This is a genomic window from Streptomyces sp. NPDC029159, assembly GCF_055564055.1.
In genome coordinates this window covers 447,798-505,468 of the sequence record NZ_JBVHWT010000003.1, presented here as the reverse complement: position 1 = coordinate 505,468, position 57,671 = coordinate 447,798, and the positions used below count along the sequence as shown (strand labels likewise).

At 73.0% G+C, this 57,671-nt stretch carries 40 protein-coding genes, 1 pseudogene and 1 riboswitch (1 of these 42 only partly in view); of the genes and pseudogenes, 26 read left to right on the top strand and 15 right to left on the bottom strand.

The genetic code is table 11. The annotated features are described in order from the left end of the window. The 5 genes from ACZ4U4_RS09245 to ACZ4U4_RS09225 all read right to left on the bottom strand — a co-directional run. A protein-coding gene (locus tag ACZ4U4_RS09245; protein ID WP_467870708.1) for an ABC transporter substrate-binding protein crosses the window boundary here: on the bottom strand, positions 1-1,459 show its 5' portion. 287 nt of this gene lie to the left of the window's left edge; 1,459 of the gene's 1,746 nt are visible here — the first part of the coding sequence; its start codon is at positions 1,457-1,459; the stop codon falls past the left edge of the window. A 96-nt stretch (positions 1,460-1,555) separates the two neighbouring features. Next, a complete protein-coding gene (locus tag ACZ4U4_RS09240) occupies positions 1,556-2,557 on the bottom strand; it encodes an ABC transporter permease (RefSeq protein ID WP_467870705.1) in 1,002 nt (333 codons plus the stop codon). Positions 2,558-2,968: 411 nt separating this feature from the next. After that, a complete protein-coding gene (locus tag ACZ4U4_RS09235; protein WP_467870703.1) occupies positions 2,969-3,754 on the bottom strand; it encodes an enhanced serine sensitivity protein SseB C-terminal domain-containing protein in 786 nt (261 codons plus the stop codon). Between the two features lie 58 nt (positions 3,755-3,812). Next, positions 3,813-4,619 (bottom strand): enhanced serine sensitivity protein SseB, encoded by an 807-nt coding sequence (locus ACZ4U4_RS09230; protein WP_467870948.1) that lies wholly within the window; start codon positions 4,617-4,619, stop codon positions 3,813-3,815. Positions 4,620-4,728: 109 nt separating this feature from the next. Beyond that, positions 4,729-5,529 (bottom strand): AAA family ATPase, encoded by an 801-nt coding sequence (locus ACZ4U4_RS09225; protein ID WP_467870700.1) that lies wholly within the window; start codon positions 5,527-5,529, stop codon positions 4,729-4,731. Positions 5,530-5,792: 263 nt separating this feature from the next. Further along, positions 5,793-5,887: riboswitch (glycine riboswitch) on the top strand. 147 nt (positions 5,888-6,034) lie between these two features. Between ACZ4U4_RS09225 and gcvT the strand changes: the two genes are divergently transcribed. The 8 genes from gcvT to ACZ4U4_RS09185 all read left to right on the top strand — a co-directional run bounded on the left by gcvT (position 6,035) and on the right by ACZ4U4_RS09185 (position 13,705). Continuing rightward, on the top strand, positions 6,035-7,162 hold the full coding sequence (gene gcvT / locus ACZ4U4_RS09220; RefSeq protein WP_467870698.1) for a glycine cleavage system aminomethyltransferase GcvT: 1,128 nt from the start codon (positions 6,035-6,037) through the stop codon (positions 7,160-7,162). 154 nt (positions 7,163-7,316) lie between these two features. Then, positions 7,317-7,694 (top strand): glycine cleavage system protein GcvH, encoded by a 378-nt coding sequence (gene gcvH / locus ACZ4U4_RS09215; protein ID WP_467870695.1) that lies wholly within the window; start codon positions 7,317-7,319, stop codon positions 7,692-7,694. A gap of 67 nt (positions 7,695-7,761) precedes the next feature. Next, positions 7,762-9,021 (top strand): serine hydroxymethyltransferase, encoded by a 1,260-nt coding sequence (gene glyA, locus ACZ4U4_RS09210; protein ID WP_467870692.1) that lies wholly within the window; start codon positions 7,762-7,764, stop codon positions 9,019-9,021. Between the two features lie 421 nt (positions 9,022-9,442). After that, entirely contained in the window at positions 9,443-10,825 is a 1,383-nt protein-coding gene (locus tag ACZ4U4_RS09205; protein ID WP_467870690.1) for an L-serine ammonia-lyase, read from the top strand. Positions 10,826-11,047: 222 nt separating this feature from the next. Continuing rightward, complete coding sequence (locus ACZ4U4_RS09200) at positions 11,048-11,503, top strand: MarR family winged helix-turn-helix transcriptional regulator (protein ID WP_467870687.1); 456 nt, start codon at positions 11,048-11,050, stop codon at positions 11,501-11,503. Positions 11,504-11,696: 193 nt separating this feature from the next. Next, positions 11,697-12,251, top strand: coding sequence for a GH25 family lysozyme (locus ACZ4U4_RS09195; protein WP_391640165.1), 555 nt, complete (start codon positions 11,697-11,699; stop codon positions 12,249-12,251). 57 nt (positions 12,252-12,308) lie between these two features. Further along, a complete protein-coding gene (nadE, locus tag ACZ4U4_RS09190; RefSeq protein WP_467870684.1) occupies positions 12,309-13,136 on the top strand; it encodes an ammonia-dependent NAD(+) synthetase in 828 nt (275 codons plus the stop codon). A 227-nt stretch (positions 13,137-13,363) separates the two neighbouring features. After that, entirely contained in the window at positions 13,364-13,705 is a 342-nt protein-coding gene (locus ACZ4U4_RS09185) for a hypothetical protein (protein ID WP_467870683.1), read from the top strand. Positions 13,706-13,812: 107 nt separating this feature from the next. On the opposite strand, the gene ACZ4U4_RS09180 is transcribed toward ACZ4U4_RS09185, so the two are convergent. From ACZ4U4_RS09180 to ACZ4U4_RS09150, 7 genes are all read right to left on the bottom strand, one after another. Continuing rightward, on the bottom strand, positions 13,813-14,688 hold the full coding sequence (locus ACZ4U4_RS09180) for a cytochrome c biogenesis CcdA family protein (protein WP_467870681.1): 876 nt from the start codon (positions 14,686-14,688) through the stop codon (positions 13,813-13,815). Then, positions 14,685-15,458 carry a DsbA family protein gene (locus ACZ4U4_RS09175; protein WP_467870680.1) on the bottom strand — a complete coding sequence of 258 codons (774 nt, stop codon included), beginning with the start codon at positions 15,456-15,458 and terminating at the stop codon, positions 14,685-14,687. The genes ACZ4U4_RS09180 and ACZ4U4_RS09175 overlap by 4 nt, the downstream gene beginning before the upstream one ends. A 100-nt stretch (positions 15,459-15,558) precedes the next feature. Further along, positions 15,559-16,059 (bottom strand): hypothetical protein, encoded by a 501-nt coding sequence (locus tag ACZ4U4_RS09170; RefSeq protein ID WP_467870679.1) that lies wholly within the window; start codon positions 16,057-16,059, stop codon positions 15,559-15,561. Between the two features lie 554 nt (positions 16,060-16,613). After that, complete coding sequence (locus tag ACZ4U4_RS09165; RefSeq protein WP_467870677.1) at positions 16,614-17,141, bottom strand: ATP-binding protein; 528 nt, start codon at positions 17,139-17,141, stop codon at positions 16,614-16,616. Between the two features lie 267 nt (positions 17,142-17,408). After that, positions 17,409-18,179, bottom strand: coding sequence for an enoyl-CoA hydratase/isomerase family protein (locus ACZ4U4_RS09160; RefSeq protein ID WP_467870674.1), 771 nt, complete (start codon positions 18,177-18,179; stop codon positions 17,409-17,411). An 83-nt stretch (positions 18,180-18,262) separates the two neighbouring features. Continuing rightward, positions 18,263-19,516, bottom strand: a complete 1,254-nt coding sequence (locus ACZ4U4_RS09155; protein WP_467870672.1) for a L,D-transpeptidase — start codon at positions 19,514-19,516, stop codon at positions 18,263-18,265. A gap of 337 nt (positions 19,517-19,853) precedes the next feature. After that, positions 19,854-21,089, bottom strand: coding sequence for a L,D-transpeptidase (locus ACZ4U4_RS09150; protein WP_467870670.1), 1,236 nt, complete (start codon positions 21,087-21,089; stop codon positions 19,854-19,856). Between the two features lie 352 nt (positions 21,090-21,441). Here ACZ4U4_RS09150 and ACZ4U4_RS09145 point away from each other — a divergent pair, with 352 nt between their 5' ends. The 11 genes and pseudogenes from ACZ4U4_RS09145 (at position 21,442) to glgB (ending at position 42,987) form a co-directional block, all read left to right on the top strand. Beyond that, the gene (locus ACZ4U4_RS09145; protein WP_467870668.1) at positions 21,442-23,424 is read left to right on the top strand and encodes an ABC transporter ATP-binding protein; all 1,983 of its coding nucleotides are present in this window, start codon (positions 21,442-21,444) and stop codon (positions 23,422-23,424) included. Continuing rightward, positions 23,421-25,280, top strand: coding sequence for an ABC transporter ATP-binding protein (locus ACZ4U4_RS09140; RefSeq protein ID WP_467870665.1), 1,860 nt, complete (start codon positions 23,421-23,423; stop codon positions 25,278-25,280). The genes ACZ4U4_RS09145 and ACZ4U4_RS09140 overlap by 4 nt, the downstream gene beginning before the upstream one ends. A gap of 118 nt (positions 25,281-25,398) precedes the next feature. Next, the gene (locus ACZ4U4_RS09135; RefSeq protein WP_467870662.1) at positions 25,399-26,661 is read left to right on the top strand and encodes a methyltransferase; all 1,263 of its coding nucleotides are present in this window, start codon (positions 25,399-25,401) and stop codon (positions 26,659-26,661) included. A 31-nt stretch (positions 26,662-26,692) separates the two neighbouring features. Continuing rightward, positions 26,693-28,591: an ABC transporter transmembrane domain-containing protein gene (locus ACZ4U4_RS09130; protein WP_467870660.1), complete on the top strand. Its 1,899-nt coding sequence runs from the start codon at positions 26,693-26,695 to the stop codon at positions 28,589-28,591. After that, positions 28,588-30,459, top strand: a complete 1,872-nt coding sequence (locus ACZ4U4_RS09125; RefSeq protein ID WP_467870657.1) for an ABC transporter ATP-binding protein — start codon at positions 28,588-28,590, stop codon at positions 30,457-30,459. Before ACZ4U4_RS09130 ends, ACZ4U4_RS09125 begins: the two co-directional genes overlap by 4 nt. 491 nt (positions 30,460-30,950) lie before the next feature. Next, positions 30,951-32,615, top strand: a pseudogene (locus tag ACZ4U4_RS09120) (M4 family metallopeptidase); the annotation flags it as partial. Between the two features lie 298 nt (positions 32,616-32,913). Next, entirely contained in the window at positions 32,914-34,539 is a 1,626-nt protein-coding gene (locus tag ACZ4U4_RS09115; protein ID WP_467870654.1) for a M4 family metallopeptidase, read from the top strand. Positions 34,540-34,887: 348 nt separating this feature from the next. Continuing rightward, positions 34,888-36,888 (top strand): alpha-1,4-glucan--maltose-1-phosphate maltosyltransferase, encoded by a 2,001-nt coding sequence (locus ACZ4U4_RS09110; protein WP_467870652.1) that lies wholly within the window; start codon positions 34,888-34,890, stop codon positions 36,886-36,888. Beyond that, positions 36,885-38,603: a maltose alpha-D-glucosyltransferase gene (gene treS, locus ACZ4U4_RS09105; RefSeq protein WP_467870650.1), complete on the top strand. Its 1,719-nt coding sequence runs from the start codon at positions 36,885-36,887 to the stop codon at positions 38,601-38,603. Before ACZ4U4_RS09110 ends, treS begins: the two co-directional genes overlap by 4 nt. 270 nt (positions 38,604-38,873) lie before the next feature. Next, positions 38,874-40,316, top strand: coding sequence for a maltokinase N-terminal cap-like domain-containing protein (locus ACZ4U4_RS09100; RefSeq protein ID WP_467870647.1), 1,443 nt, complete (start codon positions 38,874-38,876; stop codon positions 40,314-40,316). 322 nt (positions 40,317-40,638) lie between these two features. Then, positions 40,639-42,987: a 1,4-alpha-glucan branching enzyme gene (gene glgB, locus ACZ4U4_RS09095; RefSeq protein WP_467870644.1), complete on the top strand. Its 2,349-nt coding sequence runs from the start codon at positions 40,639-40,641 to the stop codon at positions 42,985-42,987. Between the two features lie 71 nt (positions 42,988-43,058). Here the strand turns inward: glgB and ACZ4U4_RS09090 are convergent, their stop codons facing one another. Both ACZ4U4_RS09090 and ACZ4U4_RS09085 read right to left on the bottom strand, forming a co-directional pair. Then, positions 43,059-43,493 (bottom strand): DUF4259 domain-containing protein, encoded by a 435-nt coding sequence (locus tag ACZ4U4_RS09090; protein ID WP_467870642.1) that lies wholly within the window; start codon positions 43,491-43,493, stop codon positions 43,059-43,061. A 287-nt stretch (positions 43,494-43,780) separates the two neighbouring features. Continuing rightward, positions 43,781-45,178 carry a cation:dicarboxylate symporter family transporter gene (locus ACZ4U4_RS09085; RefSeq protein ID WP_467870639.1) on the bottom strand — a complete coding sequence of 466 codons (1,398 nt, stop codon included), beginning with the start codon at positions 45,176-45,178 and terminating at the stop codon, positions 43,781-43,783. Positions 45,179-45,316: 138 nt separating this feature from the next. Between ACZ4U4_RS09085 and ACZ4U4_RS09080 the strand changes: the two genes are divergently transcribed. The 4 genes from ACZ4U4_RS09080 to ACZ4U4_RS09065 all read left to right on the top strand — a co-directional run bounded on the left by ACZ4U4_RS09080 (position 45,317) and on the right by ACZ4U4_RS09065 (position 51,363). After that, positions 45,317-47,011 (top strand): sensor histidine kinase, encoded by a 1,695-nt coding sequence (locus ACZ4U4_RS09080; RefSeq protein ID WP_467870637.1) that lies wholly within the window; start codon positions 45,317-45,319, stop codon positions 47,009-47,011. Next, entirely contained in the window at positions 47,008-47,691 is a 684-nt protein-coding gene (locus ACZ4U4_RS09075) for a response regulator (protein ID WP_467870635.1), read from the top strand. The genes ACZ4U4_RS09080 and ACZ4U4_RS09075 overlap by 4 nt, the downstream gene beginning before the upstream one ends. A 277-nt stretch (positions 47,692-47,968) precedes the next feature. Next, a complete protein-coding gene (locus ACZ4U4_RS09070) occupies positions 47,969-48,751 on the top strand; it encodes an ABC transporter ATP-binding protein (protein ID WP_467870634.1) in 783 nt (260 codons plus the stop codon). A 65-nt stretch (positions 48,752-48,816) separates the two neighbouring features. After that, positions 48,817-51,363, top strand: a complete 2,547-nt coding sequence (locus ACZ4U4_RS09065; RefSeq protein WP_467870631.1) for an ABC transporter permease — start codon at positions 48,817-48,819, stop codon at positions 51,361-51,363. Positions 51,364-51,439: 76 nt separating this feature from the next. Here the strand turns inward: ACZ4U4_RS09065 and ACZ4U4_RS09060 are convergent, their stop codons facing one another. Then, complete coding sequence (locus ACZ4U4_RS09060) at positions 51,440-52,465, bottom strand: ATP-dependent 6-phosphofructokinase (RefSeq protein ID WP_467870629.1); 1,026 nt, start codon at positions 52,463-52,465, stop codon at positions 51,440-51,442. Positions 52,466-52,717: 252 nt separating this feature from the next. Between ACZ4U4_RS09060 and pta the strand changes: the two genes are divergently transcribed. The 3 genes from pta to pyk all read left to right on the top strand — a co-directional run bounded on the left by pta (position 52,718) and on the right by pyk (position 57,555). Next, positions 52,718-54,808, top strand: a complete 2,091-nt coding sequence (gene pta, locus ACZ4U4_RS09055; protein WP_467870626.1) for a phosphate acetyltransferase — start codon at positions 52,718-52,720, stop codon at positions 54,806-54,808. Positions 54,809-54,846: 38 nt separating this feature from the next. Then, on the top strand, positions 54,847-56,058 hold the full coding sequence (locus ACZ4U4_RS09050; RefSeq protein ID WP_467870624.1) for an acetate kinase: 1,212 nt from the start codon (positions 54,847-54,849) through the stop codon (positions 56,056-56,058). Between the two features lie 72 nt (positions 56,059-56,130). Continuing rightward, positions 56,131-57,555 carry a pyruvate kinase gene (gene pyk, locus ACZ4U4_RS09045; protein ID WP_030280642.1) on the top strand — a complete coding sequence of 475 codons (1,425 nt, stop codon included), beginning with the start codon at positions 56,131-56,133 and terminating at the stop codon, positions 57,553-57,555. Positions 57,556-57,671: the final 116 nt, after the last annotated feature.

Sequence of the window (57,671 nt, the reverse complement as noted above, 5' to 3'; positions counted from 1 at the left end):
GCTGGAGGTAGCCGTAGCCGGTCGGGAAGTCAGCGCCCCACTGCATCATGATCAGGCCGACGTTGTTCTTCTTGTTGAACGACGGCACGCCCGCGTAGTCCGAGAAGTACTTGCTGCTCGGGTACTGCTGGATCTTGGCGTTGATGCCGATCTTCTTCAGCGAGGAGATGACGGAGGTCGCCGCGTCCACCTCCTCCTGCCGGTCACTGCGGGCGAGGATGGTGGTGGAGACGTTTCCGGCACCGCATTCGGCCCACTTCTTCTTGGCCTCGGTGAGGTCGAGGTTGTCGCCCGAGTACTTCTGCGGGTACTGGTCGAACTTCTCGTAACCGGGGATGTCCGTCGGCAGGACCGTGGAGGCGATGTCGCCGCGGATCGGGCCGCCCAGGGAGGTCTGTACGGCCTTCTTGTCGACGGCGTACTCGACCGCCTGGCGGCAGGCGAGCTTGTCGAACGGCTTCACCTTGGTGTCGATCGACAGGTAGTTGAGCCGCTGGCCGAGGGCGTTGTCGGTGTTGCCCTTCTTCTGGGCGTCGGTCAGCAGCTGCGCCTGGGTCTGCGCGTCGACGCCCTTGCCGGCCAGGTCGACGGTGGTGTTCCCGGCCAGCAGGTCCTTGTCGATGGTGGACTGTGCCACCTTCAGCTTCAGGACGATCTTGTCCGGCAGCTGCTTGCGCAGCGGGTCCGTCTTGGCCGACCAGTGCGGGTTGCGGACGAGGGTGAGCTGCTTGCCCTCCTGGTAGCTCTGGTACTTGTACGAACCGCTGGAGACCACGGACCTGGTGTAGTCGGCGCCCTTGTCCTTGGCCTGCGGGACCGGCGCGGTCTGCGGGGCGCTGACCAGCTGGTCGAACTCCGCGAACGCCTTCTTCAGATGGAAGACGATGGTGTGGTCGTCCGGCGTCTCGATGGACTTGAGCCCTTCCTTGCTCTTGTCCTTGTACGGGCCCTTGTAGCCGCCGTCGTTGTCCTTGAGGAACTGCTGGAAGTAGTTGGGCCCCAGGGACAGCGTGTCGCGGGCGAAGTTGGAGCGCTCGACGGCGTACTTGACGTCCTGCGAGGTGACGTCGGTGCCGTCCTCGTACTTCACGCCCTTGCGGAGCTTGTACGTCCAGGTCTTGCCGCCGTCGGAGGACTTGCCCATCGACTCGGCGAGGTCCGGGACGATCTCGTTGCCCTTGGGGCCGGGGCCCGGCTTGAAGGTCGTCAGGGAACGCGCGTAGAGGCGGCTGAAGTTGTACACGAACGCGTAGTAGGTGTTGCCCGGGTCGAAGGACTCGGGGGCGTCGCTCATCGCGTAGGTGACCGTGCCGCCCTTCGCGTCCGAGGCGTTGACGATGCCCTCGGTGGCGGCGTTCGCCTTGCCGGAGGCGGTGGATCCGGCGCCCCCCGTGCAGCCGGCCAGCAGGCCCGCACTGGTGATGGCCGCTATCGCCGCGACCGGAACTGACCTTCGCATGTTGGTGGCGCTCCCCTTCAATCGTCGAGCACTTCGAGAGATGACTTCGGAAAACTTCGGAACGACCGGACGTGGTGCGGCGGTAGGGGGGCCGGCTCAGCGGCCGCCGCGGGGGTCCAGTGCGTCCCGCAGACCGTCACCGAGCAGGTTGAACGCGAGCACGGTGACGAAGATGGCGAGACCGGGGACGAGCATGTACTGCGGGTCGACCTCGTAGTACTTGACCGCCTGGTTGAGCATGCCGCCCCAGGACGCCTGGGGCGGCTGGATGCCGACGCCCAGGAAGCTCAGCGCCGCCTCGAAGAGGATGTTGGAGGGGATCAGCAGCGTCGAGTAGACGACGATCGGGCCGACGAGGTTGGGCAGCAGCTCGCGGAAGAGGATGAACGGACCGCGTGCACCCATGCCGCGCGCCGCGTCGACGAACTCCCGCTCCCGCAGCGACAGGGTCTGTGCCCGCACGATCCGGCCCATGTACGGCCAGTTGAAGAAGCCGATGACGAAGATCAGGACGGAGAGGTGGAGCGGCAGTCCGGTGAGGCCGAAAGCGCCTCCCTGGAGCGAGGCGGAAATCGCGATGGCGAACAGCAACAGCGGGAACGCCAGGAAGACGTCCATCAGCCGGCTGATCACCGCGTCGACCCGGCCGCGGTAGAAACCGGCGACCACCCCCATGACCGTGCCGATCGCCACGGACAGCAGGGTGGCGCCGAAGGCGACGATCAGCGAGACCCAGGAGCCCTCCAGCACCCGGGCGAGCAGATCGCGGCCGAACTTCGGGTCCACGCCCAGCGGATGGGCGCCGCTCATCCCGCCCAGGTCGCCCTTGGGGAGCGTGGTGTTGGGGTCGATCAGCGACTGGTCGGGGCTGTCCGGGTCGAGACCGAGCAGCGTCTGGAGCGGGCGGGAGAGTGCGGCGACGGCGATCAGCAGGATGACAACGATGGCACCGGCCACCGCGACCTTGTCGCGCCGGAAGCGCAGCAGCGCGATGCGGCCGAGCGAGCGGCCTTCGATCCGCTTGCTCTCCACGCCCTCCAGCACCGCTTCCGGCTGCGCCTGGGCAGCCGCGCCGGTGGTCTCGATCGGTGCGGTCACAGTGCCTTTGACCCCTCTCGGCCGACGGTGGCCGGCCTCACGCCCCGCCGCGCTCGCGGCCTGGTCCCCATCGCCGCCGCACGCTCTCGTACGGGTTGCCACGGAACGTTCGCAACGCGAAATGCTCCGCGTTCACCTGGCAGATGTCCGGATGGTGTTCGTACACAGGGCCGAAACCCTGCTGCCGGAGTCTTCATCCGATTCGCGATCACTCACCAGCCCCCGAGGTGAATGGATGCGCAACTGTGATCTGGTCCACAAGTCTCCGCTATACGGACGCATCGGGCGCCTGAGCGGAGAATTCGGTGGCGGGAAAGCGCCCGTCAACTCGCGGGCGGAGAGGGTGATTTGCGGCGCCGCGTCCATGACGGCGGCGCGCCCGGGGGCGGCCCGGAGGCCGCGCCGCCCGGGTCAGTAGGGGCGCGGGTAGCCGTACCCGGGGGCGGGCGGCTGCGCCGGGATGCCGTACCCCTCGCGGTCGAAGAAGGGGCGGGTGCAGGCGCGCATCCACATGGCGACCGGGTCGTACTCGTCGTTCATCGCGACGGTCGAGACGGGCAGCCCGTCGGGGACCGCGCCCATGGCCTGCTGGGCCATCAACCGGGCGGCCTCCACGCTCTGTTGGCCCGCGTCGTAGAGGTCCAGGCCGAGGGCGAGGTACGGCGCGCCGAGGGCGGGCTGCACCCAGGCGCGGCGCAACGACCGTACGGCGGGTGTGCGGTGGGCGTTCTGGGCGAGCAGGGCGTAGAACTGCGGGAGGTCGATGACCGGTTCGGTGATCCGCAGCGGTCCGGCGGGCAGCCGGTCGAGGCCGCCGGCGATCCGGCGCAGATCCAGCCAGGGGATGCCGACGCCACCGCCGGGGGCGTGCGGATTCAGCCACAGGCCCCAGCGGTCGGGGAAGAGGGCGGAGGCGATCTCGACACCGGTGACCAACTCGTGGTCGCGGTTCCAGCCGGAGGCGGCCAACTCGGGTGCAGAGGTGACGCAGGGCGCGTAGCCCAGGCCGTCGACCTCCATGTTCCCGTACTGCGCGTCGGGCATCCCGGCGCGGCCGTGCCAGAGCAGCATCCAGACCTGACCGGCGGCGAGCGCGTGCAGCAGCGCTTCGTAGGCGTCGTAGCGACCGGGCGTGACCTGCCCCAGCATCTGCTCGACCCGGCCTGCCGCCGCTCCTTGATGCGCACCCGCGCTCACGTGGTCCGTCCCTTCTCCGGCGGCCGCGTGGGGTACGCCCGCCCGTCGTCCGTCCAGCTTACGAGTGGTCGCGGGAGTAGAAGGGCCGTACGCGCGCGCCCATCCAGTCGGCGACCGGGTCGCCCTGGGCGACGTCCAGCAGCACCAACTGGACGGGCCAGGCCACCGGTACCGCGCCGAGCGCGCGTCCCAGGGCCGTGACGGCCACCTCGCGGGTGGCGTCGTCATAGGGGTCGGCGAGGGTGGTGTCGATCTCGACTCCGACGAAAAGTGCGGGCGTGTCGCCCTCCACACTCGCCAGGGCACGTCGGGCAGTTCGGACAATTCCGACGGCGGAGAACTCCAGCCCCGCGGCCGCGAGGAAGTCCACCGGCTCCTCCTGCCAGTCCGGCTCGAAGAGCCGCACCCGGCCGCCGACGGGCGCGGGCCCCCCGGCCCCGGTCTCCCGGCACAGCTCGGCCACCGCGGGCGCGGGCAGCGTGCTGCCGACCGTGCCGCCGGGGTTGACGGCGATACCGAGCAGCGGCGGCAGCCCGCGGGCGAACTCCTGCGCCGGGGCGACGGTGAAGGACATGTGCGCGCCGACGGTCCGCAGGAACTCCTGCTCGGAGCTGAACACCGGGACGTACGCCACGTCGTCGATCAGCATGGTGGGCAGGTCGAGGCCCCGGCCGCCGGGGTCCGCGGCGTCCGGGCCGCCGCCGTTGGGCAGCGGCACCCACACCCGGCTGCGGCCCAGCACCTCCACGATCCGGCCGCCCGCGCCGGGGTGGCCGACCGAGGCCGCGAGGACCTCTTCGAGTTCGTTGGCGGGCCACGCCAGCTGCGGTATTCCCTGCTCGATCCCCTGCTCGGGAAAGTTCATGTCCATCCATCCGCTTCCGTACCGCGCGCTCTGGCCGACACACCCTAGGGGGTGTCACCACACTCGCGTCATCGCCCGGAGGGCGTGAACGGGAGTGTGACGACCGACCCTAGACGAGTGACGGCGGCACCGCGTCCGCCGCCCGGGCCGCGGGGCCGCCGCCGTCGAAACGGAGCGCGCGGAGCCGGTCCGCGGCGGCCCGGTCCAGCAGTACGGCGGCGGCGAAACCCCGCGGCGGGCGGCCCGCCGCCGCGTCCCCGATCAGCCGCCGGGCGGCCGCACGGTGCCGGGCGAAGGCGTAGCCGGACACCCTGCGCCCGCGCGAGCGCTGGCCGCACCGGGCCACCTCCGGCGGGACGTCGAGCAGCAGCAGGTGCGGACGGCGCCCGCCGCGGCGCGCGGCGCGGGCGATCCAGCGGCGCACCCAGCGCTGCGTCCCGCAGTCGTGCACCACCGCGCCCCGCCCCGAGCGCAGCACCCGGCGCAGCCCGAGGTAGTGCGCCACCCGGACGAGTGGCCGGTAGAGGACGTACGGCACCCGGCGCAGCCGGCCGCGCTCCCAGCGCTCGCGCACGTCCTGGGAGTCGACGCGGTGGACGGGGGCGCCGCCGTCGTCGGCCGCCGGGACGGCGCGGTGCATCAGGGTGCTCTTGCCGCTGCCCGGCAGCCCGGAGACGACGACGACCGCGCCCGCGGGGAACCGGAGTTCGGCCGGGAGCGCGGCGGCGGGGCGGGAGCGCAGGTCGGTGACGGCGGAGGCGGCGGGCGCCGGCGCCTCGCCGCGGGCCGGGGCCGTCGCCCGCGGGCCGTCCGGGCGCGGCTCCCGGGGTGTGCGGGGCGCGGGGACGAGACCGGGTGGCGCGGTGCCCCCGGCCCCCGGCATGGCCGTGCGCATGGCGTCGCTCTGCACCGTGATCGCCCCTCCCCCTCGGCGGGTCCGGGCGGCGCCCCGTCCCCTCCCCGCACAGTGTCAAGGAAAGGTAATGCGCTTCAAGGCGTGGGGTGTTCCGGTGCCCGGTCCCGGTGCGGTACGGGTCGCGCGGAGGCGCTCCGTCCGGTCGGCCCGGCGGGTTCCGGGTCGGGGCTCCTACGTGCGGCGTTCCCGTGCAATGATGTCGGCGCCACGTGCACTCCGGTGTTCCGCCGTGCACGGTCAACTGCATACCGGCCGCTTGAATCCGCGCGGGAGAGTCCCCGGCCGCGCGCCGGGGCGCCGAAGGAGCAAGTCCTCCCTTGAATCTCTCAGGCCCCTATACCGCGCGGGCGAGGCAGATCTGAAAAGCGAGCCGCGGCCCGGTCCGGGAGGCGGTTCCACCCAAGGTGCAAACCGGCCCGTTCGCGGGATTCCGGTGAACCTCTCAGGTTCCGATGACAGATGGGGAGACATGCCCTCTCATCCTGTCCGGGAGCCCACCATGACCGATGCCCCCCGCCGCACCGCGCTCGACGCCGTCCACCGCGCGCTGGGCGCGACCATGACCGACTTCGCGGGCTGGGACATGCCGCTGCGCTACGCCAGCGAGCGCGACGAGCACGTCGCCGTCCGCACCCGCGCCGGTCTCTTCGACCTCTCCCACATGGGCGAGATCACCGTCACCGGCCCGCAGGCGGCCGACCTCCTCGACCATGCGCTGGTCGGCAACATCGGCTCGGTGAAGCCGGGCCGCGCCCGCTACACCATGATCTGCCGGGAGGACGGCGGCATCCTCGACGACCTGATCGTCTACCGCCTGGGCGAGACGGAGTACATGGTCGTCGCCAACGCCTCCAACGCGCAGACCGTCCTGGACGCGCTGACCGCCCGGGCCGGCGGCTTCGACGCCGCGATCCGCGACGACCGCGACGCCTACGCGCTGCTGGCCGTGCAGGGCCCGGAGTCCCCCCGCATCCTCAAGGCCGTCACCGACGCCGACCTGGACGGGCTGAAGTACTACGCCGGACTGCCCGGCACGGTCGCCGGGGTGCCGGCGCTCATCGCCCGTACGGGATACACCGGCGAGGACGGCTTCGAGCTGTTCGTCCGGCCGGACGACGCGGCCGCGCTCTGGGAGGCGCTGCTGGCGGCGGGGAAGGACGCGGGCCTGGTGCCGTGCGGGCTGTCCTGCCGCGACACGCTGCGGCTGGAGGCGGGCATGCCGCTCTACGGCCACGAGCTGACGACGGCGACCACGCCGTTCGACGCGGGTCTGGGCCGGGTCGTGAAGTTCGAGAAGACCTCCAACGGCGGCGCCTTCGTCGGCCGCGCCGCGCTGGAGGCGGCCGCCGCGCGCGCCGAGGAGCAGCCGCCGCGCAAGCTCGTCGGCCTGATCGCCGAGGGCCGCCGGGTGCCGCGCGCGGGCTACGCGGTGGTCGACGCCGAGGGCACCGTGATCGGCGAGGTGACCTCCGGCGCGCCGTCGCCCACCCTCGGCAAGCCGGTGGCGATGGCGTACGTCGACGCCGCGCACGCCGCGCCGGGCACCGAGGGCGTCAAGGTCGACATCCGTGGCAGCCACGAGCCGTACGAGGTCGTGGCGCTGCCCTTCTACAAGCGGGAGAAGTAGCCCGCCTCCCCTGCGGGCGAAGTGGCCCGTAGCGGGACACCTCACCACCGATGGGGCCGCCGCGCCGGGCCGGTGCGGCCCGGCCGCCACCGGTGTGTCTCACTGTGCAAGACCCCTTTCACCACCACACCCTCGCGTACAGGAGAATCGACCCATGAGCAACCCCCAGCACCTGCGCTACAGCAAGGAGCACGAGTGGCTGTCGGACGCCGAGGACGGCGTCTCGACGGTCGGCATCACCGAGCACGCGGCGAACGCGCTCGGCGACGTCGTCTACGTGGACCTGCCGAAGGTGGGCGACACCATCACCGCGGGCGAGACCTGCGGCGAGCTGGAGTCGACCAAGTCGGTCAGCGATCTCTACGCGCCGGTGGACGGCGAGATCACCGAGGTCAACGAGGGTGTCACCGAAGACCCCTCGCTGGTGAACACCGCCCCGTTCGAGGGCGGCTGGCTGTTCAAGGTGAAGGTCACCGCGGAGCCGGGCGACCTGCTCTCCGCGGACGAGTACACCGCCTTCACCGCCGGCTGAGTCCGCCACTCGGCCGCCGCCCGTACCGAAGCGCTCCGCGCCCCCCTGACCCTCCAGGAGAAGACCCATGTCGCTTCTCGACAGCTCCCTCCACGAGCTCGACCCCGACGTCGCCGCCGCCGTCGACGCCGAGCTGCACCGTCAGCAGTCCACCCTCGAAATGATCGCCTCGGAGAACTTCGCCCCGGTCGCGGTCATGGAGGCGCAGGGCTCGGTTCTCACCAACAAGTACGCCGAGGGCTACCCCGGCCGTCGTTACTACGGCGGCTGCGAGCACGTCGACGTGGTCGAGCGGATCGCCATCGACCGCATCAAGGAGCTCTTCGGCGCGGAGGCGGCCAACGTCCAGCCGCACTCCGGTGCGCAGGCCAACGCCGCCGCGATGTTCGCGCTGATCAAGCCGGGCGACACCATCCTGGGCCTGAACCTCGCCCACGGTGGTCACCTCACCCACGGCATGAAGATCAACTTCTCCGGCAAGCTCTACAACGTGGTGCCCTACCACGTCGACGAGAAGACCAACCTGGTCGACATGGCGGAGGTCGAGCGCCTCGCCCGTGAGCACCGCCCGAAGCTGATCGTCGCGGGCTGGTCCGCCTACCCGCGCCAGCTCGACTTCGCCGCCTTCCGCAAGATCGCGGACGAGGTCGGCGCGTACCTGATGGTCGACATGGCGCACTTCGCCGGTCTGGTCGCCGCGGGTCTGCACCCCAACCCGGTGCCGCACGCCCACGTCGTCACCACCACCACCCACAAGACCCTGGGCGGTCCGCGCGGCGGCGTGATCCTCTCCACCCAGGAGCTGGCCAAGAAGATCAACTCCGCGGTCTTCCCCGGTCAGCAGGGTGGTCCGCTGGAGCACGTCATCGCGGCCAAGGCGGTCTCCTTCAAGGTCGCGGCGTCCGAGGAGTTCAAGGAGCGCCAGCAGCGCACCCTGGAGGGCGCCCGCATCCTGGCCGAGCGCCTGGTCCAGCCGGACGTCACCGAGGCGGGCGTCTCGGTCCTGTCCGGCGGCACCGACGTCCACCTCGTCCTGGTCGACCTGCGCCACAGCGAGCTGGACGGCCAGCAGGCCGAGGACCGTCTCCACGAAGTCGGCATCACGGTCAACCGCAACGCCATCCCGAACGACCCGCGGCCCCCGATGGTCACCTCGGGCCTGCGGATCGGCACCCCGGCGCTGGCCACCCGCGGTTTCGACGCCGACGACTTCCGCGAGGTCGCCGACGTCATCGCCGAGGCGCTGAAGCCGTCGTACGACGCCGAGTCGCTGAAGGCGCGGGTCGCCGCCCTCGCCGCGAAGCACCCGCTCTACCCCGCGCTCTGAGACGGGGCGCGCGGCACACCACCGCGCGCCGTGGCCTCCGGGCGCCGCACCACGCGGCGCCCGGAGGCGGTACGGGCCACGAGCCCGGGACCCCGGTCCCGGGCTCGCCGTCTGCCTGCCCCGTAACGGGGAACGATCCGGTACGAAGGCCGCGCAACGGTCGCGGAACCCGGCCCCGTACGCCGCGGCGGCAGGGCCGCACGCCGACCGCTCCGTACGGCCCCGGGGAAACGGCACCGCCCCCGGCACCCGCCGTTCCCCGGGCCGACGGCCGCCCGTAGGGCCGTGTGCGACGGCCCGCACCGCGTCCGGGTTACGCTCGTCCGTCGGCACCGATACACCCCGAAACCCGCACCAACCTCCCGATCACCCCCCTCTCCGTCCGCACCGCCCCTCACGAGCAGACAAGGGAGTCGCCACCGTGGCCATCTCCGTCTTCGACCTCTTCTCCATCGGCATCGGCCCCTCCAGCTCCCACACGGTGGGCCCCATGCGTGCGGCCCGGATGTTCGCCCGCCGCCTCAAGAAGGACGGGCTGCTCGCCCAGACCGTCTCGGTGCGCGCGGAACTCTTCGGCTCGCTCGGCGCCACCGGCCACGGCCACGGCACCCCCAAGGCCGTCCTGCTCGGCCTGGAGGGCCACTCCCCGCGCAGCGTCGACGTGGAGAACGCCGACACCCGCGTCGCCGAGATCCGCGCGAGCGGCCGGCTGCGCCTGCTGGCCGCCGAGATAGGGGACGCGCACGAGATCGACTTCGACGAGCCGACCCAGCTGATCCTGCACCGCCGCCGTTCCCTGCCGTACCACGCGAACGGCATGACCCTCTTCGCCTACGACGAGCACGGCGCGCCGCTGCTGGAGAAGACGTACTACTCGGTGGGCGGCGGCTTCGTCGTCGACGAGGACGCGGCGGCCGAGGACCGCATCAAGCTCGACGACACCGTCCTGACGCACCCCTTCCGCACCGGCGACGAACTGCTGCGGCTGACGCAGGAGACCGGGCTCTCCATCTCCGCACTGATGCTGGAGAACGAGAAGGCGTGGCGCACCGAGGAGGAGATCCGCGCCGGGCTGCTGGAGATCTGGCGGGTGATGCAGGCGTGCGTGGAGCGCGGGATGACCCGGGAGGGCATCCTGCCGGGCGGTCTGAAGGTCCGCCGCCGGGCCGCCAACGCCGCCCGCGCGCTGCGCGCCGAGGGCGACGCACAGGCGCACGCCATGGAGTGGATCACCCTCTACGCGATGGCCGTCAACGAGGAGAACGCGGCCGGCGGCCGGGTGGTGACCGCCCCCACCAACGGCGCGGCCGGGATCATCCCCGCGGTGCTGCACTACTACGTGAACTTCGTGCCCGGCGCCGACGAGGACGGTGTGGTCCGCTTCCTGCTGGCCGCCGGTGCGATCGGCATGCTCTTCAAGGAGAACGCCTCCATCTCCGGCGCGGAGGTCGGCTGCCAGGGCGAGGTCGGCTCGGCCTGCTCGATGGCGGCGGGCGGCCTCGCCGAGGTCCTCGGCGCCACCCCGGAGAAGGTGGAGAACGCCGCCGAGATCGGCATGGAGCACAACCTCGGCCTGACCTGCGACCCGATCGGTGGTCTGGTGCAGATCCCGTGCATCGAGCGGAACGGCATGGCGTCCGTCAAGGCCGTCACCGCCGCCCGGATGTCGCTGCGCGGCGACGGCCGCCACCACGTCTCCCTGGACAAGGTCATCAAGACGATGAAGGACACCGGCGCGGACATGTCGGTGAAGTACAAGGAGACCGCACGCGGCGGGCTCGCGGTGAACATCATCGAGTGCTGAGCGACGGCCCCGGGGCGCCGCACACGGCGGCCCGGGGCCACTGCCGCCCCGGTCCGCCGCACCCCCTCCCGGGCCTGCGGAAACCTACCGGCGAACCGGGTTTCCGTATCACATCCGCCCTGGTCGAAGCGCTCATCCACGGCCCGACGCGCCGCTACAATGAGTGCCGCTCCGGACGCGCAGTGCGTACGGGCCCGACTTCGACGGGGAAGGAGGGGCGGCGTGACCACGCTCGACCTCAGCAGCCATCCGGGGCCCCTGGCCAGGCGGCTCCAGCAGGCCCACACCCTGCTGTGGACGACCATGGTCTCCGAGGAGGTCACCTCCCCGCAGTTCGCGGTCCTCAACTCCCTGGTCGGTGAGGACGGGCTGGATCAGCGCACGGTCGGCGAGCGGGTCGGGCTGGACCGCTCCACCATCGCCGAGGTGATCCGCCGGCTGGTGGTGCGCGGGATGGTCGACAAGATCCGCGATCCCCGGGACGGCCGCCGCGCGGCGCTGCGCGCCACCGACGAGGGCGTCCGCGTCCACAAGAAGCTCGCGGTGCGCGCCGCACGGATGAACCAGCTCTTCCTCTCCCCGCTGGCGCCGTCCGAGCAGACCCTCTTCGTGGAGCTGCTGCACCGCGTCTCGGACGCCGCCGAACAACTGCGCCACCCCACGCAGCCCACCGTCTGATCCTCGGTCACCTTTTCGACTCCCCCGCCCCAACCGCCGCACGCGGCAAGGGTTTCCTCCCTCCGCGTCAACCAGCCGTCACCCTGCGGAACTTCTCGGCAGCGATCTGGCGTCCTCCTCGGTGAACGTGCTGAACTGCTGGAACGCAGTGGACGGTTCGAAGAAGCAGGTCATAACGGCGGGGAGGCCGCTCATGCTGCACGGTGTCGATGTCAGCTCGTACAACACGTCGTTCTCCACCGACGGGCTGGACTTCGTGATCATCAAGGCCACCGAGGGCCGCTCGTACATCAACCCCCACCAGTCGGCGCAGGCGGCGAAGGCCCGCAAGGCCGGGTGTGTGGTCGGTTTCTACCACTTCCTGTGGCCGGGGAACATCGCGGCGCAGGCGCGGTACTTCGTCGAGAAGTGCGCCTCGATCGGCGGTGACATCCTCGCCGTCGACTGGGAGACCACCGGCAGCGGCACCTACGCGAGCAATGCGCAGAAGGACCAGTTCATCCGAGAGGTGAAGAAGCTCCGCCCCACGCACCGGGTGATGCTCTACTGCAACCGCAGCTTCTGGCTGAACCACGACACCACCTCGTACGCCGGTGACGGTCTGTGGATCGCCGACTACGTCCAGGCCGGGCACCCGCGGATCAAGGCGAAGTGGCGGATCCACCAGTACACCGACCGACCGCTCGACAAGGACGTCGCGGACTTCGCGAGCAAGGCCGCCCTCAAGAAGTGGGCGCACCCGGCATAAGGTTTCCGGGGGCCGGGCGTTTCCCGGCCGACGGATTCGACAGTACGAGGAGCAGCCGTGAGTGACCCGGCGTCCATGGCCCAGCAGGAGATCGCCCGGGATCTCCAGGTGAGCGCGTCCTTCGACGCCGGGCACGAGATCGAGCGCCGGGTCGCGTTCCTCACGGAGCGGCTGACCTCCACGGGCCTGCGCTCCCTGGTGCTCGGCATCAGCGGCGGCGTGGACTCCACGGCCGCGGGCCGGCTGTGCCAGCTGGCCGTGGAGCGCGCCCGGGAGGCGGGCCACGAAGCGACGTTCTTCGCGATGCGGCTGCCGTACGGGGTCCAGGCCGACGAGAAGCACGCGCAGCAGGCACTGGAGTTCATCCGGCCGGACCGGGTGCTGACGGTGGACATCCGGCCGGCGAGCGATGCCGCGCTGGCGTCGGCGATCGACGGCGGGCTGGAGTTCCGCGACGCCGCCCACCAGGACTTCGTCCAGGGCAACATCAAGGCCCGGCAGCGGATGATCGCGCAGTACGCGGTGGCGGGTGCCCAGGACGGTCTGGTCGTGGGCACCGACCACGCCGCCGAGGCGGTCTCCGGTTTCTTCACCAAGTTCGGCGACGGCGCCGCCGACGTCGTCCCGCTGACCGGCCTGACCAAGCGGCGGGTGCGCGCGGTCGCCGCGGCCCTGGGCGCCCCGGACGAGCTGGTCGTGAAGGTGCCGACGGCGGACCTGGAGACGCTGGACCCGGGCAAGCCGGACGAGGTCGCCCTGGGCGTGACGTACGACCAGATCGACGACTTCCTGGAGGGCCGGCCGATGGACGAGATCGTGCGCGAGGCCATCGTCCGCCGCTACCGCTTCACCGCCCACAAGCGGGAGCTGCCGCTCGCGCCGTGACGGACGGCACATGAGGCGAAGGGCCCGCCGGATCCCCTCCGGCGGGCCCTTCGTGCTGTCGGTCCGCGCGGCCCGGGCGCGGTGACGGAGCTGTCATGCTCCGGTAAGGCGACAGCAAGGTTCCGGGGGCTAAGACGTCGGCCGCGGCGGGCAGGGATGCGGCCATGGGAGACCACGAAGCACGCGCGGAAGATCCACTGTCAGTGGGGGCGCCTACGCTCCGAGGTATGGGTTACGCACAGCTGCGCGAACTCCGCACCGCGCTGACCACCGCCTCCGACATCGCCTCGTCCCTGCGGGCCACGCCGACCCGGCGGGACGCCGACCAGCTCGTCGACGCACTCCGCCGGGCGCTCACCGCCGCCGGTTCGCTCGGCGAGGCCACCGGCCCGACCGGCTGTGCGCTCCATCCGCACGGCGCGGTCGATCCCCTCCACGGCGACCCGGAGGACCCGCTGCCGCCCGGGTACGGCAAATGCCTGCTCTGCAATGACCGCCGCAGACGGGCCGACGCCCCGATCCGCCTGCACCACCGCCGCCCGCAGCCGGGGCGACGGCGCAGCGCGTAGGGCGGGGCTCCGACCGGGACGCGGCGGCCCCGGAACGCGCCGAGGCCCCGGCCGGCGCCGCGTCGCGCCGGTCCGGGGCCTCCGGGTGCCGTCTCACGGCAGCCGCGTCACTCCGCGACGCCCTCCCGCTCCTTCGCCGAGTCCTTCTCCGGCTTCCGGCGCGACTCCTTCTCCGGGCGCAGCGCGATCCGGCCGAGGACCCCGGCGACGACGAGAGCGCCCAGCGCGATCAGGACGTAGTCCGGCACGGCGTTGCCGATCGACGCCGCCCACTCCTCGACCCGGAACTCCGACTCCGCGTCGAGGACGCCGGGCAGTGCGCTGGTCCCGTTGTAGCGGAGGAAGAGCACGCCGATGGCGATGAAGAAGAGGCCGGACAGGAGCGAGGTGGTGTGCAGCCGCAGCCTGCCCAGGCGCAGCTCCCGGCCGCGCAGCCAGCCGCGGCTGCCCAGCCGGAAGCGGTCCCAGAGCAGGGCGAGGACGAACAGCGGCAGCGCCATGCCCAGCGCGTAGACGGCGAGCATCGACCCGCCGTAGACCGGGGAGCCGCTGACCGCGGTGACGGTGAGGACGGCGCCGAGGATCGGCCCGGCGCAGAACCCGGCCAGCCCGTAGACGCAGCCCAGCAGGAAGGTGGAGACGGCCGAGCGGGGGGTGATCCGGGCGGCCGCGGCCTGGGCCCGGCGGGAGGCGAAGCCGAGGCCGAGGATCTGCGCGAGCCCCATGGCGATGACCACCCAGCCGCCGATGGTGATCAGCAGGTCGCGGTGGCCGTTGAAGAGCCGGCTGGCGGCGGTGGAGGCGACGCCGAGCGGCACCAGTGTGGTGGCGAGCCCCAGGTAGAAGACGCCGGTGCGGGCGAGCAGCCGTCCCGGGTGGGAGAGCGAGTACGCGAAGAACGCCGGGAGCAGCAGCGCGCTGCACGGGCTGACGAGTGCGAGGGCGCCGCCGAGGAACGCCGCGAGATACCCGATGTCGGTCACTTGCCGCCACCCTTGCCCGCCGGCTTCCCCTCGGCCGCCTTCGCGGCGGTCTCGATCGCGTCGGCGAAGACGGCGGTGGGCTGGGCGCCGGACACCGGCCGGCCGTTGACCAGGAAGGACGGCGTGGACTGCACGCCCAGTTCGTACCCCTCCTCCTGGTCCTTCTTCAGGGCGCTGCGGGCGGCGTCGCTGTCGAGGTCGGTGCGGAACTTCTCGATGTCGGGGACCCCGGCGGTGCGGGCCATCGCGACGAGCTTGTCCTCGGCGAGCGCGTCGCCCTTGCGGGTCTTGGCGTACAGCTCGTCGTGCAGCTGCCAGAAGCGGCCCTGGCGTCCGGCGGCCCAGGAGGCGCGGGCGGCGCGCTCGGAGTCGGCGCCGTAGAGGGTGAAGTTGCGGAACTCGATGCGCAGCGTGCCCGCGTCGACGTACTTCTTGATCAGCTCGGGCTGGGTCTCGCGGGTGAAGCGGCCGCAGAACGAGCACTGGTAGTCGGCGTATTCGACGAGGACCACCGGGGCGTCCTTCTTGCCGACGGCCAGCGCGTCACCGGCCTCGCGGCGGTTGGTGCGCTCGGCGAGCCTGTCGTAGACGCGCTGCTGCTCCGGGTCCTCTCCGGCCGCCTGGGCGGCGCCCTGCGGTTCGTTGGGGGCGCGGCCGTCCTCGACGGCCCGTCCGGCGGCGATGCCGATGGCGACGACGGCGATGAGCAGCGCGATGATCGCGCCGACGGCGGCGAGCTTACGGCGGGTTGAGCTGAGGGTGGTGGACACAGTTTCTCCAGTCGTACCGGGATGGCGGAAGGGCCGGACGGCGGTGGGCCGGTCCGGACACGGGCACACGGGGGCACGGCGGCGCCTCCGTGGGGCGCCGCTAAATCCGCAGTACGGGCAGGAGCGTGGCAGGGTCGGCGGGCCCCGCAGGTCCGGTGTCGGGGCGTGCCGGGACGGGCCGGCCGAGGGGCGCGGCGGCGGTCGTGGCCGGTACCGCGACGCTGGGGGCGAGCGGTTCCCCGCGGGGCGGGGCGGGCAGCGGCGCGGACTCGTCGAGCCCGGGCGCATGCCGCCCCGAACAGCGCCGGGGGACGTCGACGAGGTCGGTCCGCGCGGTGAGGCGGTGGGCGGGTCCGGGGGCGAGCTCGGGGTCGGCGTCGGCGCGGAGGTCCGTGGTGTCCGCGTCCGCCGGGGTCGCGGCGGCGCGCGGGGCAGTCGTGGCGGCGGCCGGCGCGTCGGCGGTGGCCCGCGGGGCGGTGGTGGCGGCGGCCGATGCGGCCCGCCACGACTGGTCGCCGCCGGTGCGGCAGAGCAGCGGGCCGAAGGTCACGGCGAGGAGGAGCAGCCAGATCACGGCCGCCGGTCGGCGGGTGGTGGTCATGGCCCTCCTTCCTCGTCCCGGCGTGCGCGGGGCCCGGCGCACACCGCCGTCGCGGTCGGCCCGCGCGGCGGCGGTCACCGTCCGCGGTCGGCCCCATCCTACGGACCGCGGCGCCGCCTCCCGAGCACGGACCGCCATCCGGAGGAGACACGGCGCCGGGCGCGCGGCGCGGCGGGACCGGGTCCGTCGGGCCCGGTACGGCGCCCGGCGGAGGACGGCGCGAGGAGCCCCGGCACGGGCGAGGAGACCGCCGCAACGCCGCATATTTATCGAAGCAACCGGTAAACAAACCGTCGTTTACAAGGTCGGTGGCGCACCTCACCTGGGATCCCCCAGGACTAAATCCCTCACTGCCCCATATTGTCCGCAATGCACTTTTGGCATCGGAGGCCGGACCTGTCATAGTCGTTCGCAACGACCCCCATTGACCCGGGCCAGGTCGTTCCACCCCCGCGGACACACCCCTTTCGTCCGCCGAGGGGCGACACTGGGGCCTCACCCGCACCACCCTGCGGGAGGCCCCAGTCGCGCATCCGGGGACGGGTGGGAGCGGGTCAGCGGTCGCCGGTGCGCATCTCGAACCAGGTGGTCTTGCCGCGCGGCAGCAGATCGACGCCCCAGCGGTCGGAGAGCGTGTCGACGAGGAAGAGGCCCCGGCCGCTGACGTCCAGCTCACGGACCGGCATCAGACAGGGCAGCCCGCGCGAGGGGTCGCGCACCTCGATCCGGATCCAGCCGCGGCGCCGCAGCATCCGCAGCCCGAACCGCCGCGCACCGGTGTGCCGTACCGCGTTGCCGACCAGCTCCGACACCAGCAGGACGGCGTTCTCGGTGAGTTGCGGGGACAGGCCCCACTGTTCGTACAGGACCCGGTGTGTCAGGCGGCGGGCGGCACCGGCGGATTCCGGCCGCGAGGGGAACGGGACCTCGTCCACGGAAGGGTCGCCGAGCAGATCGAGCACCAGGGGGCCCGGGGCGCCCGGCACCGGTCCGCCGCTCTCCGCTGCGCCGGGGACTCCCCGGCAGGTGGCAGCCGTGCCGCACAGCGGCTGCGACTGCTCCGACTCCTCCAGGCCCGCCATGCCCCCATCATGGCCGTTGCGCCACCACGCCGGGACCGGAACCGGCGGAATCTCATCCCGGAAGACGCCGGGTTCCGGTCACCGCGGAGGCCGTTCCGGCGGCGTTCATGACACCACTGTCACCTGCCTGAGCTGCGGCGCGACCGTGCCGGGCGGCGTCCGCCGGAGCGGCGGTGCGGGGCGGGCGCGTACGGGGCCGGATCGGCGCGATTCCCCCGCACGGGGCAGGGCGCACCGGCCGTTCGCCCCACCCCGCCAACCCCCGGCTCAGCGGCGGAACTTGGCCTTCCCGGGGCCGTCCTCGACGAAGCTGCGCATACCGATCTCGCGGTCCTCGGTCGCGAACAGGCCCGCGAACACGGAGCGTTCGATGGCCAGACCGGTTTCGAGGTCCGTCTCCAGACCGGCGTCGACGGCCTCCTTGGCGGCGCGCAGCGCGAGCGCCGGGCCCTTCGCCAGCTGCGCCGCCCAGGCGTGCGCCGCCTCGAAGACCTCGTCGGCCGGGACCACCCGGTCGACCAGGCCGATGGTCAGCGCCTCATCGGCCCGCACATGGCGCCCGGTGAAGATCAGGTCCTTGGCCTTGGACGGGCCGACCAGCCGCGCCAGCCGCTGGGTACCGCCGGCGCCCGGGATGACGCCGAGCAGGATCTCCGGCTGGCCGAGCTTGGCGTTCTCCGCCGCGATCCGGAAGTCCGCGCAGAGCGCCAGCTCGCAGCCGCCACCGAGGGCGTAGCCGGTGACCGCGGCGACCACCGGCTTGGGGATGCGCGCGATGGCGCTGAACGAGTCCTGGAGCGCCTTGGACCGCACCACCATGGCGGCGTGGTCCATCCGCTGCATCTCCTTGATGTCCGCCCCGGCGGCGAACACCTTCTCGCTGCCGCGCACCACGACCGCGCGGACGTCGTCCCGGCGGGTGGCCTCCTCGCCCAGCTCGCGCAGCCGGTCCTGGGTGGCGATGTCCAGCGCGTTCATCGGCGGGCGGTCGAGCCGGATGGTCCCGACACCGTCGGCGATCTCGAAGTTCACAGTCATACCGCGAAGGTTAGTCTCCGTTAACGGCGCTGGGTACGGTACGCCGACGTGCCCCGCGCCACCCCGGACCGGGTGCCACCGCGTCAGCGGCGGCCGGTCTTCCACTCCTTCCAGGAGAGGTTCCAGTCACTGAAGCCGTTGTCCGGCCGGATCGTCTCGTCGTGGGAGTTCTTGACGACGACCACGTCACCGACGAGGGAGTTGCGGAAGAACCAGGCGGCGGGGGTGGCCGGATCGCCGCCGCCACGCCGGTCGAAGAGGCCCACGCAGCCGTGGCTGGCATTGCGGCTGCCGAACGCGCCCTGCCCCGACCAGTAGTTGCCGTGGATGAAGGTGCCGGACGTGCTCAGCCGCATGGCGTGCGGGACGTCCTCGATGTCGTACTGGCCGTCGAAGCCGACGGTCGCGCCGTTCATCCGCGTCACCCGGAGCTTCTCGCTGATCACCATCCGGCCGTTGTACGTCTCGGTGCCCGGCGCCCCGGCGGAGATCGGGATGGTCTTGATCTTCTTGCCGTCGCGGACCACGGTCATCTTCTTCGACCGGGCGTCGACGGTGCTGATCTGGCTGCGCCCGACGGTGAACGAGACCTTCTTGGACTGCGTTCCGTAGACGCCGGGGCGGCCCTCCACGCCGTCGAGGGCGAGCCGGAGGGTGACCTTGGTGCCGGGTGCCCAGTACTTCTCGGGGCGGAAGTCCAGCCGGTCGTTGCCGAACCAGTGGCCCTCGACGGGGACGGCGGGCTCCGCGGTGACCTGGACGGCCTTCTCCACGGCGGCGGGGTCGGTGATGCCGCGGCTGAAGCGGAGCGAGACCGGCATCCCGACGCCGGTCTTCTGCCCGTCGTCCGGCGTGTACGTCGCGGCGAAGGTCGCCTCGGGCTTGAGCGTGGTGAAGCGGGCGTGGCGGGTGACCTTCTTCCCTTCCGCATCGGCGGCCTCGGCCGCCACGGTGTACGTGGTCGCCGTCGCGAGGTGCCCGGTGGGCTGCCAGCCGGTGCCGCCGCCGGATATCCGGCCCGGCACGTCCTTCCCCTTCGCGTCCTTGACCGTGACGGAGCGGAGCTTGCCCCAGCGGGCCGTCACCGCGAGGGCGCCGCTGGTGGCGACGGAGTCCTCGCCGTCCCGGGGTGCGATCGTCACGACGGCTTTCGACGGGCTGTGCGCGGCCCGTGCCCGGTCGGCCGCGCCCTTCTCGTCCGCACCGTCCCCGCAGCCGGCGGCGAGCAGGACGGTGCCGAGCACCAGGGCGACGGCGGCGCCGCGCCGGGCCCGCCGCCGTACCGCCCGCGGACCTATCGATCGCCGTCCCGGCTCTCCGGATATCGCCTGATGCATCTCTGGCCCCTCTTCCCCTCGCCCCGCGCGCACTCCCCCGCGCGCGGAACACCGCCACTCGACGCGGCACCGCCCGCCGGACGGCCGCGCCTTCCGTGTAGATAACCACATGGGTGTGACAGCGGGTTGCCCGACGAGGGCGGCTCGGGGCGCACCCCACGGCGCCCTCGGGGCGGACAGACGAGAGGAAAGCGGGACGGGGAGGGGCAGAAGGAGCGGGCGCCAAATCAGCTGGTAGGTACGGAGGTTGACGGTCCGGAGGGCTCAGGGCACTCCGGACCGCCCCGCACCGGCCGCCGTTTCCGTGGGGCCGATGCCTTCTCCGACGCCCGGAGGGCTACAGGGCCGTCCCCGCCCGCCACTGCTCCCAGGGCATGTTCCAGCCGCCGAGGCCGTTGTCCGCGGCGACGATGCGGTCCCGGGAATGGACGACCTCCACGATGTCGCCGACGAGCGACTGCGTGTAGAACCAGCCGGCCGGGGTGGCGCCCTTGCCGCCCTTGTTGTCGAGCAGGCCGACGCAGCCGTGGCTGGTGTTCTCGTCGCCGAAGATGTCGGGGTCGGCCCAGTAGTTGCCGTGCAGGAAGGTCCCGGAGGTCGTCAGGCGCATCGCGTGCGGCACGTCGGGGATGTCGTAGGCGCGGCCGAAGCCGACGGTCCGGGCGTCCATCCGCGTCTTCGGGAGCCGCTCCAGGATCACCATCTTCCCGTTGTACGTGGGGTTCTTCTCATCGCCCGCGGTGACCGGCAGCGTCACCGGCTTCTCCCCCTGCCGGGTGACCGTCAGGCTGTGCCGGGCCGCGTCGATGACGCTCGTCTGATCCCTGCCGACCCGGAACCGGACGGTCTCGCTCTGGGTGCCGAACGTGCGGGGGCCGGCCCGGACGCCGTCCAGCCGGACCTCGACGGTGGCCTCGGTGCCGGGCCGCCAACGCTCCTTCGGACGGAAGTCCAGCCGCTGGTCGTTGAACCAGTGGGGGGCCAGCTCGACGTCCGGGTCGGCGGTGACCCGGACCGACCGCTGGACGGCGGCGAGGTCGGGGATCACGTGGTTGAACTGGAGCGAGACGATCATGCCGGTGCCGACGGTGGCGCCGTCCTCGGGGAGGATCGTGGCGGCCAGCTTGGCGGGGCCGGTGGTGAAGGTGGTGTGGCGGGTCCTGCGGTCGCCCTCGCCGTCCATCGCCACCGCGTCCACGGTGTACGTCGCCGCGGCCTCCAGCCGGTGCGCGGTGGGCCGCCAGGTCAGGCCGTCCCGGGAGATCCGGCCCGGGACCTGCGCCGCACCGCCGTCGCCCGTACGCCGCACCGTCACCCGCTGCAGGCGCCCGTCGGGCACCCGGATGAGGAACCGTCCGCTCTCGCTCACATCGCGGGCCCCGTCACCGGGCTCGATGTCGATGCCGCCCTCCGCGCCGGGCGGCTTGTCCCCGCCGAGCAAGTCGGGGACGGCGCAGCCGGTCGCCGCGGTCAGAGCGCACACCGGCACCAGGGCGAGACGGAGGAGGCGCCGGAGCCGCACGGGGCGGCGGGCCGGCGGACGGGGGGTGCGGTCCTTCTCATCACCGGACATGTGGCGCATTGTGACCGATGTAACGGTTGTCACCCTGGAAGTGACGGCCCGGCAGCGCCGTGTCCCGTACGGGATACGGCGTTGCGGTGGTACGGGGGTGGCCGAGGCGGTGCGCCGAAGCCGGGTGGCGGGGTGCGGGGCCGCGCGGAGGCGGGGCCGGGCCGCGAGCGGTGGGCGGCCGGGCGGCGGTCCGAGGGCGCTCCTAAGGGGGCGGGGGCCGCTCGGAAGAACCGCGGTCCGGGCTGAGGCGCAGGTCAGCGGGGGTGGGGGCGCGGCGGGTGGCGGGGCGGCGGGCGGTGCGGCGGGAAAAGGACATGAGCGTTGTCGGTGGGCGCCCTTACTCTCCCCTGTGATGGATGCCACCGCGAGCACACCCGCCCGTCCACCGTCCTCCGAACCCCCGCGGCACTCCGCCGTACGGTCGCTGCTGCGCCTGTGGCCGTTCGTCCGGCCGGTGCGGGCGCGGCTGTTCACCGCCGCGGTCGTCGCCGTGGTCGCGTCCTGCATCAGCCTCGTCATCCCGCTGGTGCTCAAGTGGATCGTGGACGGCCCGGTCGCCGCGGGCGCGCCCGGCGGTGTCTGGCTGGGCGGCGGGTTCCTCCTCGCGCTCGGGATCGCCGAGGCGGGACTGTTCGGGCTGCGGCGCTGGCTGGTCGCGCGGCCGCTGGCGGGCGTCGAGGCGGCCATGCGGGAGCGGCTCTACACCCGCCTCCAGCGGCTGCCGGTCGCCTTCCACGACCGCTGGGCCTCGGGCCAGTTGCTCTCCCGCGCCACCACCGACCTCCAGCTGCTCCGGATGTTCCTGGCCTTCCCGCTGACATTCCTGCTGGTCAACGGCGCGACCATCGTGGTGGGCTGCGCGATCCTGCTGAGTCAGCGCTTCTCGCTGGGGCTGGTGCTGCTGGCGCCGGTGCTGCCGCTGATGATTCTCTGCTCGGTCTTCGAGGCGAAGTACGCACTGGCCGCGCGCCGGGCGCTGGACCAGGTCGGTGATCTGACGACGGTGATCGAGGAGTCGGTCCTCGGCATCCGGATCGTGAAGGGTTTCGGCCGCCACCGCAGCCAGGCCCGGATGTTCCGGCGGCTCACCCATGAGCTGCGCACCACCGAGCTGCGCAAGGCCCGGTACCTCGCGGTGCTCTGGGGCGCCATCACCCTCCTGCCGGAGCTGGCGATCGGCGCCGCGCTGGTGCTGGGCACCCTCCAGGTGGCGGACGGCGCGCTCTCGGCCGGCACGCTGGTCGCCTTCCTGTCGACGGCGCTCGCGCTGCGCTGGCCGGTGGACTCCATCGGCTTCCTGCTGGCGATGAGCTACGAGGCGGCGATGGCCACCGACCGGTACTTCGAGGTGCTGGACACGCCGACGGCGGAGACGCTGGAGGCCCCGTCGGAGGAGGCTGCGTCCCTGCTCCCCGGACCGCGGGCGGCCGCCGACGACGCGGACGGCTCCGGCGACGGTCCCGGCTCCGGCCGCGCCGACACCCCCGATACCCCCGACAGCCCCGGCCTGCCCGGTGGCTCCGGCGCGTCCGACCGCCCGGGCGCCTCCGGCGGGCTCGTCTTCTCCGGTGTCGAGTTCCGCTATCCCGACGCGTCCGCGGACACCCCGCCGACGCTACGCGGCGTCGATCTCCACATCGCGTCCGGGGAGACGATGGCGCTGGTGGGGGCCACGGGCAGCGGGAAGACGACGCTCACCGCGCTGGTCCCGCGGCTGTACGACCCGACCGGCGGCCGGATCACCCTGGACGGCCGCGACCTCACCGCGCTCTCCCGGGGCGAGGTGCGCGGTCTGGTGTCGGTCGCCTTCGAGGAGCCGACGCTGTTCTCCGCGAGCATCGCCGAGAACGTCCTGATGGGCGGCGCGGACGTCCAGGAGGCCGATCTGCGGCGGGCGTTGGAGGTGGCGCAGGCCGACGGTTTCGTCGCCGCGCTGCCCCAGGGGGCGCACACCCAGGTCGGGGAGCAGGGCATGAGCCTGTCGGGCGGCCAGCGGCAGCGGCTCGCGCTGGCCCGCGCGGTCGCCGGGCGGCCGCGTTTCCTGATCCTCGACGATCCGCTCTCCGCCCTCGACGTCCACACCGAGGCGCTGGTCGAGGCGGCGCTGCGGCAGGTCCTGGCGACCACCACCGCGCTGATCGTCGCGCACCGCCCGTCCACGGTCCTGCTGGCCGACCGGGTGGCGCTGCTCTCCGGCGGCCGGATAGCCGCCGTCGGCACCCACCACCAACTGCTGCGCGAGAACGCCGAGTACGCCGGGCTGATGTCCGGCACCGCCCCCGTCACGGCAGGGCCCGCGCCCCGGCCCCGCGACTCCTCCGGAGGCACCCGATGACGACCGCCCCCGCACCCGGCGCCGTACCCGCCGATCCGCCCGCGCCCGGCTCGCCGCCCGGGGACGAGGACGCCTTCGCCCGGGACGTCCTCCCGGCGCCGCCCGGGGCGTCGCGGCGGCTGCTGCGGTCGCTGCTGGCCCCGCACGCCCGCTGGGTCACGCTCTCCGCCGTGATGCTGCTGCTCCAGCAGGCCGCGGTGCAGGCCGGGCCGCTGCTCGTGGCGTTCGCGCTGGACCGCGCGGTGCCCGCGCTGCGCGCCGGGGACCACGGCCCGCTGGTCACCGTGGCGGTCGGGGCCGCGCTGTGCGCCGTGGCGTCGGGCGGGCTGAAGTACCTCTTCATCCGGTGCTCGGCCCGGATCAGCCAGGACGTGCTGCTGGAGCTGCGCGGCCGGATCTTCCGGCATGCGCAGGCGCTCAGCCTCGACTTCCACGAGCGGTACACCTCGGGCCGGCTGATCTCGCGGGCCACCACGGACGTCGAGGCGCTGCGGGAACTCCTCGACGAGGGTCTGGAGGAGCTGATCTCCTTCGTGCTCTCCACGGTCTCGATCACCGTGATGCTCCTCTACCTGGACTGGCGCACCGGCGTCGCCGCGCTCGCCTCCACCGGGCCGCTGGCCCTGCTGATCCGCTCCTACCAGCGGCGTTCGATCCGCGTGTTCAGCAGCAAGTCGTCGGCGGTCGCCGCCGTCATCGTGAAGTTCACCGAGACGCTCAACGGCATCCGACCGGTGCAGGCGTTCCGCCGCGAGCGCCCCAACGACGCCACGTTCGCCGCGCTGAACCGCACCCATGAGGGCGTCAACGGCGACACCTTGCTGGAGATGGCCCGGTATGTCGTCGGGTCGCGGCTGGTGGCCAACTTCGCGGTCGCCGCGATCGTGCTGTGGAGCGCCTACCGCGTGGCGAGCGGCGCGCTGGAGCTGGGCGTGCTGGCCGCCGCCGTGCTGTATCTGCGGCGGCTGTACGACCCGATCGACCGGCTCGGGATGTTCCTCAACTCCTACCAGGGCGCGGCCGCCTCGCTGGAGAAGATCGCCGGTCTGCTGGCGCAGCGCCCGTCGGTCCCGGAGCCGTCCGCCCCGGCGGCGCTGCCGGCCGCCCCCGACGGGCGGCCCGGCCGGGAGGTCGTCTTCGAGGACGTGCGGTTCGCGTACCGGACCGGCGGCGAGGTGCTGCCCCGCTTCGCTCTGCGGCTGGCCGCGGGCGAGACGGTCGCCGTGGTCGGTTCGACCGGCGCCGGCAAGTCGACGCTGGCGAAGCTGCTGGCCCGCTTCTACGACCCGACCGAGGGCCGGGTCCTGCTGGACGGCGTGGACCTGCGGGAACTGTCCTCGGCCGAGTTGCGCCGGGGCGTGGTGATGGTCACCCAGGAGGCGTTCCTGTTCTCCGGGACGGTCGCCGAGAACATCGCGCTGGGGCGGCCGGACGCCACCCGCGCGCAGATCGAGGAGGCCGCCCGGGCGATCGGTGCGCACGACTTCATCGCCGCGCTGCCGGACGGGTACGACACCGATGTCCGTAAGCGGGGCGGCCGGATCTCCGCGGGCCAGCGGCAGTTGGTCGGCTTCGCACGGGCACTGCTCGCCGACCCCGCCGTACTGATCCTGGACGAGGCGACCAGCTCGCTGGACATACCGGGCGAGCGGGCGGTGCAGCGGGCCATGGACACCGTGCTGCGCGGCCGGACGGCGGTGGTGATCGCGCACCGCCTGTCGACGGTGGAGATCGCCGACCGGGTGCTGGTCATGGCCGACGGCCGGATCGTGGAGGACGGCACCCCCGCCACCCTGATATCCGACCGCGGCCGCTTCGCCGAGCTGCACCGGGCTTGGCGGGACAGCGTGGGGTGAGGTGGGGGCGCGGGGGCCGCTGCGGCCCGCACCCCGCACAGGGCCGCCCCTCAGCCCCCGCCCCACTCCCCCGGCGCCCGCTCCGGTCGCCTCGTCCCTCGGCTAGCCTGAGTCCACGATGAACCGTTTCACGACGTCATGGGGTGCGTTCGACCTCAGCCGCTTCCCCGAGGACCCCCGCGACCAGCTCCGTGCCTGGGACGCCGCCGACGCCTATCTCCTGGACCACCTCGCGGAGAGCGGGACCGGCAGCGCCCCGGACGCCGGGGCCGCCCCCGAGCCACCCTCGGAACCGTCCGGCACCGGCGCCACCGTCGTCCTCGGCGACCGCTGGGGTGCCCTCGCCACCGCGCTGGCCGGGACCACGGCCGAAGCTGGTGCCGGCGCCGGGCCCGCGGCCGGCTCCGTACCCGCGCCCGGGGTCCCCGCCCCCCGTCTCGTCCAGATCACCGACTCGTACCTCACCCACCGCGCCACCGAGGTCAACCTGCGGCATAACGGGGTCGCCGACGGCGTCGTCCAGCTGCGGACGGTGCTGGACGCGCCGCCGGAGCGGATCGATCTGCTGCTGGTGCGGGTGCCGAAGAGCCTGGCGTTGCTGGAGGAGCAGCTGCGGCGGCTGGCGCCCGCGGTGCATGCGGGGACCCGGATCGTCGGCACCGGCATGGTCTCCGAGATCCACACCTCGACGCTGAAGCTGTTCGAGCAGATCCTCGGGGCGACCCGGACCTCCCTCGCCGTCCGCAAGGCGCGGTTGATCTTCTGCACCCCCGATCCGTCCCTCTCCCCCGCCGCTCCCTCCTGGCCGCGCAGCTACGCGCTGCCCGCGGACGTCGGTGTGATGTCGGGGCGGACGGTCACCAACCACGCCGGGATCTTCTGCGCCGACCGGCTGGACATCGGCACCCGCTTCCTCCTCGGCCACCTCCCCCGGCGGCAGGGCGCCGAGCGCGTCGTCGACCTGGGCTGCGGCAACGGCGTCGTCGGCACCGCGCTGGCGCTGGCCAACCCGGAGGCGGAGACCGTCTTCGTCGACGAGTCGTTCTCCGCCGTGGCCGCCGCGCGTGCCACCTTCGCGGCGAACGCGCCGGAGGGCGCACGGGCGGAGTTCACCGTCGGCGACGCGCTGACGGGGCTGCCGCCCGGTTCGGTGGATCTCGTGGTGAACAACCCGCCGTTCCACACCCACCGTGCGACGTCCGACGCGACCGCCCGGCGGATGTTCGGCGGCGCCCGCGCCGCGCTGCGGCCCGGCGGGGAGCTGTGGGTCGTCGGCAACCGCCATCTCGGCTACCACGTGCGGCTCAAGCGGCTCTTCGGCAACTGCGAGGTCGTCGCCTCCGACCCGAAGTTCGTGCTGCTGCGGGCAGTGCGCCGCTGACCCGCGAAGAGCCGTCTCATAGGCTGCGGCCATGGGGAAATCGGGCCGCACGGCGGCGCGTTCGGGGCGGGAGACGCCCGATCACCGCAGCGCCGCGCGGTATCTGGTCTGGCTGACGCAGCGTCAGCTGCCGCGGGTGGCGGCGGGCGCCACCTTCGGCACGCTGTGGCTGACGGGGCTGATGATGCCGCCGTATCTGCTCTCCCGCGCCGTCGACGACGGGCTGGTGCCGGGCCACCGGGGGCCGCTGCTCGGCTGGACGGCGGCGCTGCTGGCGATGGGCGCGCTCAACGCCGCCCTCGCCATCGCCCGGCACCGCACCATGACCCGGATCCGGATGGACGCGACGTTCCGCACGGTGCGCGCCGTCGTCGACCAGACGCTGCGGCTGGGCGCCTCGCTGCCGCGCCGGGTGACGGCGGGCGAGGTGGTCACCATCGGCATCGGGGACGTCGGGGTGATCAGCCAGACGCTGACGCTGACCGGCCCCGGGGTGGGCGCGGTCCTCTCGTACGGGGTGGTGGCGGCGCTGCTGCTGGCGGTGGATCCGGTGCTCGCCGCGCTGGTGCTGCTGGGGGTTCCGGCGCTGGCGGTGCTGGTGGGGCCGTTGCTGCGGCGGCTGGAGGGCGCCGAGGCGCGCTACCGGGAGCGGCAGAGCGGGCTGACCGACCGGCTGGCCGATCTGGTCGGCGGGGTGCGGGTGCTCGGCGGGCTGGGCGGCAAGGAGGTGTTCGCGGCGCGGTACCGGCGGGAGTCGGCGGAGCTGTGCGCCGAGGGGTACCGCGTCGGCGCACACGCCAGCTGGATCCAGGCGCTGGGGGTGGGGCTCCCGGCGCTGTTCCTCGCCGCGGTCGTCTGGCTCGCGGCCCGGATGGCCGCCGCCGGGACGATCTCGGTGGGCGAGTTGGTCGCGGTGTACGGGTACACCGCGGCGTTGGCGGCGCCGGTGTCGTTCCTCATCGAGGCGGGGTACGACGTGACCCGCGGGCTGGTCGCGGCCCGCCGGGTGGTGCGCTTCCTGGGCCTGGAGCCCGACGCGCGGGGCGGCGGGGACGACGGTCCGGCGCTGCCGTCCGTGCTGCGGGATCCGGTCTCCGATGTCGAGGTGGTGCCCGGGACGCTGACCGCGCTGGCGGGGGCGCGACCCGAGGAGTCGGCCGCGGTGGTCGACCGGCTCGGGGGCGTCGCCGAGTCCGCCGCGACCTGGGGCGCGGTGCGGCTGGACGCGGTGGACACGGCGCGGCTGCGGGAGCGGATCCTGGTCGCGGACAACGAGGCGACGCTGTTCGCGGGCACGGTGCGCGAGGCGGTCGAGGGGCGGCGGGCGCGCCCGGCGGACGCGGTGGCCCGCGCGCTGCACACGGCGGTGGCGGAGGACATCGTGCAGGCGCTGCCCGGTGGCCTGGACGCGCGGCTGGACGCGGACGGCCGCAATCTCTCCGGCGGGCAGCGGCAGCGGCTGCGCCTGGTGCGGGCGCTGCTGGCCGACCCCGAGGTGCTGCTCGCCGTGGAGCCGACGTCGGCGGTCGACGCGCACACCGAGGCGGCGGTCGCGGCACGGCTGCACGCCGCCCGCGCGGGCCGGACGACCGTCGTCGCCACCACCTCACCGCTGGTGCTGGACGCGGCGGATGTCGTCTGCCATCTCTCCGGCGGCCGGGTGGCGGCGGTCGGCACCCACCGCGCACTGCTCGCCTCCCACCCGGAGTACCGCGCCCTGGTGGCACGGGGCACGGACGACACGGAGGACGGGGCGGAGGTCGGAGCGGAGGTCGGAACGGACGCGGGGCCCGGCGCCGCCACCGACGCCCCCGCCGCTCCGGACGCCACCGACGCCCCGGCCGCCCCCGGCGCCGAAGTCCCCGCACGCCGCGGCCCCGTGGACGAAGCGCCCGGCCAGGCCGCCCCCGTCGCCGAGGAGGCACCATGACGACCGCACCGGCACCCGCACCCGCGCCGGACGGCGCCCTGCCGATCGCGTCCCCCCGGGAGGCCCGGCGCGCGGCGGGCCGGTTGATCCGGCGCGACCGCGGGGCCTTCGCGCTGATGCTCGGGCTCAACGCGCTCGCCGCGGGCGCCGGGCTGGCCGGTCCGTGGCTGCTGGGCCGGATCGTCGACACCGTACGCAGTGGCGGGGGCGCCGCCGCGGTGGACCGGCTGACGCTGCTCATCGTGGCCGGTACGGCGCTCCAGCTGCTGCTGGGCCGCTTCGCGCGCTACGCCGGGCACCGGTTCGGCGAACGGGCGCTGGCCCGGGTCCGCGAGGGGTTCGTCGACCGGGCGCTGGCGCTGCCCTCGGCGGTGATCGAGCGGGCCGGTACCGGGGATCTGACGGCGCGGGGCACCACGGATGTGGCGTCGGTCGCCGGGACGCTGCGCGATGCGACGCCCGAGGTGTCGGTCGCGGTGGTCCAGGCGCTGTTCCTGCTGGGCGCCGTCGTGGTGCTCCATCCGCTGCTCGGGGCGTGTGCGCTGGGGCTGGTGGGGTGCGGGTTCGCACTCCGCTGGTATCTGCGGCGGGCGCGGTCCGCGTATCTCGCCGAGGGCGCGGCCGTGTCGGAGCTGGCCGGGCTGCTCGCGGCGACCGCCGCCGGGGCCCGGACCGTCGATCTGCTCGGCCTGGCGGACACGCGCGCGGCGGCCGCCCGGCGGGCGATCGAACGGTCCCGCCGTACCCGGCTGCGCACGCTGTTCCTGCGCAGTGTGCTCTTCCCGGTGGTGGACTTCTCGTACACGGTGCCGGTGGCCGCCGCGCTGGTGGCGGGCGGGGCGCTGCACGACGCGGGTGGGGTGAGCCTGGGCGCGGTGGTGTCGGCGGCGGTGCTGCTCGGCCAGTTGTCGACGCCGCTGGACACGCTGCTGTTCCGCACGGAACAACTCCAGGCCGGCGCCGCCGCGTTCGCCCGGGTCGAGGGCGTGGGGGCGGCACCGGACGGGAGCGGCCCGCGACCGGACGCCCCCGGGACGGACGGCAGGCCCGCTCCCCCCGTGGACGGCGCGGACCCGGCCGTCCCCGGAGCGTCCGCACCGCGCGGCCGGATCGAGGCGCGCGGGGTGCGGTACGCGTACCCAGGAGGGGCGGGTGACGAGGTGCTGCGCGGGGTGGAGCTGACGGTGCGGCCCGGGGAGCGGCTGGCGCTGGTCGGGCCGTCCGGGGCGGGGAAGTCGACGCTGGGCCGGTTGCTGGCCGGGATCGAGGCGCCGCGCGCGGGGACGGTGACGGTCGGCGGGGTGCCGGTGGCCGCGCTGCCGCCGCGGGCGCTGCGCCGTCAGGTGGCGCTGGTCACCCAGGAGCACCATGTCTTCCTCGGCACGGTCCGCGACAACCTGCGGATCGCCGCGCCCGACGCCGACGACGCCGCGCTGCACGCCGCGCTCGCCGCCGTCGGCGCGGAGTGGGCGGCGGCGCTGCCCTCCGGGCTCGGCACCGAGCTGGGCCCCGGCGGGTTCCTCCCGGACGGGGCGCAGAGCCAGCAGCTCTCACTGGCCCGGGTGGTGCTGGCTGACCCCGGCATCCTGATCCTCGACGAGGCGACGGCGCTGCTGGACCCGCGCACCGCGCGGCGTACCGAACGGGCGCTCGCCGCGGTGCTGGAGGGCCGTACGGTCATCGCCGTCGCGCACCGGCTGCACACCGCGCACGACGCGGACCGGGTGGCGGTCATGGAGGCGGGCCGGATCACCGAACTCGGCACCCACGACGCCCTCGTGGCGGCCGGCGGTGCCTACGCGGCCCTGTGGCGCACCTGGCACGGGGACGCTCCCGCCGCGCCGCCGGAGCGCCCGGCGGAGGTCTGACGGGGCGGGTCCGGCGGGCGGCCCGAGGCCGGTCCGGCGGGCCGCCGGAGCCGGGATATTCCAGACACTCTGAGACTGATGCCCCGTCAGGTCGGTCGATACCGGAACCGTTCGGGCGACCAGAGGCCAGAGCCCCCGGTCGGCAGTGCTCTCAAACCCGCCACTTCCAGCCCCGCCTTTCCTCCGGCCGCACCCGCCCCGACCTGCACCGTTCCCACCCCCTGCAACAGCTCGTCCGGATTCCGGACCCGCATTCCGGGCTACGGACGGTTTCCGGCCAATTGCTTGAAGGGACCCTGACAAGCGGCGCACCGCGGTGGCACTCTTCCCGGCAGCCGCCACACGGACCCCCACAGTCCCACCGTGCGGCAGTCGGCACCGTCTCCCCCCACACGTTCCAAGTGTTCTGCCTCGCTCTGCCCGGACGGCTTCCCGCCGCCCGGTCCCCCTCGGCCGCGGCCCCACGCCGCCGCCCCGCAGAAGGAGTCAGCGTGAGACGTACCCCCCCTCGTCGCGCCGTCGCAACCGGAGCCCTCGTCGCCGCCGCCGCCATGCTCGCCGTCGGTGTGCAGGCCGGCACCGGCACCGCGGCCACCCCCCAGCCGGGCACCCCCCACGCGGCCCCCGCCGCGGGCGCCCTGCCCGCGAAGCTCTCGCCCGCCCAGCGCGAGCGCCTGATCCGCAGCGCCGACGCCGCCACCAAGGCGACGGCCAAGGAGCTGAAGCTCGGCGCGCAGGAAAAGCTGGTCGTCAAGGACGTCTCCCAGGACGCCGACGGCACCACCCACACCCGCTACGCGCGGACCCTGGACGGTCTGCCGGTCCTCGGCGGCGACCTGATCGTCCACGAGGCCAAGGGCGGCGCCGTCAAGGCCGTCACCAAGGCACAGTCCAAGCAGCTGAAGGTCGCCACGACCACCGCGAAGGTCGCGCCGTCCGCCGCGTCCGCGAAGGCCCTCTCGTCCGCCCGTTCGCTGGGCGCGTCGAAGGCCGCCGCCGACAAGGCGCCGCGCAAGGTGGTCTGGGCCGCCGACGGCACCCCGCGGCTGGCGTACGAGACCGTGGTCGGCGGGCTCCAGAAGGACGGCACCCCCAACCAGCTGCACGTCATCACGGACGCCACCACCGGCGAGAAGATCTTCCAGTACCAGGGGATCGAGACCGGTATCGGCAACACCGAGTACAGCGGCAAGGTCACCCTGGGCACCACCGCCTCCGGGTCGTCCTACACGCTGACCGACGGCGGCCGCGGCGGGCACAAGACGTACAACCTCAACCACGGTTCGTCCGGCAAGGGCACGCTCTTCACCAACTCCACCGACACCTGGGGCAACGGCACCCCGCAGAACGCGGAGACCGCCGCCGCGGACGCCGCCTACGGCGCGGCCGAGACCTGGGACTACTACAAGACGGTGCACGGCCGCACCGGCATCAAGGGCGACGGGGTCGCCGCGTACTCCCGCGTCCACTACGGGAACAGCTACGTCAACGCCTTCTGGGACGACAGCTGCTTCTGCATGACGTACGGCGACGGCAGCGGCAACGCCGCGCCGCTGACCGCGCTGGACGTCGCCGGGCACGAGATGTCCCACGGCGTCACCGCCGCGACCGCCGGCCTCATCTACAGCGGTGAGTCCGGTGGCCTGAACGAGGCGACGTCCGACATCTTCGGCACCGCGGTGGAGTGGTACTCCAACACCGCCGCCGACCCGGGCGACTACTTCATCGGCGAGAAGATCAACATCTACGGCGACGGCCAGCCGCTGCGCTACATGGACAAGCCCTCCAAGGACGGCGCGTCCGCCGACTACTGGTCGAGCACGGTCGGCAACAAGGACGTGCACTACTCGTCCGGCGTCGCCAACCACTTCTTCTACCTGCTGTCCGAGGGCAGCGGCGCGAAGGTGGTCAACGGCGTGCAGTACAACAGCCCGACGTACGACGGGAAGTCGGTGCCGGGCATCGGCCGGGCGAACGCCGAGAAGATCTGGTTCAAGGCGCTCAGCCAGTACATGACCTCGTCCACCAACTACGCCGCCGCCCGCACCGCGACCCTCAAGGCCGCGGCCGACCTCTTCGGTCAGGGCAGCGCGACGTACAACACGGTCGCCAACACGTGGGCCGCGGTGAATGTCGGGGCCCGGGTGTCGGCCGGAAAGTGACATCGTGACCGGGTGACGGCACCCACCGGTCATCTCGGTGTGGCACGGCCGGGCGGCCGACCGGTGCACTGAACCCACCAGCGAAAACGGCGAATTGGGCGCCGCTTCCGGACCTCCGGAGGCGGCGCCCTTGCGCGTGGCACGGAGCCCGCACAAGAGGTTACCGACGAGTTTCAGCCAACCTCGCTCCAGCGTCCTGACATGAACGCGTTCGGAATGGCAGTGTTCCCGACGCACGTCACACCCACATCGCTTTGCACCCCCACCACTTGGCAAAGTTGAAGGAGCACGCGTGACCCCCCGCATATCCCGCAAGGCCCGCATCACCGGTACCGCCGTCGCCGCCGCCGCGGCCCTCGTCGCCGGCGTCGCCGCCACGGCGGGCGCCTCGACCGCCCCGGCCTTCACGAGCGCCTCGCCGGTCGCCCTCACCACCTCGCACCGCGCCGAGATGATCCACGAGGCGAGCGCCGCCAAGGCGCAGACGGCCAAGGAGCTGGGCCTGGGTTCCCAGGAGCAGCTGGTCGTCAAGGACGTCATCAAGGACGCCGACGGCACCGTCCACACCCGCTACGACCGCACCTTCGCCGGTCTGCCGGTGCTCGGTGGCGACCTGGTCGTGCACCGCGCCAAGGACGGCTCGATCAAGAGCACCACCAAGTCCACCTCGAAGACCCTCAAGGTCGCCTCCCTCACGCCGAAGATCTCCGCTGCCGCCGCCGCGCAGAGCGCGCACGGCACCGCCGCGAAGTCGATCAGCGCCAAGCAGACCGGCGCGCAGGCCGCGAAGAAGGTCGTCTGGGCCGCCTCCGGCTCGCCCGTCCTGGCGTACGACACCGTCGTCAAGGGCGTGAAGAAGGACGGCACCCCGAGCCGGATGCACGTCATCACCGACGCCAACACCGGCAAGAAGCTCTTCCAGTACGACGACATCCGTACCGGCAAGGGCGAGAGCGAGTTCAGCGGCACCGTCGACCTGACCACCACCAAGGACGGCAGCAACTACACGCTGACCGACGGCGACCGCGGCGGTCACAAGACCACCAACCTGGAGAACGCCGAGGACGGCGACGGCAAGCTCTTCACCAACTCCACCGACACGTGGGGCAACGGCAAGCCGGACAACCCGGAGACCGCCGCCGTCGACGCGCACTACGGTGCCGCCGAGACCTGGGACTACTACAAGGAGGTGCACGGCCGCACCGGCATCAAGGGCGACGGCAAGGGCGCCTTCTCCCGCGTCCACTACGGCGACAACTACGTCAACGCCTTCTGGGACGACAGCTGCTTCTGCATGACGTACGGCGACGGCGAGGGCAACAAGGCCCCGCTGACCGCCATCGACGTCGCGGCCCACGAGATGTCGCACGGTGTCACCTCCGCCACCGCCAACCTCACCTACAGCGGTGAGTCCGGCGGCCTGAACGAGGGCACCTCCGACATCTTCGGCACCTCGGTCGAGTTCTACGCGAAGAACGCCGAGGACCCGGGCGACTACCTCATCGGCGAGAAGATCGACATCAACGGTGACGGTACGCCGCTGCGCTACATGGACAAGCCGTCCAAGGACGGTCAGTCGCAGGACAACTGGGACTCCAGCACCGGTGGCCTGGACCCGCACTACTCGTCCGGTGTCGCCAACCACTTCTTCTACCTGCTGTCCGAGGGCAGCGGCGCCAAGGAGATCGGTGGCGTCAAGTACGACAGCCCGACCGCCGACGGCTCCAAGGTCGAGGGCATCGGGCGGGACAAGGCCGAGAAGATCTGGTTCAAGGCCCTGACCGAGTACATGACCTCGAACACCGACTACAAGGCGGCCCGTGAGGCCACCGTCAAGGCCGCGACCGACCTCTACAAGGCCGACAGCGCCGAGGTCAAGGGTGTCGAGGCCGCCTGGAACGGCGTCGCCGTCAAGTAACGCACCCCGCCGGGCGCCGTACGACACGGCGCCCGGCACCGCGCCCCACCGACCGGGACCCCTGTGACGTGTCCCCGGGCCGGGCCGGCGCACCGAGAACGGCGGAACGGCCGGGGATTTCTCTCCCCGGCCGTTCCGCCGTTCGCCGTTCCGTCACCGCCCCGCGCGCCCCGGCCGTTCCGCCGCGTCACGCCTGGTGCGCCACTCCGGGCCACCCCGTCTCTTCCGGCGTCCGGCCGCCAACCGGGTGAAGGCGGCAGACCCCCCGCCCCTCGCACACCACCGCCCCCAGGCGAACGGATAGAAAGGAGAAATTCCGGCAAAACCTGACGATTCCCTGGTGAGCCCATGATCGGTCGCATCCCTGTCCTGGACATCCGCCCCCGGCTCGACGACGGCCGCCCCGCGAAGGCGGTGACGGGCGAGACCTTCGACATCTCGGCCACCGTCTTCCGCGAGGGCCACGGCGCCGTCGCCGCCGATGCCGTGCTGACCGACCCGGCGGGCCACCCCGGTCCCCGGATCCCGATGTCCGAACTCCGCCCGGGCACCGACCGGTTCACCGCCGAGGTCACCCCGGACGCCGAGGGCCGCTGGACGTACACCGTCGAGGCGTGGGCCGATCCGGTCACCACCTGGCGCCGCGAGGCTGCCGTGAAGATCCCCGCCGGACTCGACCTCGAACTCACCCTCCGGGAAGGCGCCGACCTGCTGCTCCGCGCCGCCGACGGGGTGCCGAAGGAGGCCGGGCGGGAGGCGGTGCTCGCCGCCGCCGACGCCCTGCGCGACACCACGGCGCCGCCCGCCGTCCGCCTCGCCGCCGCCACCGCCCCCGCCGTCACCGAGGCGCTCACCCGCCATCCGCTGCGCGAGCTGCTCACCGTCGCGGACCCGCTGCCGCTCCTCGTCGAGCGCCGCCGTGCGCTGTACGGCTCCTGGTACGAGCTGTTCCCCCGCTCCGAGGGTGCGACCGTGCGACCGGACGGCACCCTGGCGGGCGGCACCCTGCGCACCGCCGCAGAGCGGCTGCCGGCCGTCGCCGCGATGGGCTTCGACGTGGTCTACCTCCCGCCCGTGCACCCCATCGGCACCACCCACCGCAAGGGCCCCAACAACTCCCTGACCGCCGGACCGCACGACGTCGGCTCCCCCTGGGCGATCGGTTCGGCGGACGGCGGCCATGACGCGCTCCACCCGGAGCTGGGCACCTTCGAGGACTTCGACCACTTCGTCCGCACCGCCCGCGGTCTGCGGATGGAGGTGGCGCTCGACTTCGCGCTCCAGTGCTCGCCGGACCACCCGTGGGTCACCCGCCACCCGGAGTGGTTCCGGCACCGCGCCGACGGCTCCATCGCCTGCGCCGAGAACCCGCCCAAGACGTACCAGGACATCCATCCGCTCGACTTCGACACCGACTTCCGGGGGCTGGTCCGGGAGACCGAGCGGCTGCTGCGCTTCTGGATGGCGAAGGGGGTGCGGATCTTCCGGGTCGACAATCCGCACACCAAGCCGGTGCACTTCTGGGAGACGGTGATCGGCGCGGTGGGCCGCACCGACCCGGACGTCCTCTTCCTCGCCGAGGCGTTCACCCGCCCCGCGATGGTCCACGCCCTCGCCCGCGCCGGATTCCAGCAGTCGTACACGTACTTCACCTGGCGGAACACCAAACAGGAACTGACCGAGTACCTCACCGAGCTGTCCGGTGAGAGCGCCGCGTATCTGCGGCCCAATCTCTTCGTCAACACCCCGGACATCCTGCACGGCTATCTCCAGGACGGCGGGCGTCCCGCCTTCGCCGTCCGTGCGGTGCTGGCCGCCACCCTCTCCCCCACCTGGGGCGTCTACGCGGGCTACGAACTGTGCGAGGCGGAGCCCGCGGAGCCGGGGAGTGAGGAGTATCTGGATTCCGAGAAGTATCAACTCCGGCCCAGGGATTGGGAGTCCGCGGCCCGGAGCGGAAAGACTCTGGCGCCGCTGCTCACCACGCTCAACCGTATCCGCCGCCGCCATCCGGCCCTTCAGCAACTGCGGCGGCTGCATTTCCATGACACCGACAACGACGCGGTGCTCGCCTATTCCAAACGCGCGGGCCACGGCCGCACCGCCGATACCGTCCTGACCGTGGTGAACCTTGATCCGCACCACACCCAGGAGGCCACGGTCTCGTTGGACATGCCGGATCTCGGCCTCGGCCGGGACGACTCCTTCCCGGTGCGCGACGAGCTCACCGGCGACACCTACCACTGGGGCAGGGAGAACTATGTACGGCTCGATCCGGCCCAGTCGCCCGCGCCCGCGCACGTACTGTCCCTGCGACCGTCCTCACCGATCGGAGGGTCACCCAATTGATCGTCAACGAGCCCGTGCATGACACGTTCGAGGACACTCCGGAAAAGGACCGCGATCCGGACTGGTTCAAACGCGCCGTCTTCTACGAGGTCCTGGTCCGCTCCTTCCAGGACAGCAACGGAGACGGCGTCGGCGACCTCAAGGGCCTCACCTCGCGGCTCGATTATCTGCAATGGCTGGGCGTGGACTGCCTCTGGCTCCCGCCCTTCTTCAAGTCCCCGCTGCGGGACGGCGGTTACGACGTCGCCGACTACACCGCGGTCCTGGAGGAATTCGGCGACCTCGCCGATTTCGTGGAATTCGTCGACGCCGCCCACCAGCGCGGTATGCGGGTCATCATCGACATGGTGATGAACCACACCAGCGACCAGCACCCGTGGTTCCAGTCCTCCCGCACCGACCCCGAGGGGCCGTACGGCGACTACTACGTCTGGGCGGACGACGACAAGCAGTACGCCGACGCCCGGATCATCTTCGTCGACACCGAGGCGTCCAACTGGACCTTCGACCCGGTGCGCAAGCAGTACTACTGGCACCGTTTCTTCTCCCACCAGCCGGACCTCAACTACGAGAACCCGGCGGTCCAGGAGGAGATGATCTCCGCGCTGCGGTTCTGGCTCGACCTGGGCATCGACGGCTTCCGGCTGGACGCGGTGCCGTACCTCTACGCCGAGGAGGGCACCAACTGCGAGAACCTGCCGCGCTCGCACGCATTCCTGCGGCGGGTCCGCGCCGAGATCGACGCGCACTACCCGGACACCGTGCTGCTGGCGGAGGCCAATCAGTGGCCCGAGGACGTCGTCGACTACTTCGGTGATTACGCGAGCGGCGGCGACGAATGCCACATGGCGTTCCACTTCCCCGTCATGCCGCGCATCTTCATGGCTGTGCGCCGCGAATCGCGCTATCCGGTGTCGGAAATTCTCGCCAAGACCCCGGCGATTCCGTCCGGTTGCCAGTGGGGCATCTTCCTGCGGAACCACGACGAGCTGACCCTCGAAATGGTCACCGACGAAGAGCGCGACTACATGTACGCGGAGTACGCCAAGGACCCGCGGATGCGGGCCAATATCGGTATCCGCCGCCGCCTCGCCCCGCTCCTCGACAACGACCGCAACCAGATCGAACTCTTCACCGCCCTGCTGCTCTCCCTGCCGGGCTCGCCCATTCTCTATTACGGCGACGAGATCGGCATGGGCGACAACATCTGGCTCGGTGACCGGGACGCGGTACGCACCCCCATGCAGTGGACCCCGGACCGCAATGCCGGATTCTCCTCCTGCGACCCCGGGCGGCTCACCCTGCCGACCATCATGGGCCCGGTCCACGGTTATCAGGTCACCAATGTCGAGGCGGCGATGAGTTCCCCGTCCTCACTGCTGCACTGGACCCGCCGGATGATCGAGATCCGGAAACAGAATCCGGCGTTCGGACTCGGCAGTTACACCGAACTCCCCTCCAGCAACCCGGCGGTCCTCGCCTTTCTGCGGGCCGCGCCCGGCGAGGGCGGCGCGGACGACGATCTCGTCCTGTGCGTGCACAATTTCTCGCGCTTCGCCCAGCCGACGGAGCTGGATCTGACGGAATTCGACGGACGCCATCCGGTGGAACTGATCGGCGGAGTGCATTTCCCGCCCATCGGCCAACTGCCCTATCTGCTGACGCTGGCGGGCCACGGCTTCTACTGGTTCCGGCTGCGCCGCAACGCGCCCTGACCGGAGGCGGACGGACCGCCGCCCGCCCACTTCCCCGACCTCCTGCCCGTACGCCGTCCGCCGCGTACGGGCGGAGGCGCGTCCGGGGCGGGCGCGGGACCGGACCGGCCGCCGGGCCCACGGCCGCGGGGCGGGCCCACCGGCGCCCCGTGCCGCCCGGCGCCGCGGACTCCGTCCGGGGGTACGCTCCCCGCGCCGCCGCCCGGAGAACGTCGCATTCCGGGACACTTTGCGCATCCTGTCGAGTGCCCCGGGAAAGGACGCGCCCCCATGCCGGACCCCGCCTCGACCGGTGCTCCCCCCGGATCCGGCGGGCCCCCGCTCGCCGCCGCGCCCGATCTGCTCCCCTCCCTCGCACCGCTCCTCGCGGACTGGCTGCCCGGCCGCCGGTGGTTCGCCGGGCACGGGCGGCTGATCACCGGCTTCACCCTGCTCTCCGCCACCGAGCTGCTGCCCTGCACCGTCGTCGGCGGGCCGCCCGGACTGCTGCATCTGCTGGTCCGCGTGGAGCAGGCCGCCCGGACCCCCGGGGCGCCGCCGGGCGACTGCTACCAACTGCTGCTGGGCGTGGGCCGGGAGGCGCCGCCCCGCCTCGCCCCCGCGCTGATCGGCCGCCCCGCCGGCGGCCCGCTGCGCGGCCACGCCGTCCACGACGCGCTGCTCGACAGGCACCTGTGCGGGCTGCTGCTGGAGCGGCTGCGGCTGCCGGGCCGGATCGGGGCGCTCGACTTCCACCGCGAGGCGGGCACCGCGATCCCGTCCCGGCTGCCCGGCCGCCCGCTCGGCGCGGAGCAGTCCCACACCTCGCTCGTCTACGGCGAGACGCTGATCCTCAAGGTCTTCCGGCAGGTCACACCGGGTCTCAACCCGGATCTGGAGCTGTCGCGCGCACTGGCCGGGACGGGGTGCCCGCGGGTGCCGGCGCCCGTCGCGTGGTTCGAGGCCCGCGCACGGGAGCCGGGCACCGAGCCGACGACGCTCGGTGTGCTCCAGCCGTTCCTGCCGGGCTGCGCCGACGGCTGGCAACTGGCGCTCACCGCGCTGTCCGGGCGCGCCGACTTCACCGCGTCGGCCCGCTCCCTGGGGCAGGCCACCGCGGAGGTGCACACCGCGCTCGCCCGGGCGCTGCCGACCGCGGCGCTGCGCCGTCCGCAGCTGGAGTCCATCGCGGCGGGGATGCGCGCCCGGCTGGAGACCACCGCCCGCGCGGTCCCCGGCCTGCGGCCGTACCGCGCCGGGCTGCGCACCGCGTTCGACGCGCTCGCCGCCGCCGGACGGGCCGGCGGCAGCTGGGCGGCGCAGCGCATCCACGGCGATCTCCACCTCGGGCAGACGCTCCGTCCGGCGCGGGGCCCCGGCCGCTGGTCCCTGATCGACTTCGAGGGAGAACCTGCCCGCCCGCTGGCCGAACGGCGCCGCCCGCAGCCCGCGGTCCGCGATGTCGCGGCGATGCTCCGCTCCTTCGACTACGCGGCCCGCAGCGGCCCCTCGGGCGGTGACGCCTGGTCACTGGAGTGGGCGCGCCGCACCCGGGAGGCGTACTGCCGCGGCTACGCGGAGGGCGGCGGCCTCGACCCCGGCGCGGCACCGGAACTGATGCGCGCGTACGAGACCGACAAGGCCGTCTACGAGGTGCTCTACGAGGCCCGGCACCGGCCCGACTGGCTCCCGGTACCGATGGCCGCGGTGCGCCGCCTGGCCGACGGGGGGTGAGGGGCGGGCACGGGGTGCGGGGGGGCGGCCCCGCACCGCCGGGGTGTGGGGCGCGGAGGCCCGGCCCCGTACCGCCGGAGGGCGCGGGTGCCCGGCCCCCTACCGCCGGAGGTGTGCCGCCCGGCCCCGTACCACCGAGGTGTGCGCCACTCGGCCCCCGTACCTCCCTGCCGATCGCCGCCGGGGCATCCCGCGACGCCTGCGGGTCGCCTCCGGCGCGCCGCTGCCTCCGCCGCCTCGCGTCCGGGCACCGCAGCGTCCGCGCGGCTGCCGCCCCGCCCACCCGTCCGTTCCGTCCGACGCCCCGACCAGGAGGCCGCCCATGACCGTCCGTCCGCCGTCCCGCCGCCCCGTCGCCGCCCCACCCACCGCAGCCCGTGAGGCGGCCGGCCCGGCCGATCCGGCGGAGCCGGTGGCCCCGACCACAGCCGTCACCGCTCCGGCCGCAGCCGTCACCGCTCCGGGCGCGCCCGACGCCCCGTCGGCGCGCCCGGCGCCCCCACTTCCCGGCGACGCACGTGCCCGGCTGCTGGCCGGTGCCCACCACGATCCGCACGCCGTGCTCGGGGCGCGGCCGGTGCCCGGTGGGGTGCTCTTCCGGGTGCTGCGGCCGCACGCCCGGGAGGTCGCGGTCGTCACCGAGGGGCGGTGCACGGCCCTGCGGCCGGAGGGGGACGGGCTGTTCGCCGGGGTGCTGCCGCAGGCTGCCGTCCCCTCGTACGCGCTGCGGGTGGTGTACCCGGACGCCACGCTGACGGTCCGCGATCCGTACGGCTTCCTCCCGGCGCTGGGCGCACCGGAGCTGCGGCTGCTGTCCGAGGGGCGGCACGAGCAGCTGTGGCAGGCGCTCGGCGCCCGCGTGCTGACACATCAGGGCACCACCGGCACCCGCTTCACCGTCTGGGCCCCGAACGCGCGCGGGGTGCGGGTCCTCGGGGACTTCAACCACTGGGACGGCACCGCCTTCCCGATGCGGTCGCTGGGCTCCTCGGGGGTGTGGGAGCTGTTCCTGCCCGGCGTCGGCGCGGGTGAGCTGTACAAGTTCCAGATCACCCGGCCGGACGGCTCGGCCACCGTGCGCGCCGACCCGATGGCCCGGCGCACGGAGTGCCCGCCGGCCACCGCCTCGGTCGTCGACGTCACCCACCACGAGTGGCGGGACGGCGCGTGGATGGCCGCGCGGGGCGCCCGGCCGCCGCACGCCGCGCCGTTCTCCGTCTACGAGGTGCATCTGCCGTCCTGGCGCCCGGGGCTGACCTACCGGCAGCTCGCCACGCAGCTGCCCGCGTACGTCCAGGACCTCGGCTTCACGCATGTGGAGTTCATGCCGCCGGCCGAGCACCCCTTCGGCGGCTCCTGGGGCTACCAGGTCACCGGCTACTACGCGCCGACCGCCCGGCTGGGCACCCCGGACGATTTCCGGTATCTCGTCGACGCGCTGCACCGGGCCGGGATCGGGGTGCTGATCGACTGGGTGCCCGCGCACTTCCCGCGCGACGACTGGGCGCTGGCGGAGTTCGACGGGCGGCCGCTGTACGAGCATCCGGATCCGGCGCGGGCCGCGCACCCGGACTGGGGGACGCTGGAGTTCGACTACGGGCGGCCCGAGGTCCGCAACTTCCTCGTGGCCAACGCGGTGTACTGGTGCGAGGAGTTCCACATCGACGGCCTGCGGGTGGACGCCGTGGCGTCGATGCTCTACCTCGACTACTCGCGGCCGGACGGCGCCTGGACGCCCAACGCGCACGGCGGGCGGGAGAACTGGGACGCCGTCGCCTTCCTCCAGGAGATGAACGCGACCCTCTACCGCCGCTGCCCCGGTGTGGTCACCGTCGCCGAGGAGTCCACCGCCTGGGACGGCGTCACCCGCGCCACCCACGAACCGGCCGCGGGCGGCCTCGGCGGGCTGGGCTTCGGGCTGAAGTGGAACATGGGCTGGATGCACGACTCCCTCCACTACGTCGCCAAGGAGCCGGTGCACCGCCGCCACCACCACGGCGAGATGACCTTCTCGATGGTCTACGCCTACTCCGAGAACTATCTGCTGCCGATCTCCCACGACGAGGTGGTGCACGGCAAGCGGTCGCTGGTGTCGAAGATGCCGGGCGACTGGTGGCAGCAGCGCGCCACCCACCGCGCCTACCTCGGCCACATGTGGGCCCACCCCGGCAAGCAGCTCCTCTTCATGGGGCAGGAGTTCGCCCAGGGTGCGGAGTGGGCGGAGCGCCACGGCCCGGACTGGTGGCTGCTGGACCCGTCGTACGCGGCGGAGCCGGACCACCGCGGGGTGCGGGATCTGGTGCGCGACCTCAACCGCGGCTACGCGGCGGCGCCCGCCCTGTGGGAACGGGACACCGATCCGGCGGGCTTCGCATGGGTCGCCGCGGACGCCGCCGAGGACAATGTCTTCGCCTTCCTGCGCTTCGCCGCCGACGGCTCCCCGCTGCTCTCCGTCAGCCACTACTCCCCCGTGGTCCGCGAGGGCTACCGGCTCGGCGTGCCGGACACCGTGGCCGCCTGGCGCGAGGTGCTCAACACCGATGCCGCGCGCTACGGCGGCGGCGGGGTCGAGAACCCCGGCAGCCTGACGCCGGAGCCGGCACACGGCCGGGAACGCTCGCTCACCGTCACCCTGCCGCCCCTGGCCACACTCTGGCTCCGCCCGGCGTGACGGCTGGGGCGGCCGCGGAGCCACCGGGCCCGGCGGGCGCGAAGCCGCGCCTCCTGCCGGCCTCGCTCCGCTCAGATCCGCTCGGCGGCCGGTCCGAGCGCGGCCCGCAGTCCGGCGACCGAGGCGCGCCACTGCGGCCCGGAGTCCGACGCGTCCCACAGCTCGGCCAGTTCGGAATCGGGGGCGAGCACCCGGTCCAGGGCGCGGACGGCCAGACCGGTCAGCTCGGGCGGCGGCTGCGGTATGCCCCAGCGCGGCAGGGGCACCGCCGCACCCCCGCACCCGACGGCCCCGGCCGCCCCGCCCGGCCGAGCCGCCGCCAGCAATGCGGCCGCGGCCACCGCCGTCTCGCCCTCCGGCGCATCCAGGTACCAGCGCTCCTCGACGGCGTCGGCCAGTGCCGTGCGTACCGCGAAGAGGCGGCGGTTCTCCGGCAGCGCGCCCAGCCGCACCACGAGGTCCGCCGCGGCGTCGCCGCCGAACGGACCCGTCCCCCATGTGCCCATGCCCCGCTCCTCGATCCCCGGCGGCCGGTCCACCCCCGGCCGCGGTCAACCCGTCCCCTGCATGGTGCCGCACCCCACTGACAACGGCCGCCCGGCGACCGTGGGGCAGCGGCGTCTTCCCAGGTGGGGCGCGGAACGCGGACGGGGCGGGCGCCCGAAGGCACCCGCCCCGTACGGCGGTGGGAGACGGCGGCGCACCCCGGCACGCCACCCGGCGGCGCACCCCGGCGCCGCCGTCGCGCGGCGCGCCCGGTCCCGGTCCCGGAGAACCGCCGCGCCGTGTCCGGTCAGACCCCGGCGGGCTCCTTCGCCCCGTCCGTGCGCGGTGCGTCGTCGGCCGGTGCGGGGGCGCCGTGGTCGTCGGTCAGGGTCGCCTCGTCGAACGGCAGCTGACCGGCGAGGACTTCACCCACCCGGGCCTTGTCGATCTCCTTCGTCCAGGTGCCGATGAGGACGGTGGCGACGGCGTTGCCGGCGAAGTTGGTCATCGCCCGCGCCTCGCTCATGAAGCGGTCGATGCCGACGATCAGGCCGACGCCGTCGACGAGTTCGGGGCGGTGCGACTGGAGGCCGCCGGCGAGGGTCGCCAGGCCCGCGCCGGTGACCCCGGCGGCGCCCTTGGAGGCGATGATCATGAAGGCGAGGAGGGAGATCTGCTGCCCCAGCGCGAGCGGCTGTCCCATGGCCTCGGCGACGAACAGCGCGGACATCGTCAGGTAGATGGCGGTGCCGTCGAGGTTGAAGCTGTAGCCGGTGGGGACGGTGATGCCGACCACGGGCTTGCTGACGCCCAGGTGCTCCATCTTGGCGATCAGCCGCGGCAGCGCCGACTCCGAGGAGGAGGTCGACAGGATCAGCAGGAACTCCCGGGCCAGGTACTTCAGCAGCAGGAAGATGTTGACCCCGGCGAAGAGCCGCAGCAGCGTGCCCAGGACGACGATCACGAAGAGCAGACACGTGATGTAGAAGCCGACCATGATGACGGCGAGGGACTTCAGCGCGTCCACGCCGGTCTCGCCGACCACCGCGGCGATGGCGCCGAAGGCACCGACCGGCGCCACCCACATGATCATCGACAGCACCCGGAAGACCAGCTTCTGCAGGTGTCCGACGCCGCGCAGCACCGGCTCGCCCGCCTTGCCGAGCGACTGCAGCCCGAAGCCGACGAGCAGCGCGACCAGCAGCGTCTGGAGCACCTCGCCGCCGGTGAAGGCGGAGACCAGCGTCGTCGGGATCATGCCGAGCAGGAAGTCGGCGGTGGACTCGCCACCGCCCGCGGTCTGCGCCTGGCCCGCGTGGCGGACCGACTCGGTCAGGTGCAGGCCCGAGCCGGGCTCCAGGATGTTGCCGACGACCAGACCGATGGCGAGGGCGACGGTGGACATCACCATGAAGTAGCCGAGGGCGAGCCCGCCGACGGCACCGACCTTGGCCGCCTTGCGGACCGAACCCACACCCAGCACGATCGTGCAGAAGATGACCGGCGAGATCATCATCTTGATGAGGTTCACGAACCCGGTGCCGAGCGGCTTCAGCTCGACGGCGGCGCCGGGGGCGATGAAGCCGACGGCTATGCCGAGCAGCACCGCGGCGATCACGGCGATGTAGAGGAAATGCGTCCGGTCCCGCTTCTTCGGCGCGCTCTCCTCGGTGGTACCGCCGGACGGCGGCGTCTTTGCAGCCACGGCTGCCTCCTCGCTCTACGGTTGCGCACGGATCTGCGGCTCGGGCGCAACGTCCCGGCGACTATGCACCCGCCCTGTGGCGTGCGTCACCCTTGCGTGCATTTCGTTCATACAAAAGTGACCGGGCAGACTGTTTGCATGCACCTTGCCTTTCCGCGGACGCCGTTGCGTCTGCGACGCCCGCGCAGCCTCGCAGGGCAGCTCTTCGCGATGCAGGTCCTCCTGGTGACCGTGGTCGTCGCGGGGTGCGCCGTCTTCGCGTACGCAAGCGCCGGGCGGCAGGCGAAGGAGACCGCGCGGCGGCAGACGACCGCGGTGACGACGGCGGTCGCCGACTCGCCCGCGGTGGTCGCCGCCGTCCGCGGCGCCGACCCCACGGCGGTGCTCCAGCCGTACACCGAGCGGCTGCGGCGCGATGCGGGCGTCGACTTCGTCGTCGTGATGGCGCCGGACGGCACCCGCTGGACGCACCCCGAGCCGGACGCGATCGGCCGGACCTACCTCGGACACACCGGACGGGCGCTGCACGGCGAGACGTTCGCCGAGACGCACCTGGGGGTGCTCGGGCCGTCGATGCGGGTCATCGCGCCGGTCCGCGACCCCGCGCACGACAACCGCGTCATCGCGCTGGTCAGCTCCGGCATCACCATCGCCACCATCAGCGAGCAGCTGCGCAACCAGGTGCTGGCGCTGCTCGGGGTGGCCGCGGCGGCGCTGGCGCTGGGCGGGCTCGGGACGTACGTGATCAACGCCCGGCTGCGGCGCCACACCCACGGGATGAACGCCGCCGAGCTGAGCCGGATGCACGAGTACCACCAGGCGGCGCTGCACGCGGTGCGGGAGGGGCTGCTGATGCTCGACGGGCGGCGGCGGGTGTCGCTGATCAACGACGGCGCCCGGGAACTCCTCGGGGTGTCCGGTGACGCGGTGGGCCGCCCGGTGGCGGAGCTGGGACTGCCCGCGCCGCTGGCGAAGGCGCTGAGCGCGCCCGGTCCGCTCCGCGACGAACTCCAGCTGACGGACGAGCGGGTGCTGGTGGTCAACTCCGCGCCGGTCTCCGGCGGGGAGCACCGCGGCAGCGTCATCACCCTGCGCGACCACACCGAACTCCAGGCGCTCTCCGGTGAGCTGGACTCGGTCCGCGGGTTCGCCGAGGCGCTGCGGTCGCAGGCGCACGAGGCCGCCAACCGGCTGCACACGGTGGTGTCGCTGATCGAACTGGGCCGCGCCGACGAGGCGGTGGAGTTCGCCACCGCCGAGCTGGAGCTGGCGCAGGCGCTGACCGACCAGGTCGTCGGCGCGGTCGCCGAACCGGTCCTCGCCGCACTGCTGCTGGGCAAGGCGGCGCAGGCCCACGAGCACGGCGCGGAGCTGGTGTTGACCGCCGACAGCCGGATCGACGACGGGCTGCTGCCGCCGGACCTGCCCGCCCGCGACCTGGTGACGGTGGTCGGCAACCTCATCGACAACGCCCTGGACGCGGCGGCACCGGACGCCACCTCGGACGCCGCGCCACAGCGGACCGACGGCCCCGCCGCCCCGCCGAAGGTCACCGTCACCGCCCGCTCCGACGGCGGCGAACTGCTGCTGTGCGTGGCGGACAACGGCCCCGGTGTGCCCGAGGAGAGCGCGGCGGAGATCTTCCGGCGCGGCTGGAGCAGCAAGCAGCCGGCGGCGGGCGCGCCCGGGCGTGGCCGGGGGCTGGGCCTGGCCCTCGTCCAGCAGGCGGTCCGGCGCAACGGCGGCACCCTCGCCCTCGACCGCGCACCGGACGGCGGCGCGCGCTTCACGGTCCGGCTGCCGCTGCGGACCACGGACGGAGGCGCCGCATGACGACCACCCCCGACATCAGGGTCCTCGTCGTCGAGGACGACCCCGTGGCCGCCGCCGCGCACACGCTGTACGTGGAGCGGGTCTCCGGTTTCACGGTCTCCGGCACCGTGCACTCGGGCGCGGACGCCCGCCGCCATCTCGACCACCACACCGTCGATCTGCTGCTGCTCGACCTCTATCTGCCGGACGGGCATGGGCTCCAGCTGATGCGGACGCTGCGCGGCGCGGGGCACGGGGCGGACGTCATCGCGGTCACCTCGGCGCGCGATCTGACGATGGTGCGCGAAGGCGTGTCGCAGGGCGTGGTGCAGTACCTGCTCAAGCCGTTCACCTTCGCCACGCTGCGCGACCGGCTCCAGCGCTACGCCGCGTTCCGCTGCACCGCGGGCGAGGCCAGCGGGCAGGACGAGGTGGACCGCGCCATCGCCGCGCTGCGCAACCCGCGCCCGGCGGCGCTGCCCAAGGGCCTGACCTCGGCGACGCTGCGCGCGGTCACCGACGCCCTGCGCGCCGCCCCCGGCGGTCTCTCCGCCACCGAAGCCGGCAGCGGCGTCGGCATCTCCCGGATCACCGCCCGCCGCTATCTGGAGTACCTGGTGGACACCGGCCGGGCGGCCCGCGCCCCGCAGTACGGTCAGGTGGGACGGCCGGAGCTGCGCTACCGCTGGTCGGAGCGGTAGCGGAAAGACGCGGTCACGCCGGGACCGGGCGCCGCCCGGAAGGTCCGCCCGCCGGGGCACCCGGCCCCAACTCCCGTGCCCCGCCGGGCACCTGGACCGTACGCGACCCGGCCGTCGTCGCCCGGCGGGCTGATCGGGTGTCCCCCTTGAGAGGGACCGGCGGGCCCGCCGTGGGACTTCCGGCCGGTACCGCTTTCGGTCCTCGCGGGCGACGACCCGGGCGGGGTCCGCGGCCGAGGATGGGAACACATGCCCCGTCCCGTCCCCAGGAGTTCCCGTGTCCCACGCGGCTGCCGCCCCCGCCCCCACGCACACGACGCCCGGTGTCGCCGCCCGCGCGGTGGGCCTCGACAAGGTCTACGGCGAGGGCGAGACGAGGGTGGTGGCGCTGGATGCGGTCTCCGTCGACTTCGCCGCCGGGCAGTTCACCGCGATCATGGGTCCGTCCGGCTCCGGCAAGTCGACGCTGATGCACTGCATGGCGGGGCTCGACACCGTTTCGTCCGGCTCGGTCCGCATCGGTGACGTGGAGCTGGCGTCGCTCGGCGAGAAGAAGCTGACCCGGCTCCGCCGCGACAAGGTCGGCTTCATCTTCCAGGCGTTCAACCTGCTGCCGACGCTGACCGCCGCCGAGAACATCACCCTCCCGCTGGACATCGCGGGCCGTAAGCCCGACCCGGCGTGGATGAACGCGGTCATCGAGACGGTGGGCCTCTCCGGGCGGCTCGCCCACCGCCCGAGCCAGCTCTCCGGCGGTCAGCAGCAGCGCGTGGCGGTGGCCCGGGCGCTGGTCGCCCGGCCCGAGATCATCTTCGCGGACGAGCCGACCGGCAACCTCGACTCCCGCTCCGGCGCCGAGGTCCTGGGCTTCCTGCGGGAGTCGGTACGCGCCATGGGCCAGACCGTCGTGATGGTCACCCACGACCCGGTCGCCGCGGGCTACGCCGACCGCGTCGTCTTCCTCGCCGACGGCCGCATCGTCGAGGAACTGCACCGGCCCACCGCGGACTCGGTCCTGGACCGGATGCGGCGCTTCGACGGCCGCGGCCGCACCCAGTGACGCCCGCCCCGCGCCGCACCGCCCCGTCCCACCATCCGCGCCCCAGGCACCAGGACTGACTTCCCATGCTGCGAACAGCCGTGCGCAACCTCTTCGCGCACAAAGCCCGGCTGATGATGACCGTGCTCGCGGTCCTCCTCGGCGTCGCCTTCGTCTCCGGCACCCTCGTCTTCAGCGACACCGTCGGCGACGCCCTCAAGAACGCCTCCGCCAAGAACCTCGACGACGTCGCCGTCTCCGTCACGGCCGAACCCGAGCCCCCGAAGCCCGACGGCCGGCGCACCACCGTCCTCACCGAGAAGACGGCCGACGCGGTCCGCGCGGTGCCCGGCGTACGCACCGTACGGGCCGACATCACCGGTGACGCGGTCCTCGCCGCCAAGGACGGCAAGCCGGTCGGCGAGGCGTGGCAGAACCGCGCCGTCAACTACCAGCCGGGCCCGGACGGCAAGGACGGCCGCTACCCGCTGGTCGCGGGCCGCGGCCCGGCCACCGCGGGCGAGGTCGCGCTGGCCGAGGCCACCGCGCGCAAGGCCGGCTACCGGATCGGCGACACCGTACGGTTCGCCACCGACGGCCCGGTGCTGGCGAAGAAGCTGGTCGGTCTGGTCTCCACCGACGACCCGAAGGTGACCGCGGGCGGCTCGCTGACGCTGCTCGACACCGCCACCGCACAGCGCCTCTACCTCCACCCCGGCCAGTACGACGAACTGGTCGTGTCCTCGAAGCCCGGCGCCGACGAGGCGGCGCTGACCCGCGAGATCCGCGCGGCCGTGCCGGACGAGGGCGCGCAGGTCACCAGCGGCACCGCGCTCGCCGAGGAGCAGAGCCGGCACCTCGCCGACCAGAACACGGCACTGACCTCGACGCTGCTGACCTTCGCCGGGATCGCGCTGTTCGTCGGCGTCTTCATCATCGCCAACACCTTCACCATGCTGATCTCCCAGCGCCGCCGCGAGATCGCCCTGCTCCGCGCGGTCGGCGCCTCCCGCCGCCAGGTGGTGCGCTCGGTGCTCGCCGAGGCGACGCTGCTGGGCGTGGTCGCCTCCGCCGTCGGCATGGGCCTGGGCATCGGCCTCGCGCTGGCGATCCGCTCGGTGCTCAACGCCAACGACGCCGGCTTGCCGGACGGGCCGCTCGTCATCAACCCGCTCACCTACCTCGTCTCCCTGGCCACCGGCACCGTCGTGACGGTCCTGGCCGCGTGGCTGCCGTCCCGCCGGGCCGCGAAGATCGCGCCGGTGGAGGCGCTGAGCACGGTCGACACCCAGCCGGCGCCGCGCGGGCTGGTGGTCCGCAACATCTTCGGCGCCGTCATCGCCGGCCTCGGCGTGGCCGTGATGTTCTGGGTCTCGACGCTGGAGTCCAGCGACAACCTGCCGCTCGCGATGCTCGGCTCCGCGCTCACCATGACCGGCGTGATCGTGCTGGCGCCGCTCCTCTCCCGCCCGCTGGTCCGCCTCACCGGCGCGGTCACCGTCCGGCTCTTCGGCACGGTCGGCAAGCTCGCCCGGGAGAACGCGCTGCGCAACCCGCGCCGGACCGCCGCGACCGGCTCGGCGCTGATGATCGGCCTCACCCTGATCACCGGGATGGCCGTCGTCGGCAACTCCGCGGAGTCCGCCATCGACCGGATGACCGCGACCCAGCTGACCGCCGAGTACCAGATCAGCACGGCCACGTTCTCCGGCCTCGACCCGAAGCTGTCCGCGAAGGCGGCGCAGGTCCCCGGCGTGACCGCGGTGGCGCCGATGCGCCACTCCAGCTTCCTCCTGGGCGACGAGGGAGTGGTGCTCAACGGCACCGACCCCCGCACCATCGAGCAGGTCACGGCGCTCAAGGTGGTCCAGGGTTCGGTCGGGGCGGTGCACGGCGAGAGCATCGCGATGTCGAAGACCTCCGCCGACACGGCGGGTGTGCGCGCCGGCCGGACCATCACCGTCGACCTCCCCGACCAGAAGAAGCACCGCCTGACGGTCGCCGCGGTCTACGAGGACAACGACATCGCCGGTGACGCCTTCTCCGACCTGCGGCTGGTCGCCGTCGGCCTGGACCACCAGGCCCCCAAGGACGACACGCTGCTGGTCAAGACCGCACACGGCACCTCCGAGGCGACCGCCGCGAAGCTGCGGGCCGCCTTCGGCGACAACCCGCTGGTGAAGGTGCAGAACCACGACGAGCTGCGGCAGGAGAGCGCCGGCCCGATCGGGATGATGGTCAACATGGTCTACGGCCTGCTCGGCATGGCCGTCGTCATCGCGGTCGTCGGCGTGATCAACACCCTGGCGATGTCGGTCTTCGAGCGGACCCGGGAGATCGGGATGCTGCGCGCCATCGGGCTGGCGCGGAGCGGGATCAAGCAGATGGTCCGGCTGGAGTCGGTCGTCATCTCGCTCTTCGGCGCGGTCCTCGGCATCGGCGTGGGCCTCTTCCTCGCCTGGGCCGGCGGCTCGCTGCTCGCCTCGTCCTGGCGGCTCTACGAGACGCTGCTGCCGTGGGGCCGGCTGTCGCTCTTCGTGGCGATCGCGCTGGCCGTGGGCCTGCTGGCCGCCATCTGGCCGGCCCGCCGCGCGGCGAAGCTGAACATGCTGGAGGCCATCGGCGCCCACTGACGGGCGGTACGGCAACGGCGGCGCGCCGTCCCCGACCGGGGAGGCGCGCCGCCGTCGTACGTCGAAGAGCCGCAGGTCAGAAGACCGACTCGGCCTCCTGCATCCGGTCGGCGGGGACCCGCTTCAGCTCGGTGACGGCGTCGGCGAGCGGCACCATCGTCACGTCCGTGCCGCGCAGCGCCGTCATCTTTCCGAACTCCCCGCGGTGCGCCGCCTCGACGGCGTGCCAGCCGAAGCGGGTGGCGAGGACGCGGTCGTACGCGGTGGGGGTGCCGCCGCGCTGGACGTGGCCGAGGATGACCGGGCGGGCCTCCTTGCCCAGGCGCCGCTCCAGCTCGACGGCGAGGGCGTTGCCGATACCGGAGAAGCGCTCGTGGCCGTACTGGTCGATGGCGCCCTTCTTGTAGTCCATCGTGCCGGGCGCGGGGTGGGCGCCCTCGGCGACGCAGATCACGGCGAACTTCTTGCCGCGCGAGAAGCGCTCCTCGACCATCCGGACCAGGTCGCTCACGTCGAATTCGCGCTCCGGCAGACAGATGCCGTGGGCGCCGCCGGCCATCCCGGACTCCAGGGCGATCCATCCGGCGTGGCGCCCCATGACCTCGACGACCATCACCCGCTGATGCGATTCGGCGGTGGTCTTGAGGCGGTCGATGGCCTCGGTGGCGACGCCGACGGCGGTGTCGAAGCCGAAGGTGCGGTCGGTGGAGGAGATGTCGTTGTCGATCGTCTTGGGGACGCCGACGACCGGCAGCCCGGCGTCCGACAGCATCCGGGCGGCGGTCAGGGTGCCCTCGCCGCCGATCGGGATGAGGACGTCGATGCCGTGCTCGCGGGAGAAGTCCTTGGCGTTCTCGCACGCCTCGCGCAGCCGGGCGCGCTCCAGGCGGGCGGAGCCGAGGATGGTGCCGCCGCGGGCCAGGATGCCGCTGACGGCGTCCAGGTCGAGCTTGCGGTAGCGCCCGTCGAGCAGTCCCTTGAAGCCGTCCTCGAAGCCGATCACCTCGTCGTCGTGGCCGGTCAGGGCGCGGTGGACGACGGACCTGATCACAGCGTTCAGCCCGGGGCAGTCGCCGCCGGCGGTGAGGACTCCGATACGCATCGTGCTGTGTCTCCTGTGCTCGTGTCCGACGTATGAGCCGGTCCGATTCTTCCACGGGGCGCCCCGTCCCGCCCTCACCCGCCCGGCGCCCCGCCCCTCTCCCGGGCCCGCCGCCTCAGGGAAACTGGGACGCGCGGCTTATCCAGCGCCGCGGGTATTGTCAAGGTGGCGAGCCCGCCATAACGGCTGTTTCCGACCCTACTCTGACTGCCCCGGCTGATCTGCACGACAACGGATGGACGGAGAGCACGCGTGACCCGCAGCGTGTACGTGACCGGCACCGACCGCGGCGACGGCCGCCAGGTCGTCGAGCTGGGAGTGATGGAGCTCCTGACCCGCCACGTCGACCGGGTGGGCGTCTTCCGCCCCCTGGTCCACGACGGACCGGACCGCCTCTTCGACCTGCTGCGCGCCCGCTACCGCCTCAGCCAGCCCACCGAGTCCGCCTTCGGCCTCGGCTACGACGAGGCCGCCGACCTCCAGGCCGAACACGGCACCGACGAACTGGTCTCCCGGCTGGTCGAGCGGTTCCACGCGGTGGCCAGGGAGTACGAGTACGTGCTGGTCCTCGGCTCGGACTACGCCGCCACCAACCTCCCCGACGACCTGGGCCTCAACGCCCGCCTCGCCAACGAGTTCGGCGCCGCGGTCATCCCCGTGGTCGGCGGTCAGGGCCAGGAGGCCGAGGCGGTCCGCGCGGAGGCGCGCAACACCTACCGCGCCTACACCGCGCTCGGCTGCGACGTCGTCGCCCTCGTCGTCAACCGCGTCGATCCGGGGCTGCAGAAGGCCGTCGCCGAGCGGCTGGCGGCGCGGCTGCCGGTGCCCTGCTACGCCCTGCCGGAGGACGCCGCGCTCTCCGCGCCGACCGTCCGGCAGCTGGTGCACAGCCTGGGCGCGGAGGTGCTGCTCGGCGACGACTCCGGGCTGGCGCGCGACGCCCGGGACTTCGTCTTCGGCGGGGCGATGCTGCCGACGTTCCTCAAGGCGCTGACGCCGGGCTGCCTGGTGGTGACGCCCGGGGACCGCGCCGACCTCGTCATCGGCTCGCTCGCCGCCCACAGCGCGGGCGCCCCGCCGATCGCCGGGGTGCTGCTCACCCTGGACGAGCGGCCCGGACCGGACATCATGGCGCTGGCGGACCGGCTGGCGCCCGGCACCCCGGTCATCTCGGTGCCCGGCGGCTCCTTCCCGACGGCCGCGGAGCTGTTCGCCGTCGAGGGCAAGCTCAACGCCGCGGCGCCGCGCAAGGCGGAGACCGCGCTCGGCCTGTTCGAACGGCATGTGGACACCGTCGAGCTGACGAATCGTATCTCCGTGGCCCGCTCCGGCCGGGTCACGCCGATGATGTTCGAACACGAGCTGATCGAGCGCTCCCGCTCCGGGCGGCGCCGGGTGGTGCTGCCCGAGGGCGGCGAGGAGCGGGTGCTGCGCGCCGCCGACGTCCTGCTGCGCCGCGACGTCTGCGCACTGACCCTGCTCGGCGAGGAGGAGGCGATCCGCAAGCGCGCCGCCGACCTCGCCATCGACCTGGCGGACGCCCAGATCATCGACCCGCAGTCGTCGCCGCTGCGCGAGCGCTTCGCCGAGCGGTACGCGGAGCTGCGCGCCCACAAGGGCGTCGGCTACGAGCTGGCGTACGACGTCGTCGCCGACGTGTCGTACTTCGGCACGCTGATGGTGCAGGAGGGCCTGGCCGACGGCATGGTCTCCGGCGCGGCGCACTCCACGGCGGCGACGATCCGCCCCGCCTTCGAGGTCATCAAGACGAAGCCCGATGCGCAGATCGTCTCGTCCGTCTTCTTCATGTGCCTCGCCGACCGGGTCCTGGTCTACGGCGACTGCGCGGTCAACCCGGATCCGGACGCCGAGCAGCTCGCCGACATCGCCATCCAGTCGGCCGCCACCGCCGCGCAGTTCGGCGTGGAGCCGCGGATCGCGATGCTGTCGTACTCCACCGGCACCTCCGGCTCCGGCGCCGATGTCGACAAGGTGCGCCGCGCCACCGAACTGGTCCGCAAGCTCCGTCCCGATCTGCTGGTGGAGGGCCCGATCCAGTACGACGCGGCGGTCGACGCCTCCGTGGCGCGCACCAAGCTGCCCGACTCGGAGGTCGCCGGCCGCGCGACGGTGCTGATCTTCCCGGACCTCAACACCGGCAACAACACCTACAAGGCGGTGCAGCGCTCCGCGGGCGCCGTCGCCGTCGGACCGGTCCTCCAGGGTCTGCGCAAACCGGTCAACGACCTCTCGCGCGGTGCGCTGGTGCAGGACATCGTCAACACCGTCGCCATCACCGCGATCCAGGCGCAGGGCGCCCCGCCCGGCGCCGGAGCCGTCTGACCCGCGCCCGCCCGTCCGCACCCACCGGAAAGCGCTCCATGACTGCCAACCCCACCCGCGTCCTCGTCCTCAACTCCGGTTCCTCATCGGTGAAGTACCAGCTGCTCGACATGGTGGAGAACCGGCGGCTGGCCACCGGCCTCGCCGAGCGGATCGGTGAGGAGACCTCGCGGCTGGTGCACACGCCGCTGGCCACCGGCGGCGAACGGCGGGTGCACGAAGGGCCGATGGCCGACCACGACGCGGCGCTGAAGGCGGTCGCCGCGGAGCTGGCCGCCGACGGACTGGGCCTCGACTCCCCGCAACTGGCCGCGATCGGGCACCGCGTCGTCCACGGCGGCCTGAAGTTCACCGAGCCGACCGTCATCGACGAGGCGGTCCTGACGGAGATCGAGCGGCTGGTGCCGGTCGCGCCGCTGCACAACCCGGCGAACCTCACCGGCATCCGCACCGCGCAGGCGCTCCGCCCCGACCTGCCGCAGATAGCCGTCTTCGACACCGCGTTCCACACCACGATGCCGGAGCACGCGGCCCGCTACGCCATCGACGTGGCCACCGCCGACGCCCACCGCATCCGCCGCTACGGCTTCCACGGCACCTCGCACGCCTACGTCTCGCGCCGCACCGCCCGCCTGCTGGGCAAGGACCCGTCCGAGGTCAACGTCATCGTGCTGCACCTGGGCAACGGCGCCTCGGCGTCGGCGGTGGCGGGCGGCCGGTGCGTCGACACGTCGATGGGGCTGACGCCGCTGGAGGGCCTGGTGATGGGCACCCGCTCCGGCGACATCGACCCGGCGGTGACGTTCCACCTCAGGCGGGTCGCCGGGATGTCCGCCGACGAGATCGACGAGCTGCTCAACAAGCGGAGCGGGCTGGTCGGGCTCTGCGGCGACAACGACATGCGGGAGATCCGCCGCCGTATCGACGAGGGCGACGAGGCCGCGGCCCTCGCCTTCGACATCTACATCCACCGGCTGAAGAAGTACCTCGGCGCCTACACCGCGGTGCTCGGCCGGGTCGACGCGGTGGCGTTCACCGCGGGCGTCGGCGAGAACGCCGCCCCGGTGCGCGCCGCGGCGATGGCCGGTCTGGAGGTTCTGGGCATGTCCGTGGACGCCGACCGCAACGCCGTACGGTCCGACGAGCCGCGGCTGATCTCGCCCGACGGCTCCCCCGTCGCGGTCGCCGTGGTCCCGACAGATGAGGAGCTGGAGATCGCCCAGCAGACATACGCGCTGGTCACCGACTGATGCACACCCCGGCTCCGCGCCCGCCTTCGGGGGAATATTCCGCTCCGAAACAAAACCGATAGGATTCAGCCCATGCGCCGTTCCAAAATCGTCTGCACCCTGGGCCCCGCCGTCGACTCCTACGACCAGCTGAAGACGCTGATCGAGGCCGGTATGAACGTGGCCCGCTTCAACATGAGCCACGGAACCCACTCGGAGCACGAGGAGCGGTACCACCGCGTCCGCAAGGCGTCCGAGGAGACCGGCCGCGCGGTGGGCGTGCTGGCCGACCTCCAGGGTCCGAAGATCCGCCTGGAGACGTTCGCCGACGGCCCCGTGGAGCTGGTGCGCGGCGACGAGTTCGTCATCACCACCGAGGACGTCGCCGGCGACAAGACCATCTGCGGCACGACGTACAAGGGCCTGCCCGGCGACGTCTCCAAGGGCGACCCGGTCCTCATCAACGACGGCAACGTCGCCCTCCAGGTCGTCGACGTCGACGGCCCGCGGGTGCGCACCATCGTCATCGAGGGCGGCGTCATCTCCGACCACAAGGGCATCAACCTGCCCGGCGCGGCGGTCAACGTCCCCGCGCTGTCGGAGAAGGACATCGACGACCTGAAGTTCGCGCTGGCGATGGGGTGCGACATGGTCGCGCTCTCCTTCGTCCGCGACGCCAAGGACGTCCAGGACGTGCACCGCGTGATGGACGAGGTCGGGCGCCGCGTCCCGGTCATCGCCAAGGTCGAGAAGCCGCAGGCGGTCGCCAACATGCAGGAGGTCGTCATGGCCTTCGACGCGGTGATGGTGGCCCGTGGTGACCTCGCCGTGGAGTACCCGCTGGAGAAGGTCCCGATGGTGCAGAAGCGCCTGGTGGAGATGTGCCGGCGGAACGCCAAGCCGGTGATCGTGGCGACCCAGATGATGGAGTCGATGATCACCAACTCGCGGCCGACCCGCGCCGAGGCGTCCGACGTCGCCAACGCCATCCTGGACGGCGCGGACGCGGTCATGCTCTCCGCGGAGTCGTCGGTCGGCGCGTACCCGATCGAGACCGTCAAGACGATGTCGAAGATCGTCGAGGCGGCCGAGGAGGAGCTGCTGTCGAAGGGTCTGCAGCCGCTGGTCCCGGGCAAGAAGCCGCGGACGCAGGGCGGCGCGGTGGCCCGCGCGGCGTGCGAGATGGCGGACTTCCTCAACGGCAAGGCGCTGGTGGCGTTCACCAAGTCCGGTGACACCGCCCGCCGTCTCTCCCGCTACCGCGCGGCCCAGCCGATCCTGGCCTTCACCACCGACGCGGCCACCCGCAACCAGCTCGCGCTGAGCTGGGGTGTGGAGACGTTCGTGGTGCGGCACGTCGACAACACCGACGCGATGGTCGACCTGGTCGACGCGGAGCTGCTCAAGCTCCAGCGGTACAACGAGGGCGACACCATGATCATCACCGCCGGTTCGCCCCCCGGCATCCCCGGCACCACCAACATGGTGCGCGTCCACCGCCTGGGCGGCGAGAGCTGATCCGGCGCCGGTGACACACAGCGGCGGGGGGGGGGGGGGGGGGGGGGGGGGGGGGGGGGGGGGGGGGGTTTTTTTTTTTTTTTCTTTTCTTTTTTTTTTTTTTTTTTTTTTTTTCG

Excerpts from the sequence above, each read along its gene's own strand:
- ACZ4U4_RS09065 (WP_467870631.1), top strand. The coding sequence starts at position 48,817 with ATGCTGCGAACAGCCGTGCGCAACCTCTTCGCGCACAAAGCCCGGCTG.
- ACZ4U4_RS09230 (WP_467870948.1), bottom strand. The coding sequence starts at position 4,619 with ATGAACTTTCCCGAGCAGGGGATCGAGCAGGGAATACCGCAGCTGGCG.
- ACZ4U4_RS09090 (WP_467870642.1), bottom strand. The coding sequence starts at position 43,493 with ATGGGCACATGGGGGACGGGTCCGTTCGGCGGCGACGCCGCGGCGGAC.
- ACZ4U4_RS09110 (WP_467870652.1), top strand. The coding sequence starts at position 34,888 with ATGATCGGTCGCATCCCTGTCCTGGACATCCGCCCCCGGCTCGACGAC.
- ACZ4U4_RS09170 (WP_467870679.1), bottom strand. The coding sequence starts at position 16,059 with ATGACCACCACCCGCCGACCGGCGGCCGTGATCTGGCTGCTCCTCCTC.
- ACZ4U4_RS09160 (WP_467870674.1), bottom strand. The coding sequence starts at position 18,179 with ATGACTGTGAACTTCGAGATCGCCGACGGTGTCGGGACCATCCGGCTC.
- gcvT (WP_467870698.1), top strand. The coding sequence starts at position 6,035 with ATGACCGATGCCCCCCGCCGCACCGCGCTCGACGCCGTCCACCGCGCG.
- ACZ4U4_RS09080 (WP_467870637.1), top strand. The coding sequence starts at position 45,317 with ATGCACCTTGCCTTTCCGCGGACGCCGTTGCGTCTGCGACGCCCGCGC.
- ACZ4U4_RS09100 (WP_467870647.1), top strand. The coding sequence starts at position 38,874 with ATGCCGGACCCCGCCTCGACCGGTGCTCCCCCCGGATCCGGCGGGCCC.
- ACZ4U4_RS09165 (WP_467870677.1), bottom strand. The coding sequence starts at position 17,141 with ATGGCGGGCCTGGAGGAGTCGGAGCAGTCGCAGCCGCTGTGCGGCACG.
- ACZ4U4_RS09135 (WP_467870662.1), top strand. The coding sequence starts at position 25,399 with ATGAACCGTTTCACGACGTCATGGGGTGCGTTCGACCTCAGCCGCTTC.
- ACZ4U4_RS09130 (WP_467870660.1), top strand. The coding sequence starts at position 26,693 with ATGGGGAAATCGGGCCGCACGGCGGCGCGTTCGGGGCGGGAGACGCCC.
- ACZ4U4_RS09195 (WP_391640165.1), top strand. The coding sequence starts at position 11,697 with ATGCTGCACGGTGTCGATGTCAGCTCGTACAACACGTCGTTCTCCACC.
- ACZ4U4_RS09125 (WP_467870657.1), top strand. The coding sequence starts at position 28,588 with ATGACGACCGCACCGGCACCCGCACCCGCGCCGGACGGCGCCCTGCCG.
- glgB (WP_467870644.1), top strand. The coding sequence starts at position 40,639 with ATGACCGTCCGTCCGCCGTCCCGCCGCCCCGTCGCCGCCCCACCCACC.
- pyk (WP_030280642.1), top strand. The coding sequence starts at position 56,131 with ATGCGCCGTTCCAAAATCGTCTGCACCCTGGGCCCCGCCGTCGACTCC.
- ACZ4U4_RS09145 (WP_467870668.1), top strand. The coding sequence starts at position 21,442 with ATGGATGCCACCGCGAGCACACCCGCCCGTCCACCGTCCTCCGAACCC.
- ACZ4U4_RS09050 (WP_467870624.1), top strand. The coding sequence starts at position 54,847 with ATGACTGCCAACCCCACCCGCGTCCTCGTCCTCAACTCCGGTTCCTCA.
- ACZ4U4_RS09140 (WP_467870665.1), top strand. The coding sequence starts at position 23,421 with ATGACGACCGCCCCCGCACCCGGCGCCGTACCCGCCGATCCGCCCGCG.
- ACZ4U4_RS09155 (WP_467870672.1), bottom strand. The coding sequence starts at position 19,516 with ATGCATCAGGCGATATCCGGAGAGCCGGGACGGCGATCGATAGGTCCG.
- ACZ4U4_RS09060 (WP_467870629.1), bottom strand. The coding sequence starts at position 52,465 with ATGCGTATCGGAGTCCTCACCGCCGGCGGCGACTGCCCCGGGCTGAAC.
- gcvH (WP_467870695.1), top strand. The coding sequence starts at position 7,317 with ATGAGCAACCCCCAGCACCTGCGCTACAGCAAGGAGCACGAGTGGCTG.
- glyA (WP_467870692.1), top strand. The coding sequence starts at position 7,762 with ATGTCGCTTCTCGACAGCTCCCTCCACGAGCTCGACCCCGACGTCGCC.
- ACZ4U4_RS09150 (WP_467870670.1), bottom strand. The coding sequence starts at position 21,089 with ATGTCCGGTGATGAGAAGGACCGCACCCCCCGTCCGCCGGCCCGCCGC.
- ACZ4U4_RS09185 (WP_467870683.1), top strand. The coding sequence starts at position 13,364 with ATGGGTTACGCACAGCTGCGCGAACTCCGCACCGCGCTGACCACCGCC.
- ACZ4U4_RS09075 (WP_467870635.1), top strand. The coding sequence starts at position 47,008 with ATGACGACCACCCCCGACATCAGGGTCCTCGTCGTCGAGGACGACCCC.